Here is a 55,716-nt window from a genome sequence, read left to right as displayed (position 1 = left end):
CACCACTTGATGAATACCATGTCAGGGTGAGCGCTCTTCGCATCTCTGATCTCTTTTACCAGCTGGTATCCTTTCATGGGCACCTCCTTCCGGCTGTCATTAACAGCCTCCTCCTGCCTGTTTACCGCCTATTAAATAGTACATCTGCTAAGGTTTTTCCGCAACAAAAGGACTTTTTGCCGTGGGAGCCTCCACTCTGGACGAAAGATGCTTGAATTTTGTGGAATTATGGCTACACCTTATGAGGTTAATCAACCCTAACTCGGGGCAAGCCATGAAAAGCATACTCCTTATGGTGATCGCAGCATTAGCTCTACTTTCGGCCATAGCAAGTCCCGCCGCAGCGGGCAACTGGGGGCCAGCCGGCGTGAGGGGTGGCGTCTCTGTAGACGGTAAGGACGACGGGGCCTATTTGATCGAAGCCTTCGGTACGTACCAACTCCCCTGGGGCCTGCGCAATAAAGCAGGCTGGGGAGTAGGAACCGAGGTGGCGATCACCGCAGGAACTTTGAGCACAGAAGAAGACAATGGGTTCATCGGCACCCTCGGGCCCGCCTTCAGGTTGGGGAATCCGCAATTCCCCCTCGAACTCGACCTCGGTATCAGCATCGCCATCATTTCCCGCGACCGCTTCGGCTTGAAAGACTACAACGGCATTCAGCAGTTCGTCTCACACGCCGAGCTGATCTACCATGTCACCCCAGGCTTCGGTCTCTCCTACCGTTTCCAGCACATGTCCAACGCCGGTTTCAACGGCGGCCCGAACCCTGGCATCAACATGCATCTGATCGGAATCAACTGGTACCCCTAGACAGATTCCTCCGCGCGTTATAGTATCTGTCGCCGTCACCCGACAAGTGACCTAAACATCTCTCAGGAAGGTTTCCCATCGTAACGAACAAAAAGAAGCAACTGCACCGTCTCATCATCGACCGCCTCACCCATGATCTGGACACCCTGATGAAGGCCGCGAAGGCGGCCCATGAAGCGGCCATCCACGAAGAAAACATCCCCGACAACAAGTACGACACACTGAGCCTCGAGGCCTCTTACGTGGCGCAAGGGCAGGCAAACCGAGCCCAGGAGGTAAAGCTCGCCCTGCAGGCCTACCGCGGCCTGTCACTGCAGCCCTTCAACGCCTTGGCCGAAATCCGCCTCACCGCGCTGGTCACCCTGGAAGGGGACGACGGAGCGCTGAAAACGGTCTTCATCGGCCCGCAGGAAGGTGGCTTAAAACTGCTGCTGGATGGCGAGGAAGTCCTGGTCATTACTCCGAGTTCCCCGATGGGGCGAGAGCTGATCGGCAAGTCCCTCGGCGACACGGTGGAAATAGGCAGCGCCTCCTACGAGATCGTCGACCTCTGCTGAACGACAACGCCCCCCTTTGCTATTGACATCTACGTGAAGCGGCTCTAAATTGGCGCCTGACCGGCACGGGATGCCGCCCCAAAACGGCAGTTCCGCCCCCCTGCACCTGATGCGGCATGACCGGTCTTGCGATGCGATTTCATGTGATGGCGGAGGACGTTTTGGAGAAGATGAGATTGGGCGAAATGCTGGTCCAGGCGGGAAAAATCACGCCGTTCCAGTTGGAGGAAACCCTCAAGGGGCAGGCCATTTTCGGCGGTCGTTTCGGCACCAACCTCGTAGAGATGGGGTACCTAGATGAGCGCGACCTGGCTGAGTTTCTGAGCCAGAAGACCGGGGTTCCCCACGCCACCCCGGAACAGCTGCTCGACATCCCCGACGAAGTCATCAAGCTCATCTCATACGACTACGTGAAGAAATACCGCGTGGTCCCCATCGAATTGAACAAGCGCAAGCTCACCCTGGCGATGGTAGATCCTACCGATTTCAACGCCATAGACGAAATTTCCTTCGCCACCGGCCTCATCATCATGCCTGTGATCGCCCCGGAACTGCGCATCGTCACGGCGATGGAGAAGTACTACCGCATCAAGCGTGAGGTTCGCTACATAAGCGTGGAGGGAGGGAGCAGGAGCAGGAACCGGCACCATACCTCGCATCAGCCCGTTCCTCAGACGGCAATCCCGGCAAACCGAGTAGCCGCCGCCCCTCCCCCTCCCGCGCCCCCGAAACCGACCCTCGAGTTATGGCCGGCCCACGAAGAGGATGAGATTCTCGACCTCCCGGTGCTCGAGGACCTGAGTTGCCTGGAACTCCTTGAACAAAGCGAAGTGCAGCAGGCCGACCTCGCGCTGCAGCCAGCCACACAGGCTCCGGCGGCAGCGGCCCCAGGCGCAGCGATTCCGCCAGCGGCTCCGGAAAGTGCAGCCGCGCCCACGCCTGCCGCCGAGCCCGCCACACCGCACACCACGCCCGAGCCGCCCGCCGCCGAGATCTACGAGGAGGTTGAAGACCCGGAGCAGGATTACTCCCTGGAGAGCGTGCTTGCAGGTCTTGCCGAGCCGGATGACCGAGACTGGATCGCGGAACTGGTCACCGGCCACCTCGGCTCCCAGTTCCGCCGGGTCGCCTTTTTCCTTTTGCGCGGCGGCCGTGCTTCCGGCTGGGTGGCGCGGGTCGACAACAGGCCGGTCCCTGAGTTCGAGGAGCTGGAGCTCTCGCTTACCGAGCCGTCGGTGCTTAACGTGGTGGACCAGAGTAAGAACTACTTTATGGGCCCGATGCCCGCGACGGCCGGCAACCAGGCCATCATGGAGGCGCTGGGTGGGGGAACTCCCTTTAACAACCTCCTGGTCCCGCTCGTGATGATGGGACGCGTCGTAGCCGTCCTCTATGTCGGCGGCGGTAGTACCCCTCTCGAGGAAAAACTTCCCGAAATCCAGAAGCTCATCGGCAAGGCCGCCATGGCCTTTGAGATACTCATCCTGAAGAGCAAGATCATGATGACCTGACCCTCTAATGAAAGACTAAATTAACCGCGGGAAAAATTGACTTTCAGCCGCCCTACGCTAGATTATACGGGTACCAAAATCCCCTGATACTCTCATTGAAAGGCCGGTATGCCAGTAACCGCTCAGCAGGTAGAGTTCATCCCTCTCGCCATCTACACCGCAGCCGCGGTGGGGCTCATCGCCCTGCTTTTAGCCGCGGCGTACTTTCTCGGCTCCGGGAAGGACTCAGCTGACAAGCACATCCCGTACGAATCGGGCGTCGTCCCCACCGGGGCCGCCCGCCACGCCTCACGCGTTCCCTTCTACCTCATCGCCATCTTTTTCATCGTCTTTGACGTCGAGGGTGCCTTCATCCTGACCTGGGCCACCGCCTGGGACCTTCTGGGCATCCCCGGCCTCGTCCACATCACCGCCTTTATCGTCATCCTCATGCTGGGGCTTGTCTGGCTCTGGATCAAGGGTGGCCTTGAATGGGGACCTTCAGCCGTCCGCGAGCGAGGTAAGCCTTGAGCGAGAGGGCCGACGAAAAAATACCGGAAAACGTCCTCCTCACCAACCTTGACGACCTGATCAACTGGGGGAGGGCGAACTCACTGTGGCCCATGTTCTTCGGGCTGTCTTGCTGTTTCGTGGAGATGATGGCCTCCTTCACCTCGCGCTACGACGTCTCGCGCTTCGGTGCCGAGGTCCTGCGCGGCACGCCGCGCGAGGCCGACCTCATGGTTATCGCGGGGACCGTCTTCAAGAAGATGGCACCCTGTATCCTCAGGCTTTACGACCAGATGGCGGAGCCCAAGTGGGTCATCTCCATGGGAAGCTGCGCCAACTCCGGCGGTATGTACGACGTCTACAGCGTCGTGCAGGGGGTGAACCAGATCCTCCCCGTCGACCTCTACATCCCCGGCTGTCCGCCGCGCCCCGAATCCTTCCTCGAAGGGCTCATGCTGCTGCAGCAAAAGATCAGGACCGAGGAGCGTCCGACGCGTCCCGTGCTCCGCATGCAGGGGGGGACCCAGGGGACGGTGGCCCCGATCCTCGTGGACGGCGTCACCAAGTCGCGAGACACCCGCGGCCCCGGCATGGAGGGGACCGCCATCCGCGGCAGCGCCATGCAGCACCCGCACTTCGCGGCGCCCCGCTCCGACGAGCTCTGGCGCCCGAAACAGCCGCACCTCCCCTACCCCGACTTCGGCCTAGAAGGCGAACTGCACGCCGTTTTCGGTGCCGAGGTGGCCGTCGATCCGGCCGCCTGCGACATGCTCACCCTGCGCGCCCCGGCCCGGCTGGTGCCAGAGCTGCTCGCGCACCTTAAGAAGCGCAGTGCCTCCCCCTTCCGCCGCCTGGAGGATATCGCCTGCGTCGACGAATCGTGCCGGCGCGACCGCGACCGCTTCCGCGACTTCACCGTGAACTACCACCTCACCTGCTTCGACACCCCGGGCAGAATACGGGTCAAGACCGAGCTTGACGGGGCGTACCCCGAGATGCCGAGCGTCACCTCGGTCTTCCCGGCCGCCGACTGGTACGAGCGCGAGGCCTACGACATGTTCGGCATCCGCTTCGCCGGACACAAAAACCTCACCCGCATCCTGATGCCGCCGGACTGGGAGGGGCACCCGCTCAGGAAGGAACACCCCTCCCGGGCAACCGAGATGCCCCCCTACACAGCCGACGAGGCGCGCCGGCGCAAGGCGCTTCCCGCCAGCGACTTCTTCGACCGCGTCGACGATGAGACCCTCATCCTGAACCTCGGCCCCCAGCACCCGGGGACCCACGGCGTGGTCCGTTTCGTGTTGAAGCTCTCCGGCGAGGAGATCGTCGACATGGAGAGCGAGATAGGCTACCACCACCGCGGCGCCGAGAAGATCGGCGAGCGCCAGAACTGGCACCAGTTCATGCCGTACACGGACCGGATCGACTACCTGGCCGGGGTGCAGAACAACCTCGCCTACCTGAACTCGGTCGAGAAACTGTGCGGCATCGAGATCCCCGAGCGTGCCACCTACATCCGCGTCATGCTCTGCGAGCTGTTCCGCATCGCGAACCACCTGGTATGGCTCGGGACCTTCGCCGCGGACATCGGCGCCATGACCCCGGTTTTCTACACCTTCACGGACCGCGAGAAGATCTTCGACATCGTCGAGCTGATCACCGGCGGCCGCATGCATCCGGCCTGGTTCAGGATCGGCGGCGTCGCCGACGACCTCCCGCCGGGATGGCTGGAGAAGGTGCGCGCCTTCCTGGAGTGGTTCCCCCCGCGCCTTGCCGAGTACGAAAAGCTTCTTACCGGCAACCCGATCTTCACCGCGCGCCTCAAGGAGGTCTCCGCGATCACCGTGGACCAGGCGATGGAATGGGGCCTCAGCGGTCCGATGCTGCGCGCCTGCGGCTTCGACTGGGACCTCAGGAAGAAGATGCCCTACGGCGGCTACGACCGCTTCAAGTTCGACGTCGCCGTCGCGCAAGGCGGGGACTGTTACGCCCGCTACCTCGTGCGCATGGAGGAGATGCGGCAGTCCTTCGCCATCGTGAAGCAGGCCGCAGAGGGGATGCCGGACGGCCGCTGGATCTCCCAGGACTACCGTTACACGCTTCCGCAGAAACGGGACGCGCTGAACGACATCGAGTCGCTGATCCACCACTTCGTGAATGCGACGCGCGGCATGTCGCCCCCGAAGGGGGAATGCTACGCCCCGATCGAGGCGCCCAAAGGTGAGTGCGGCTACTTCGCGGTCTCGGACGGTCTGCACACCGCCTACCGCATGCGGATCAGGACCCCGACCTTCCCGCACATCCAGTCGCTCCCCGTTTTGAGCCGCGGCTGGCTCGTGTCGGACTTTCTCGCCATCCTCGGTTCCATCGACTTCGTGCTGGCGGACCTGGACCGGTAACAATAAGGAGCAGAACTCGGGATGATACCGGAGAGTTTGAAAAAAACGCTGGAGGCGCGCGTCGCCTCCGCCATCACCGCGCGGGAGGCCGCGGTAGACGTGATGAAGGAGCTACAGGCCCATTACGGCTGGCTGACCGACGAGGCGGTCGGGGAGGCGGCAAGCCTTCTCGGGCTCTCGCCGCTGCAGGTCGAGGAGCTCGCCACCTTCTACGAGATGATCTACCGCCGCCCGGTAGGGAAGAAGGTGATCCACGTCTGCGATTCCATCTCCTGCTGGTGCGTCGACTGCGAAGGCATCATCGAGCACCTGAAGAAGAAACTCGGCGTCGGCCTCGGCGAGACCACCGCGGACGGCATGTTCACCCTACTCCCATGCTGCTGCATGGGGATGTGCGGCGACGGTCCGGCCATGTCGGTGGGCGACGTCCCGTACGGGAAGCTGACCCCCGAGCTGGTGGACGAAATACTGGAGATGGAGCGGCAAAAAGCATGACACTCCCGCTTTTCCGACATAACCGTGCAAACCGCGTGGTCACCTTCGACGAGTACCGTGAGGAGGGGGGCTTCGAGGGGCTCAAGAAGGCCTTCACCGGGATGAGCCCCGCCGAGGTGCAGCAGACCGTGATCGATTCGGGACTGCGCGGCCGCGGCGGCGCCGGTTTCCCGACGGGTCGCAAGTGGTCCTTCGTGCCGCGCGATCTCCCGGGGCCGCGCTGGCTCATCTGCAACTGCGACGAGATGGAGCCCGGCACCTACAAGGACCGGGTGCTCCTCGAGCATAACCCCTACTCGCTGATCGAGGGGATGACGCTTGCCTGCTATGCGCTCGGCGTCCGTCACGCCTTCATCTTCATCCGCAAGGGTTACGAGAAGGCGGCGGCGAACCTCGCGTGCGGCATCGACGAGGCAAAGCAGGCGGGACTCCTGGGAGAGAAGATCCTCGGGACGGAGCACTCCATCGAGCTGGACCTGCACCTCTCCGCCGGCCGCTACATCTGCGGCGAGGAAACCGCCCTTATCAACGCCCTGGAGGGGAAGCGACCGAACCCGCGGCAAAAGCCCCCCTTTCCGGCGGTTAAGGGGCTCTGGCAGGGGCCGACCGTGGTGAACAACGTGGAGACGCTGGCCAACATCCCGGCCATCGTCGCCAACGGAGCCGCCTGGTTCAAGGGGCTCGCGCTCAACCCGGAAGGGGCAGGGAGCAAGCTCTTCTGCGTGAGCGGCTCGGTTAAAAACCGCGCCTGCGTCGAGCTCCCGATCGGGAGCACCCTCGAGGCGGTCCTCGACGCCTGCGGCGGCATGCGTGAAGGTAGGAAGTTCAAGGCCTGCATCCCGGGTGGCGCCTCGACACAGTTCCTGAAACCGGAGCACATGAAGCTCCCGATGGACTACGACACCGTGGCCAAGGCAGGCTCCCGGCTCGGCTCCGGCGGCGTGATCGTCTTCGACGAAAGCCACTGCCTCATCGAGGCGACCCTGAACCTGATCACCTTCTTCGCCCGGGAATCCTGCGGCTGGTGCACCCCGTGCCGCGAGGGGCTCCCCTTCGTGAGGGAGATCCTAACCAGGATCGAGAACGGCCGCGGCGTGGAGGACGACATCGCCATCCTGCGCGAGCACGTGAAGTACCTGAATTACAGCTTCTGCGCCCTCGCGCCGGGGGCCATGGCCCCCCTTGAAGGGCTATTGCGCGACTTCGAGGACGAGGTGCGGGAGCATATCGTTAAGAAGAAGTGCCCGCTGAAGTAAGGTTATAAGAAGCTCGCTCCCTATCCCGCAAACTGCGCAGGTAGATGGCAGATGCTGAGCGGCTGCGGTTCGGACGTGCCAGCGAAGAGCAAATCCCCCCCGTCCCCCCTTCGCAAAGGGGGGAGCGCGAGGTAGGTTACGGCGCTTAGGGGCACACAAAGGGCCCTCCCTCTGGAAGCCACGTCCATCCTCCCTCTCCCCCGGGAGAGGGTCGGGGTGAGGGCGTCGCGGGATAAGAGAGATGGGACGGAAGCATATAAGGACGAAAGAGGAAGATGCCCAAACTGATCATCGATGACATACCGGTAGAGGTTGCGCCGGGAACGAGCGTGCTGGAGGCGGCGCGAAGCGTCGGCATAACCATCCCGCACTTCTGCTACCATCCTGCGCTCGCCATCGCCGCGGCCTGCCGCCTCTGCGCCGTGAAACTCCTGGACGGCCCGGTGAAGGGAATCCAGATGTCGTGCGCCCTCCCGGCCCAGGACGGCATGGTGGTCTCGACCACCGATCCCGAGGCGCTCAGGATGCGCCAGCTGGTGATCGAGTGGCTCATGATGAACCACCCGCACGACTGCCCGGTCTGCGACGAGGGGGGCGAGTGCCTCCTGCAGGACTTCACCATCGCCGGGGGGCACAGCCGGCGCCGCTACCAGGGTAAAAAGAGGACCTTCCAGAACCAGTACCTGGGCGAGACGATCCACCACGAGATGAACCGCTGCATCGAGTGCTACCGCTGCGTCAGGTTCTACCAGGATTACGCCGGCGGTACCGACTTCGGCGTGACCGGGAGCGCCGGCCGGGTCTACTTCGGCAGGTTCAAGGAAGGGGCCCTCGAGTCTCCCTTCTCAGGCAACCTGGTCGACATCTGCCCAACCGGGGTCTTCACCGACAAGACCGGGCGCTTCCGGGCCCGCTACTGGGACTACGAGTTCGCCCCCTCGGTCTGCCAGCACTGTTCGGTCGGCTGCAACACCGCGCCGCAGAACTTCCAGAGGGAGACCATCAAGATCGTGGGACGCCGCAACGACCAGGTGAACGGCTGGTTCATCTGCGACCGCGCCCGCTTCGACAAGGGTTACCTGAACGACCCGCAGCGCCCGCGCGAAGCGCGCCTGGATGGTGCCACCTGCGGCTACGAAGACGCCATCGATGCGGCCGCCAAGGCGATCGGGAAGTTCGTCGCCCAAAACGGTGCGGAAAGCCTCGCCTTCGTCGCCTCCTCAAGACTCTCCCTGGAGGGGATGACCCTGCTGGCGCAGCTCGCCCGCACCGTCGACGGCGCCCGGCTCTGCTATTTCGGCGACGGGGCAGAGCTTGCCGGCAGCGTGGCGGCGGCGAGACTACTCCATGAGAAGAACAGCGCCTACCTGCGTGACATCGAGAAGGCGGAGTGCATCGCGCTCTATTCCCTTGATCTCATGGAGGAAGGCCCCATGCTGGCCCTGGCGGTGCGCAAGGCGTTTCTTGCCGGTGCGCAGATCTACCTGGTAGACGGCGATCCTATTCCGGCCAAGCAAAAGCTTCCCTTTACCTTCACCGCGGTAGCCAACCTGGACGAGGTCCCCTTCGAGGGGGGCGGCAGGGGGGTGGTCATCGCAGGCGCCGGGAAGAAGGATGCGGACCTTTTGGATCAGCTTGCCTCGGGGGGAGCCAAGCTCGTGATGCTACAGCCGGGCCCCAACGCCATGGCGGGAGGGCTCCTCACCCTGGAATTCGGGGGAGAAGCGTTTTCTGAGCTGGCTTCGGCCGGGAAGATAAAGGGTGTCGTCTGCTTCGAAGCCGACCTGCCCGATGGGCTCACAGCCGACGTCGAGGTGCTGGCCTGCGCCGACTGGCGTAACAGCGCGGCTGCCGTGAAGGCGCCGGTTTTTCTCCCCACCACCACCTGGGTCGAGTCGGACGGCACCGCCATCAACTACGAGGGGCGCGCGCAGCGCTTCCGGCGCACGCGGGTGTCCGGCCTTCCCCTTAAGGGGCTGGACTCCAAGTACTACGGCTCCGCAGCCGACGCAGCGGCAGAGCACCCGCCACGGGTGCATCGAAAAGAAATACCCGGCGGCGCGGAGCGGGACGCCTGGCGTGTCATGGCGCAGCTCATCGAGAGACTGGGGGGACGGACCATCGAGGAGCCCCTCACCGGGAGATGGAGCAAGCTGAAGGACCTCGATCCGGAAGGTGAAGGGGTCCGCGTCTTCAACCTTCTGCAGGGCGATCCAAGGACCGAGCCATGACTTGGGATACCGTCGACATAGCGCTGATGCTCGGGAAGATCGTCTTCGTCTTCGCCGTCATCCTCACCTATGCAGCCTACCTGGTGCTGGCGGAACGGCGCATCCTCGGCTTTCTCCAGGACCGCATCGGCCCGAACCGGGTCGGTCCATGGGGCCTTTTGCAGCCGCTGGCCGACGTCATCAAGATGCTCACCAAGGAGGACATGATCCCGAGCGCTGCGGACCGCCTCCTCTTCTCGTTAGCACCGGCCATGGCGGCGCTGCCGGCCATCCTCACCTTCGCCATCATCCCCCTGGGGGCGCCGGTGGAGATCTTCGGGCACAAGGTGACCATGCAGGTCGCCGACCTGAACGTGGGGGTGCTCTACTTCATGGCGCTCTCATCGGTCGCGGTCTACGGCGTCGCCCTCGGCGGCTGGGCCTCCAACTCGAAGTACGCGCTCTTAGGGAGCATCCGCGGCCTGTCCCAGCTCATCTCCTACGAGCTGTCCATGGGGCTCTCCCTGGTTCCCGTGGTCATGCTGGCCAAGTCGCTGAGCCTCGCCGACATCGTCAACGCCCAGGCGGATATGCCGTTCATCGTGTACCAGCCGCTCGCCTTTGCGATCTTCCTGGTCAGCATCCTGGCCGAGTGCCGCCGCATCCCCTTCGACCTCCCCGAGGCGGAAGGGGAGCTCGTCGCCGGCTTCCACACCGAGTACTCCGGGATGCGCTTCGGGCTCTTCTTCGTCGGGGAGTACATCAACATCATCTCTCTGGGCTCGCTCGCCTCGCTCTTCTTCCTGGGCGGATGGCGCGGCCCGCTACTGCCGCCGATCCTCTGGTTCTTCATCAAGGTCGGATTGTTCTCGTTCCTGTTCATCTGGGTCAGGGGAACCCTGCCCCGCCTTCGCTACGACCAGCTCATGCATCTGGGCTGGAAGTTCCTGACACCGCTAGCTCTTCTCAATATTCTGGTCACCGGTTGGTGGCTGGCTTTACGATAGGGGGCGTTGTACTGGGCAATGCATTCAACAAAGGAGGAACTGCGATGACGACAACCGTGGAAGTCGAGTTGGGGGCAGGGTTTACAGCACAGGTGGATGCGGTGGACAAAAACGGCCACACCGCACTCATGGACGCGGCAAAGGCCGGCAATCTTGCTGAGGTGAGCGAGCTTTTGGAGCGCGGCGCCAGCATCACCGCCAGAAGCGACAAGGGAAAGACCCCGCTGCATTTCGCAGCAGCGCACGGCAAGGCGGACGTGGTACGCCTGCTGCTGCAAAAGGGTGCCGAGGTCGATGCCCGCGACCGCGACGGCCACACGCCTCTCATGCTGGCAGCCAACTACGGCTGCACCCAGACCAGTCAACTGCTGGTCGACAACGGCGCCGACCCCATGGCGCTGTCATACTCCGGAACCACCGCCCTGGCCTACGCAGAGAACAACCGTCACAAACAGACCCTCGACGTCTTGCTGAAGGCACTACGGCCCAACTAACACCTCCTTCCGGCAGACAGCCCCGCGCTGTCTGCCGGGCCCCGGCCGCCTCTCCGGGCGCGGCAAATCCTGCCGAAGTTTGAGGCGACGGCAGGCAACTTACGGCAACAAGAACAACATCGGGAACAGATGTCCATACTGACCGACATAAAAGAGATCTTTACCGGCCTTTCTATCACCCTGCGCCACATCTTCAGGAAGCCGGTCACGGTGCAGTTCCCCGAGGAGCGTCGGCCCATGCCGGAGCGCTTCCGCGGCAGCATCGTCCTGACCCGCGATCCCGACGGCGCCGAGCGCTGCGTCGCCTGCTATCTGTGCTCCGGGGCCTGCCCCGTCGACTGCATATCGATGGCGGCGGCCGAAGGTGAGAACGGCCGGCGTTACGCCGCCTGGTTCCGCATCAACTTCTCGCGCTGCATCCTATGCGGCCTCTGCGCCGAGGCGTGCCCGACACTCGCCATCCAGATGTCCCCCGAGATGTTCAACTGCAGGCGGCAGGTGATCGACATGGTGTACGAAAAGGAAGATCTGCTGATCGACGGGACCGGCAAGGATCCCGACTACAATTTCTACCGCCATGCCGGCATCGGCGTGGTGCAGCCGCGCGGTAGCGGCGACGGCGAGCAGGCGCCCTTCGACCCGAGGAGCCTCATGCCGTAGAGGCTTAAAAAGCTCCATCCGAGCACTCCTCCCCCTGGAGGGGGGAGGCTGGGAGGGGGGCACAGCCGCAACAAAAAATCCCCCTCCCTGTCCCTCCCCCTCCGGGGGCGGGAACGCCAGGTGTGGGAATCGCATAATCTGGAGAGAGATGGAAGCGACTGTTTTCTACATACTGGCGGCGATACTGCTGATTGGAACGCTCTGCGCCATTACGGCGCGGCAGGCGGTGCGGGCGATCGTCTACCTGGTGGTTTCGTTCTTCGCGCTGGCCTTGATGTTCTACCTCTTGGGCGCCCCGCTCATCGCCGCCTTCGAGGTCATCATCTACGCCGGCGCCATCATGGTGCTCTTCCTGTTCGTCATCATGATGCTGGAGCTGGAATCGCCCGAGAAGCTTCCCAAACCGCGCTTTTCCGACTGGTGGCCGGCCCTGGCCCTGGTGGTCGTGGTGGTGGGCGCGCTGGCGGTGCTGCTGCTCAGCCACGTGCGGGCGGTCCCCCCCGGCTTCACCGACATCCCGGTGCGCCAGTTCGCCTACACGCTCTTCAAACAGTACGGGGTCGCCGTGGAGATCGTTTCCATGCAGCTACTCTTCGCCCTGGTGGGCGCGCTGTACCTCGGGAGGCGCAAATGAGCGTACCGCTGTCGCACATCCTGATCGTCGCCTCGCTCATGTTCGCCATGGGGCTTGGCTGCGTGATCGCGTGGCGCGCCAACGTGATCATGATGCTCATCGGGATCGAGATCATGCTGAACGCCGTCATGCTCACCTTCGTCGGGGGCTCGGCGCACTGGGGCATCGCCGACGGACAGCTCTTTTCGCTGATGCTCATGGCGCTCACCTCGGCCGAGGTGTCGCTTGCACTCGCGATGGTGGTCTATCTGCACCGCCGCAAGCAGACGGTCAACACGGACCGGTTCGATTCGATGAAGGGATAATGATGCCGGCAACCTACCTGACATTGATGCTCCTCTTCCCGCTTCTGGGCGGTCTCACCTGCGCCATCGCCGGGAGGAAACTGCCGCGCGTGCTGGTGGAGAGCCTCGCCTGCGGCGCCGTATTCGGGAGCTTCGTATGCGCGCTCCTCACCGCCCTATCCTACACGGCGCCGACGGTGGTCACCCTGGCGGAATGGTTCGCGAGTTTCGACCTCGTCATCCCGATCTCGCTCTACCTCGATCCCCTTTCGCTCTCGCTTTCCGTGATGATCGGCTTCGTGTGCGGCCTGATCCACCTCTACTCTGTCTTCTACATGCGCGAGGACGAGGACTACGCGCGCTACTTCGCCCTGCTGAACATCTTCGTCTTCGCCATGCTGACCCTGGTCCTCGCTGAGAGCCTGCCGCTTCTCTACCTCGGCTGGGAGGGGGTCGGCTTCTGCTCGTACCTCCTGATCGGTTTCTGGTACCGGGATACAAACAACGCCGACGCAGGACGAAAGGCGTTCATCACCACGAGGATCGGCGACACCGCCTTCATGATCGCACTCGCCTGGCTCTTCCAGCTCTTCGGGACCCTCTCTGTGACGAAGCTAAACGGCATGGGCTTCCTGATGCCGGTCTCCGTGCTCACCGCCCTCGGCATCCTTTTCCTCATCGCCGCCATGGGTAAGTCGGCCCAGGTCCCGCTCATGGTCTGGCTTCCGGACGCGATGGCCGGCCCCACGCCGGTCTCCGCCATGATCCATGCGGCAACCATGGTCACCGCCGGGGTGTACCTCCTGGCCCGCATGTACCCGATGATTTCAGCTTCGCAGACAGCACTTGCCGCCATCGCCGTGACCGGCGCGGTGACAGCCTTCTACGGCGCCACCTGCGCCCTCGCCCAGCGCGACCTGAAACGTGTGCTCGCCTATTCGACCATCAGCCAGATCGGCTACATGATGCTCGGCGTCGGCGCGGAAGCGGTCACCGCGGCGACCTTCCACCTGCTGGTGCACGCCTTCTTCAAGGCGCTCCTCTTCCTCGGCGCGGGGTGCATCATCGCAGCGATGCACCACGAACAGGACATCTTCAAGATGGGCGGGCTCCGGCGGACGCTGCCGCTCACCTTCTGGAGTTTCCTCGCCGGTGCCGCCTGCCTAGCGGGCCTGCCTTTTACCGGCGGTTTCTTCAGCAAGGACAGCATCCTCATGGCGGTCTGGCACAAGGGGGGGGCGCTTTACCAATCCCTGTACCTTTTGGGACTCCTGACCGCCCTCATCACCGCCTTCTACAGTTTCCGTCTCGTCTTCCTGGTCTTCGGGGGGGGCAACGGGCACGTGCACCGCACCACCGGCCTCGGCGTTATGCAGGCGGTGCTCATCCCCCTGGCCATACTCGGGCTCTTCGGCGGCGTGCTGAACCTGCCGGGATACATGGGCGAAGGGCTCCTCACCCGCCTCTTCGTCGCGATCCCCGGGGGCGGCGCCGTTGAGGCGACGCACGAGCAGGAGATCGTCATGCAGGCCGTGGCCGGGGCACTCGCACTCGCGGGACTCGCGGCGGCGTGGCTACGCTACGGCAAGGGACGCGCGCACCGGATGCAGGAGGCGCAGTCGCCTCCCTCCCCGCTCATCTCGTTCCTCGCCAACGGCTGGTATTTCGACGCGTTGTACAACGTCCTTTTCATCCGCCCCTACCGCGCGCTCGCCGGCATTTTGTGGGAGCGCATGGACAAAGGGGTCATCGACGACTCGCTGGACGGTCTGGGCAAAGGAATCGGCTCGGTCGGTCAGCGGCTCGGGCGCTGGAGCACCGGGCGCGTCGCAGTCTACCTGATCAGTTTCGCCGCCGGGGGAGCCCTCATCCTTTGCTACCTCGCGTGGCTCGTGCTGTAACGTAACCGGCGCAAACGCGCCACGGGACCTCTGATGACATCTCTCATCCCGATACTTTCGCTGCTTATCTTCCTCCCGCTCGTGGGAGCGCTGCTCGTGTTCGCCCTTAGGCAAAGCGCGTCTGCCGCGCGGTGGCTCGCGCTCGCCTTCGGCGCGGCGGAGTTCGTCCTCGCCTGCGCCCCGCTCGCCATCGACCGCCAGGGTACGGCGCAGGTCGGCGTACCCACCGGGTTCTTCCTGTACCAGGACCACGGCTGGATCGACCGTTTCGGCATCCGCTTCACCCTCGGGATGGACGGCATCAGCCTCGTCATGGTTATCCTCACCGCCTTCATCACCATCGTCGCGATCATCGCCTCCTGGAAGGTGAAGGAGCGGCAGGGACTCTACCTGTCACTGCTCCTGGCCCTGCAGGGCGCGGTGCAGGGGCTCTTCCTGAGCCTCGACCTTTTCCTCTTCTACCTTTTCTGGGAAGCGATGCTGATCCCGATGCTTTTCCTGATCGGCGTCTGGGGAACCGGCAGGCCGGTCTACTCGACCATCAAGTTCTTCCTCTACACCTTCGTCGGCTCGCTCCTCATGCTGCTGGCCATCATCGCGCTCTACCTGATGCACGGCGCCCAGACCGGGAGCTACACCTTCGCGCTTCCCGCGCTCATGCACACCACCGTTCCGTACCAACTGGGGCTTTGGCTTTTCGGCGCGTTCCTGCTCTCGTTCGCCATCAAGTTCCCGCTTTTCCCGCTGCACACCTGGCAGCCTGACGCATACTGCGACGCCCCCGTCGCCGGTACGCTGATGCTTGCGAGCCTTCTCTCGAAGACCGCCGCCTACGGCCTGATCCGCATCGCCTACCCGCTCTTCCCCGAGGCCTCCCGCGCCCTCACGCCGCTCGTCTACGTGGTCGCCGTGCTCGGCATCTGCTACTTCGCCTGGGTCGCCTTCGCACAGCGGGACATGAAGCGGATGCTTGCCTACTCGAGCGTGAGCCACATGGGGTTCGTCGCACTCGGGATCGCGGCGTGGAGCCCAGTGGCCGTCTCCGGAGCGCTCATGCAGATGGTGAATCACGCCATCACCACCGGCGCGCTCTTCGTCATGGTCGGCATGCTCGACGAGCGCGCGGAGAGCCGCGACCTTTCAGATTTCGGCGGCGTATGGGGCAAGGTCCCCGTGCTCGCCTTCTTCTTCCTCATCTTCAATATGGCCTCCGCCGGGGTGCCGGGGTTGAACAACTTCGTGAGCGAGCTGATCGTCCTGGTCGGTGTTTTCAAGGTCGCGCCCGCCGCCGCACTGGGGGCTTTTCTGGGGAGCGTCCTGACGCTCATCTACACGGTGCGCCTGGTGCAGGAGGTGCTCTTCGGCAAGGAGAGCAAACCGACGGTGCTCGCGGAGGTTTCGCTGAGAGAAGGAAGCGTGCTGGTTCTGCTAGCCGTGGTAGTTGTGTATCTTGGCGTGCACCCCGGGCCGGTGCTGGACCTGTTCAAGGCGCCTTTGGAGCTTCTGCTGAATAAGTAACCCCGGAACGCAGATGACCCAAACCTCCGTGGTTAGCTTTTGGAGCATTTAGAATGACCCTTACCGAACTATATTGCCTCTTGCCGATTGTGATCACGGGCTGCGCTGCGCTCTTCGTGCTGCTGTGCGGACCGCTGCTCCTTTCCTCGAGCCTTACCGCCATTGGGGTCACCGCTTCCGCTGCCGCCGGCATCTGGGCTGCCTTCACGGCACCCGCACCCATCCAGTGCATCCCGGGACTAGCCTTCACTCCGCTTGCCCAACTGCTGATCCCCCTCTTCAGCTTCGCCGCCGCGCTGACCCTGCTCCTCTCTCACGGCTACAACGAACGGCGCATCCTGAAGGGAGAGGAATATCCAGCGACCGTCCTCTTTGCGCTTTTCGCCATGTGCGTGCTTCCCTGCGCCACCAACATGCTGATCCTCTTCCTTGCGCTGGAGTCGGTCTCCTTCGCCTTCTACATCCTCGTCAGCATGGATCTCAACCGGGCGGAATCCGGGGAGGCGGGGCTTAAGTACCTCCTGATGGGAGCCGTCGCGGCGGCCTTCACCGCATTCGGCTTCGCTCTCATTTTCACGGGTAGCGGCACCCTCGCGCTTTCAGCAGCGCTTGCGCGCCCCGAGAACAGGGCCATCATCTCCGCCGGCTGGGGTGTCCTCATCCTCGGCATGGCCTTCAAGCTCTCGCTGGTCCCCGCCCATCTCTGGACGCCCGACGTCTACCAGGGCGCACCGTCGCCGGTCGCAGCCTTCCTCTCCACGAGCTCGAAGGTCGCCGCTGCAGCACTGCTTCTCATCCTGCTCGGGCACTTCCCCCCCATGGCCGAGCTGCGCGCCCCACTCGCCGCCCTCTCCGTTCTTTCCATGGTGCTCGGCAATCTCGCCGCCCTCAGGCAGACCAACATCAAACGGATGCTCGCCTACTCCTCGGTCGCACACATGGGATACCTGGCCCTCGCGCTACTGACCGGCTCTCGGGACGGCTATGCGGCGGTGCTTCTTTACGGCGCCATCTACACGGCCATGAACCTAGCCGCCTTCGGCGCCATCTCTTCGCTCTCTTTCGAAGAGGAGCGCGAGCAGATCACGGACTTCACCGGAATCGGCTTTACCGCCCCGGTCCGTGGCGGCGTACTTGCCCTCGCCATGATCTCGCTGGCCGGCATCCCACCGACTGCCGGATTTATAGGAAAGTTTTTCATCTTCTACTCGGCCCTTAAGGGTGGCTTGATCGCACTCGCCATCGTCGGCATCCTGAGCGCTGCGGCTTCCGCCTACTTTTATCTCAGGGTGGTTGCGCAGCTCTACATGCACCGCTCCGAGGCCCCCGCTCCCAAACCGGTCGGTTTCGCAGAAGGGCTCGCCCTTTGCGCAGCATCGGCCTGCATCCTCATCATCGGTGTCTATCCCGGCCCGCTCTTGGAAATGGTGGAAACGGCCTTGCGCTAGACCGGCGAATCAGTCCCCTCCACCGCCTGCGGCATCGCCCCATCATCGAAAACGCCCCTCCCCCCGGAGGGGGGAGGCTGGGAGGGGGGGAAGGCTGATAAAGCTGCTGCGCTCCCCCTCCCTGTCCCTCCCCCTCCGGGGGCGGGAACGCAACGCGCCTTCCTCAGAAGTCAGCCCCTGAATCCAAAATAAAAGAAAGCCCCGCTGGTCCTTAAACCGGCGGGGCTTTTTTGTTCAACATGGGAGGGCACTTTCAGTTGAGACTGTCCCGGAAGGAGTTCAGGTACTGCATGTCAAAGGAACCGTCCATCTCGCCATACATGATCTCAAGGGCGCTCTCCTTGGAAAGGGCCTGGCGATAGGACCTCGTCGTTGTAAGGGCGCTGAAGACATCGGCGATGGCCGTGATCTTGGAGCTGCGGGCGATGTCGTAGCTGGAAAGCCCGTCTGGATAACCGCTGCCGTTCTCCTTTTCGTGGTGATGCTTGACGATCCCCAGGGCCACTGGGGTGAAGATATCAAGATCCTTCAAGGTGCTGAAACCGTAGACCGGGTGCTTCTTTACCTCTTGGAATTCGGTAGCGGTGAGTCTTCCCGGTTTGTCCAGCAACTCCTTCGGGACGTAGACCTTTCCGTAGTCGTGGAAGAGCGACCCCATCCCGACGTCCATGAGTTCGTCGCTGCTCAGATCGAACATCCTCACATGCAGTGCTATCGAGTAGGTCGCCACCTGTACTGAGTGAACGTAGGTGTAGGTGTTGTGGTCGACCAAACTGCTGAGTGCCGGCATGACACCGTCCGACTTCATCACGTCGTCAAGTATGTGTTGGATGAGGTTCCGGCACCGCTCGACGTTCTGTTTAATCGCTATGGCCGGACTATCGAAAATCTCTTGTACGTAGTTTACCGATGCCTGATACAGCATCGCCTGCTTAACCTCCGGCTCCAGATTCTCGTCGTTCAGGGCTGCTGCGAGGTTGGCTTCGACGTACTGGTTGAAGATAGACATCTCCGCCGATTTCACGTAGAGGTGCGTCACGTTGTTATCCAGCAACCGCTCCTTATCCCACTGTGTAAAGGAGAGATCCGGATTCTTGTAGAGCACGTGGTTTTCGCCGTGCTTTATAAACAGCGATACGCCCGGCAGAGTTTCGGGTACCAAGGATTCCAGCTGGATCATCCTGTACATGCCGACCTCCTGAAGAGTTCTGTCCGGCCCCCGCTCAGCACCTGTCACAGTCCGACCGCTTATAATGTATTAGAAATCACAAATATCGTAGTCTATCATGTCTTTTCACAATTGCCGCACGTAGCCCCCCTTCCGCGCCTGCGCCTCACAAAGAAAAAGGGGGAGAAGCTTGCGCCCCTCCCCCTTCAACACTCCACTATGTGCCACCCGTTACCAGGTCTCCTCCGGTTCGCCCCAAAGGTTGAAGGCGATGTCGTCCAGAAGTTCGGCGATCCCCTCGCCGGTCGCGGCCGAAATCGGGAAAACCCTGATGCCGCGCTCCTCGAAGTAAGGGAGTACCTTCTCCAGGTTTTCCCGGACGTGCGGCAGGTCAATCTTGTTGATCACCACGGTCTGCCGCTTCTCGGCGAGCTCCGGGTTGAAGAGTGCGAGCTCGCGGTTGATCGCCTCGTACTCAGCAATCGGGTCCCGGTCGGGCATCCAGGAGAGGTCGAGCAGGTGCAGCAACTGCCCGGTGCGCTCCAGGTGCTTGAGGAAGCGGTGCCCAAGGCCCGCCCCCTCGCTCGCCCCCTCGATGAGGCCCGGGATATCGGCCATGACGAAGGTGCGGTAGTTCTTGTATTTCACGACACCCAGGTTCGGCTTCAGCGTGGTGAAGTGGTACTCGGCGATCTTCGGGCGCGCCGCGGAGATCTTGCTGATAAGCGACGACTTCCCGACGCTCGGCATCCCAAGAAGGCCGACGTCCGCCATGAGCTTCAGCTCGAGCCTGATCCAGCGCTCCTCACCCGGCTCGCCGGGCTGCGCGAACTTCGGGGCCTTGTGCGTCGCGGTCTTGAAGCGGGCGTTCCCCTGCCCGCCGCGTCCACCTTTGAGGAGCACGATTGAGGAATCCGGGTCGGTCATGTCGGCAAGCGTTTCGCCGGTCTCCGCGTCCTTGATCACGGTGCCCCGCGGCACCAGGATCTCCTTGGCGTCGCCATTGGCGCCGTGCCGGTCGCTCCCCATGCCGTTCTTGCCGCGCCCTGCCTTCTGGTGCGGGTGCTGGCGCAGGTCGAGCAGCGTCGCAAGGTGCGGCGACACCTTCACCACCACGTCGCCACCCTTGCCGCCGTCGCCGCCGTCGGGACCGCCCAGCGGTATGAACTTCTCGCGCCGGAAGGAGACGCACCCCCCGCCGCCGTCACCGGACTTCACATAAATCTTTACTTCATCAATGAAACTCATTAGGAACATTCCTGTGCAAACGGCAAAAGCCCGGACCTTGCGGCTCCGGGCTTTCACACTTTCGTCTTGCTGCGCTGGCTAGTTGGCCGGGTAGACGGAGACCTTCTTGCGGTCTTTGCCCATACGCTCGAACTTCACCACGCCCTCGATAAGGGCGAACAGCGTGTAATCCTTGCCGAGGCCAACGTTGTTGCCCGGGTGGATCTTGGTGCCGTGCTGACGGTAGATGATGTTGCCGGCTTTCACCGCTTCGCCGCCGAACTTCTTGCAACCAAGTCTTTGGCCGTCGGAGTCGCGACCGTTCCTGGAACTACCGACGCCTTTCTTGTGTGCCATTTTCTGCTCCTTCTGCCGGTAGCGGCCCTGATTCTAAAATCGCGGCTGCCGCACCGCCGTTTAAGATATTACCTAGGCGTTGATCTTCTCAATCTTGAGGATAGTCCTGAGTTGACGGTGCCCGTTAAGTTTCCTGGAGTTTTTCCGGCGCTTGGATTTGAAGACCAGAATCTTCTTGTCTTTGCCCTGCTCGACAATTTTGCCGACTACAGAGGCGCTGGGCACTAAAGGTGTTCCGATAACAACCTTATCGCCGCCAACCATCAGGATTTCGGAGAACTCAACGGTATCGCCTACCGCGCCCTCCAGTTTTTCGACTTTCAGAAAGTCGCCTTCGGAAACTTTATATTGCTTCCCTCCGGTTTTGACTACTGCGTACATGAACTTCACCACCTTTACACTAGATTTACAATTGAGCGGTCAAACTTATCTTGAAAAGTATTTTGAGTCAAGGTTTTTTTGTGACACGTGCAGTTTTTCTGTGAGAGACACACAGACTACCCGAGGTCTACAAATACCTCGTCACCGCGAATCTCTACAGGGTAGACCGTGAGAGGGCACTCCGGATGCTCAGGGCAGATGCCGGTCTCCAGGTCGAAGCGGTAGCCGTGACGCTGGCACGAGAGCTTCCCGACTTCCTTGACCAGCGCCCCCTGCAGCGGCGCCCCCTGATGCGGACACTCGTGCTCGCATGCGTAGACCTTCCCCTTGGTCTTCACCAGGAGGACCTTCTCCCCGCCCACTTCAACCAGTTTCTTGCCGAACTCCGGAATCTCGGAAACTTTCGCTGCGAATACCATGGAAATGCCTCCTTACCTTTTTAGTTCAAACAGCTCTTTTACCGGACATTGAATAAGCGAGTACGGCGAGCCCCGCGAATAGCAGCGGGATCCCGGCGAGTGCCGTAGGGGTTAGCCGCTCGCCCAGGAACAGTATCCCCAGGAGCGCCGCCATCAGTGGTTCCGCGAGCGAAAGGGTGACCGCTGAGGCAACCGGCACGCTGCGCAGTCCCATGGCGAAGAGACAATAGGAAAAGGCGGTGACCACCACGCCGAGGTAGAGCACGACGCCGATCCCACGCGGATGGGCAACCCAATGGAGATCCGCCATGAAGAGGATAGGGGCTAGGAGCAGGGCTCCCAGGCTGAAGACCACCGCCATGACTGCCTCTGAGGTGCGGCCGGGTAGGAGTACCTTGATGGCCATGGTGTAGCAGGCATAGGAAGTGCCGGCACCGAGAGCAAGGAGGACGCCCACCACGTCGATGGCGACCCCGCCTCCCCCGGTGACCAGGAGGCTGCAGCCGGCCAGGGCGAGCACGGTGGCGATGCCCCAGGCACGTCCCGGGCGCTCTCCCCGGACGACGAATCCGAGTATCCCGGCGATGACCGGCGAACTCCCGATGGCGACCAGGGTGCCGACGGCCACGCCGGTTCTGCTCACGGCGGTGAAGAAGGTGAGTTGGTAGATAGCGACGAAACCGCCCGCAGCCAGGGTGCCCCAGAAAGGCCAGCGTCCTTTGCCCAGGCCACCTCTCATGAAGGCGAGGGCCATGAGCGCCGCGCCCCCAACCAGCAGGCGCAATGCGCCGACGCTCCAGGGGCTGACGCCTTCTGGCGCTAGGGCCTGCGAGGTCCCCGAGGTCCCCCAAAGGGTGGCGGCAGCAAGGACGAGCAGGGCGCCGCCGGCATTGCGTGCGGCCGGCGCTGCTGCGGCTGCGGCTGCGGCGGTTTTTTCTGTCTGGTTGGCCATCGTTGCGGTGCGCTCTCTGAGCCCCTGTATCAATTGTTAAATCGGCCTAGCTGTGCTCGCGGGTGGCGTGGAAGTTTAGGTCCTTCCAGTTCTCCATGGTGTTGTCCAGGCGCCACTGGCTCCCGGCAAGGTACGCAAGGTTCCCTTCTCCGTCCAGGTAGAGGCTCATCGCCTCTTTCTTCTGGAACTCGTCGAGCCTCTTCCTATCGCCGGTGACCCAGCGGGCGGTGACGTAGGAGACCGGCTCGTAGGTCGCCTTGACGCCATACTCGTGCTCGAGGCGATGCATGACCACGTCGAACTGCAGCATACCCACCGCGCCCACGATCCAGTCGGCGCCCATCAGGGGACGGAAGACCTGGGTGGTCCCCTCCTCAGCGAGCTGCACGAGCCCCTTCTCCAGGGACTTCGACTTGAGCGGATTCAGGATGCGTACTTTACGGAAGTGCTCCGGTGCGAAGTTCGGGATACCGGTGTACTTTAGATCCTCACCCTGCGTGAAGGTGTCGCCGATCTTGATGGTGCCGTGGTTGTGGATGCCGATAATGTCGCCCGCGTAGGCCTCGTCGACGTTGGTGCGGTCCTGGGCCATGAAGATGGTGGCGTTGGAGATCTGGACTTCGCGGCCAAGACGCAGGTGCTTCACCTTCATGCCGCGCACGAACTTGCCGGAGCAGATGCGGAAGAACGCGATTCGGTCGCGGTGCGCCGGGTCCATGTTCGCCTGGATCTTGAAGGTGAACCCGGTGAAGGGCTCCTCGTAGGGGGAAACGGTACGGGTGGTGGCTTCGCGCGGCAGCGGCGACGGCGCGTTCTCCACGAAGGAATCGAGCAATTGCTGCACGCCGAAGGTGTTGATGGCGGAGCCGAAGAAGACCGGCGTCTGTTTCCCGGCCAAGTAGGCCTCGGCGTCAAACGGGTGCGCCGCTCCTTCCAGGAGCTCGACGTCGTTACGCAACTCCTCCACCTGGCTCCCCAGCAGCTCGTCAAGAAGCGGGTCTTCCAGACCCTTCACCGTGATGACCTCCCCGACGCCGCGGTCCGCCTCGGGGTCGTAGAAGGTGATCTCCTTGGTGTAAAGGTGGTAGGTGCCGCGGAAGCGTTTTCCCATCCCGATGGGCCAGGTCATGGGCGCGCACTGGATCTTCAAGGTGCTCTCGATGTCGTCGAGCAGGTCGAGCGGCTCGCGTCCCTCACGGTCCAGCTTGTTGATGAAGGTCATGATCGGCGTGTTGCGCAGACGGCAGACCTCGAGGAGTTTCTTCGTCTGGCTTTCGACACCCTTCACGGAGTCGATGACCATGAGCACCGAGTCAACCGCGGTCAGGGTACGGTAGGTGTCCTCGGAAAAGTCGTTGTGGCCGGGAGTATCCAGGAGGTTGATCTCGAAATCGCGGTAGGTGAACTTCATGACCGAAGAAGTGACCGAGATGCCACGCTGTTTTTCCATCTCCATCCAGTCGCTCGTGGCATGCCGCGCCGACTTTCTCGCCCGGACCTCGCCCGCCTGCTGGATGGCACCGCCGAATAGCAACAGCTTCTCGGTTATGGTAGTCTTACCGGCGTCCGGGTGACTGATAATGGCGAAGGTGCGCCGCTTCTCTATCTCTTGTTCGTGGTACCGTATCAACTTAAACTCCCGTTAAAATTCTCTGGACAAACGAAAGGCGAAGAGGGTATCTTCGCCAAGCGCTACAACGTGGCATAATTGCACAGCAAGCGCCTAAAGAGCAATAACTTTTTTCGGGCGGAACCGACCATGAACGACATCTACCAGAGGTTGCAACTTGCCGACGAGCAACGTGACCGCGCCGAGATCCTCGCGACCCTGGCTGCCATACGCTCCGGCAAGCTGAAAAACGACCTCAGGCTCCTCAACTTCTACCGTGAAGTGCCGGTAAGCTACGGTGCGGAAGTCCTCACTATCGAAGAAAATGATGCCGAACTTCTGGTGCACCAGGTGCAGGCCGTTGTCATAGCGCAGGAAAAGCTGACCGTGCTGAAGAGCAGCCATTTCCGCAGAGATGTGGTCGCCTCCGTTACCTACGTAAATGTAGAGAAATCGCGGGTCATCCTCTCCAATCCGGGTTACACGCTGGTCCGCGCCGACCGCCGCATGTCGGTGCGCGTGCAGCTTGGGGTGTCCATCAAGGCCTGGTTCGCCGCGCCGGAACTTGAGGCGACGGTGCGCGGCAAGCTGCACGACATGTCGCTCACCGGCATGTCCATGGACGTCGAACGCAACCCCGGTCTCCCCCTGAGCCAGAAGGGAGAACTCTCCATCGCCCTTCCCACCGGTACCATCGTTATCGCGGCATCGCTTTTAAAGGTGTTCGAGAGGGACGGCAGCTGCCGGCTCGTCTTTGAAATAGCGCCCACGCGTTCCGAGGAGCTCAACATCTCGCAGTACATATTCCAGCGCCAGGTGGAGATCATCAAAGAGCTCAAGGATCACCCCGGCGTCACCACCTGACTCCATGTTTTTTGATAGCCACTGCCACCTGGATGACCCGCAACTCCGGCCCCGCCTCGACACGCTCATCCCGGAGGCGGAACACGCCGGTGTGACCGCCTTCCTGGTCCCGGGCGTTGCCCCGGAAGGCTGGCCGGAGATCGAAACACTCGCCCTTCGCTACCACCAGGCCCTACCCGCCTACGGCGTACACCCCATGCACGCCGACCAGCTCACCCCCACAACCCTCTCGGAACTCAGACGCTACGCTCCGTTCGCCACGGCCATAGGAGAAATCGGGCTCGACTACCTGCTCCCTTCGCCATCCCGCAAAATGCAACAGGAGGCCTTCCGGGCCCAATTGGAGATCGCCCGCGAAGCAGGGCTCCCCGTGCTGCTGCACTGCCGCCGGGCCTTTGACGACCTGATCGCCATAATCAGGGAAGCGGGGATCCAGGCCTACGGCGGCGTGATGCACTCCTTTTCCGGCAGCGTGGAAACGGCAATGATCTGCCTGCGGCTCGGGCTGCACATCTCCCTCTCCGGCACCGTCACCTACCTGAACGCCAGGCGACCGGTCGACGTCGCGGCCGCCGTCCCCCTTGAGTGGCTACTGCTCGAGACCGATGCGCCGGACCTCTCGCCGGAGCCCCATCGTGGGGAGGTGAACGTTCCCGCCCATCTCCTGGCCACGGCGCGGCGGGTCGCACAGATCCGTGACATGCCGGTCGAGGAACTCGCCCGCATTACGTCGGAAAACGCCAGACGGCTCTTCAAGCTCGACCAGCCACTGCGCCCCCGCCCCTGACATTAGGCTGTATTCACTCGTTTTTTCGGGTATTTGACCTCCCCGGTCCCTTCGATATACTCTTTGCCAAGCAATCCCACTGAAGCCTACGGAGGTGCAGCCATGTTCAAGGAGTACACACTGCAGGAAGCATTGAAGCTGGCGATCAAGACCGAGAAGGAGAGCATGGACTTCTACCGGCGCGCGGCTTCGGTGAGCAAGGACGAAAGATCGAAGAAGGTTTTCGACCTTCTGGCCGGCGAAGAGGTCAATCACCTGAAGGCCTTCTTCGATTACTACCGCGGAGGCGACCTGGGTGACATCGACACCTATCTAGCTTCGCCACCGGACAAGCAGTCGGCCACCCACCTCGCCCTGGAGCAGGCGATTGCGGCCGACAGCCACGAGCAGAAGGCGCTGGAGATCGCGCTCAAGGAGGAGAAGGCCTGCATCGACTTCTACACCATCCTGGTGAAGGACGTGGTGGACCCGCTGGTGCGCAAGGTGTTTGAAACGGTCATCAGGGAGACTCAGGGGCACTATGACATGATCGAGGACGAGTACATGCGCGTCATGACCATGGTGCACAGCTCGGATCAGAACATCTATGTGAGAGAGTAAGGAAAGGCGCCCGAAGGGCGCCGGCGCCTGGGCAGCGGCACAGGCCGGCCTGCCGTGGACCTGATGGACGCTGCAAGTGCAATAAAAAGAAAGCCTCCGCACCTTTTGGTGCGGAGGCTTTTGTTTTTTACCGGCCTCGGCCTGCTGTTTAGACTTAGCTTCTAGGCCACGTACTGGGCGTAGTACCCTTTCACCTTCGCCAGGTAGCCCCTCGTCTCGCGGGGAAGGCTCTCGGTGCCGTGACGGTCCACGTTGCCGGGGCCCCAGTTGTAGGCGGCTAGTGCCTCATCCACGTTGCCGTTGTACCGCTGCAGCATGTCCTTCAAAAACCGGGTCCCGGCCATGACGTTTTGCTCGGGATCAAAGGGGTCGGTGACACCCAGCCCGCGCGCGGTGGCGGGCATCAGCTGCATAAGCCCCTGCGCACCGGCGGAACTCACGGCCCGCGGGTTGAAGCCGCTCTCGGCCTTAATCACGGCCCGGATCAGCCCGCTGTCTACCCCGTAACGCCTGCTTGCCTTATCTATGATCGCATCCGTGCCGCTGTCCGCACCGGAAACCGGCACCTCCGGCAGACGCCCGGCCGCGAAATTTGACTGCTGCGCCTGGAAGGCCCCCTCGGGACCATGGTCGACTGCGGGCTCCCCACCCCCGGCCGCTACACTCCCGGATGGGAGCTGCTCAAGGAACCGATTCAACAGCCCCTGCACGTTCACGGAACGGGACGGCGCCGCAGGCGCATTAGCATCACTACCTATATCGAGGGCGGAACTCAGCATCTTGAGGCGCAACACTTCGGCCGCAGCTTCCGGCGTCACCTCGCCTCCGGACGCTTTCGATGCCAGCATCTCCTCAAACGGAACAGCCGCACCCGTATTCCCGGACGCGGCTATCCCCTTCTTGGTTGCTTCGACGCCGCCAGGCGCCGTGGTTACCGGATTTATCGACATCAGACCCCCTGTTACGGGGAAACCGGATGCTCCCCGTAGACCAGTTTTTTCTTCTTCAGCTTCTCGATCAGCGTGGTCCGCTTCAGATTCAAAAGCTCGGCGGCTTCCTTCTTGTTACCGCCGCTTCGCTCCAGAGCCTGCAGGATCAGCCGGTTTTCGAACTCCTCGACGGCGCTGTTCAGGCAGAAACCGTCGTCGGGGAGGTTGATCATGTGCTCGCCGTGCACCGCCGGGGTGCTGCGACCGCCGCGGTACTTCTCGGGAAGGTCGTGGATGTTGATCACCCCGCTCCCCTTGATGATCACCAGGCGCTCGACCAAGTTTTCCAGCTCACGGACGTTGCCGGGCCAGTCGTAGCTCCCCAGTATCTCCATGACCTGCTTGTCAAAACCCTGCACCTTGCGCTGCTTGCTCCGGTTGAACTTCTCCAGGAAGCTGTTCAAAAGCAGCGGGATGTCTGCGCCGCGCTCTCGCAGAGGGGGGAGCATGATCGGGATCACCGAGAGCCGGTAATACAGGTCCTCGCGGAACTCTTTCGACGCCACCATGTGGTCCAGGTTCTGGTTGGTGGCGGCGATGATCCTCACGTCCACCTTTTTGGAGCGGGTGGAACCCACCGGCTCCAGTTCCCTGCTTTGCAGCACGCGCAGCAGTTTGACCTGGAGGTTCGCCTTCATGTCCCCGATCTCGTCCAGGAACAGGGTACCCTTGTCGGCCATCTCGAAACGGCCGACGCGCGTGGCGACGGCACCGGTGAAGGACCCCTTCACGTGGCCGAAGAGCTCGCTCTCCAGAAGCTCGTCCGGGATCGCCGCACAGTTGAGGGCGACGAAGTTCTTGTCCGAGCGGTTGGAGAGGTCATGGATGGCTCGCGCCACCAGCTCCTTGCCGGTCCCCGACTCACCCTGGATCAGCACGGTGGAATCGGAGGTGGCGACCTTCTCGATCATCTCGAAGAGCGAGAGCATCTTCTCGCTTTCCCCGATGATGTTGTTGAGAAGCGCCCTGTTCTTTATGCAAGGCTTGGACCGGAAGCTCTTGCTCTGCAGCGCCTGGTGCTCGAGACCGCGCTTGACGTGCGTCTCCAACTCCTCAAGATTGAAGGGTTTTTCCAGATAGAAAAAAGCCCCCGCCTTCAGGAGATTAGCCGTCATCTCGTTATTGGCGAAGGCGCTGTAGGCTATGGTGACAATCTCCGGACGGAGCGACTTCAGCTGCCGGATGAACTCCAGTCCGTTCACCCGCGGCATCATGATGTCCGTGATGACCATCTGCACGTCGTGCGTTTCTATCTTCTGCAGGGCATCCTGCCCATCAAAGGCCTGGTAAACCTGGTACCCCTTGTAGCTCAGGAAAGCGGCCACGAAGTCCCTGGTTTTCTTATCATCATCTGCTATCAGTATTTTCGGCGTTTCCATCATTTCCCCGGATTTCGTTAAAGTTGCCTCGAAATAAGCCGATACAAAAACGGTCCGATCGAAACTATAGCGAGTTCTCCCCCCAATGTCAATTAAATGACTTGCCAGGGAAGTCACCCATGTCAATTTTTTGCTGACAGGGGTGTCGGGACGGCAACTACCATGGGCCGGACCGCTCGGGACGGGCCTTTGCAGAAGAAGTCGCCTGAATTCGTTAGAGAAAAAAAATATTCAACCTTTATCCGGCATGGCCGATTAGCACAGTATGGCGGGCGCCCGCGCCCGTAGAGATTTCAGCGCAGACGGAGGGTCCATGGAGACCGCACTCACTAAGGTAAAGAGCGAAGAGTACGGGGGCGAGCTGATCCAACTGGTGAGCTTCAACCTCGAGAAGGAAGAGTACGGGATCAACGTCCTGATGGTGCGTGAGATCATCCGGATGCTCAACATCACCCGCGTCCCGAACACGCCGCACTACGTGGAAGGGGTCATCAACCTGCGCGGCAAGGTCATTCCCATCATCAACCTGCGCAAAAAGTTCGATCTCATGGAGAACGACTACGACAAGCGCACCCGCATCATGGTGATGGAGGTGGTGGGTGAGCTGATGGGCTTCATCGTTGACGAGGTCTCCGAGGTTATCCGCATCTCGGAAAAAGAGATCCAGCCTCCCCCCCCGGTCGTTTCCAGCGGCATCGAGCAGGAGTGCATGGCCGGCGTCATCAACCAAGCTAACCGGCTCCTGGTCCTGCTCGACCTGGAGAAGATGTTCACCGCCGACGAGCGGCGGCTGTTCACCAACGTAGGATAAGGCACCAACAGGGGAAACGGTTTCCCCTTCCCGGAGCGCAACATGGCCATAGATTGCGAAGATCAGGAGCTACTTGACGGTTTCCTAGCCGAAACCACCGAACTCCTGGAAAAACTAGACGACGACCTGATCACCCTGGAGAAGAGCCCGGAAGACGCGGATCTGATGAACCGGATCTTCCGCTCCATCCACACCGTGAAGGGGGCCTCCAGCTTCCTCGGCTTCGACATGCTCGTCAAGGTCACCCACAAGACCGAGGACGTCCTGAACCGTCTGCGCAAGGTCGAGCTCAGACTGAACCCGGAGATCATGGACGTGATCCTCGAGGCGGTCGACCTGGTGAAGACCCTCGTAGCCGACATAAAGGCGGGCGAGATCGTCGAGCGGGACCTCGAGGGAACCATCAACAAACTGATCCCGTATCTCTCCGAGAACGCGGTCGAGGCGACCGTGCTCGCCCCCGTGTTCGCACCAAAGCAGGAGAGCGCACCAGCTGCCCCCTCCTCTGCGGCCGAGCCGGAACCGGTGATCGAACCCGCGGCGGCTGAGCCTCAGCAGGCGGCAGCTCCACAGCAGGCGGCTCCTCCGCCGCAGCCGAAACCGCAGCCGGTTAAGGAAACGCCCAAGCCCGCCCCTCCCAAGGGGGGCGAGGATCTTGCTGACAACTCCACAGTCAGGGTCGACGTGAAGCGTCTCGACGACCTGATGAACCAGGTGGGCGAGCTGGTGCTGGAGAGAAACCGCATGATACAGCTCCACAGCGATTTCCAGACCGGTCTGGACCCCACCGGCTTCGGGGACGATTTCGGCAAGCTATCCAAAAGGCTCAACTTCGTCACCTCGGAACTGCAGATGCAGGTCCTCAAGATGCGCATGCTTCCGGTGGAGAAGGTCTTCAAGAAGTTCCCGCGCATCGTAAGGAACCTCGCCCGCGACCTCGGCAAGGAAGTGGACCTCATCATCTACGGTGAGGAGACCGAACTGGACCGCTCCGTCGTCGACGAGATCGGCGATCCGCTCATCCACCTGATCCGTAACGCGCTGGACCACGGCCTGGAGACTCCCGACGAACGCCTCGCCGCCGGCAAGGGACGTACCGGCACCGTGGTACTCTCCGCCGCCCACGAGGGAAACCAGATCGTCATCAGCATCAAGGACGACGGCCGCGGCATCAACCCGGACAGGATCGCGAGGAAGGCGATCGACAAGGGGCTCGTCAGCGAGGAGCAGGTGGCTGCCATGGGGACCCGCGAAATCCTCGACCTCATCTTCCTCCCCGGCTTCTCCACCAAGGAGCAGACGACCGACCTCTCAGGGCGCGGCGTCGGCATGGACGTGGTGCGCACCAACATCAGGAAGCTGAACGGCATCATCGAGATCAAGAACGAGCTCGGCCACGGCAGTGAGTTCATCCTGAAACTGCCGCTTACCCTGGCCATCATCCAGTCGCTCTTGGTCGAGGTCGAGGGTGAGGTCTACTCGATCCCGCTCGCCTCGGTCATCGAGACCATGCGGGTGAGCAAGAAGGAATTCCACATGATCGGCGGTCAGGAGGTGCTCAAGCTCAGGGACTCGGTGCTTCCGCTTTTGCGCCTTCAGCAGGCCTTCGGCGTCAGCGAGGTCTACTCGGAGCGCGACACCTGCTACGTGGTAATCGTCGGCGTAGCCGAAAAAAGAATCGGCCTGATCGTGACCAGGCTCCTCGGGCAGCAGGAGGTCGCGATCAAGTCGCTTGGCAAGTTCCTGGCCAACCTCCCCGGGATAGGCGGTTCGACCATCATGGGAGACGGCAGGGTAGCACTGATCGTGGACCCGATCGGTCTGGTCGGGGGCGGGGCAGCCTGAGGGGACAACAATGGCCTTAGACATGAAACCATTTGACGCTAAGAGCGCCCCGAAGATTTCCGATAAGGATTTCGAGCAGCTTCGGGACTACATATACAACGTCTGCGGCATCTACTTCCACAGCAGCAAGAAGTACTTCCTGGAAAGCAGGCTGGCGCGCAGGATGGAAGGAACCGGCTGCAAGACGCATGCGGACTACTACCAGTTCGTGCGCAGCCCGGCCACCGGCCGCAGTGAACTCTCAAAGCTCCTCGATGAGATCACCACCAACGAGACCTGCTTCTTCAGGAACATGCCCCAGTTGAACGCGCTAGAGAACAAGTTCCTGCCGGAGATCGTCGCGGCCAAGGGGAAGATCGGCTTCAAGAAGCTCCGCATCTGGAGCGCCGGTTCATCCTCCGGGGAAGAGGCCTACACCATGGCGATGATCCTCCTCGAAAAGCGGCAGACCCTCTTGAAGGACTGGATCATCGAGATCGTCGGGACCGACATCAACGAGACGGTGCTGGCGCAGGCCCGCGAGGGGGTCTACAACAGCTACTCGGTGCGCAACACCCCGGACTACTACCTGAAGAAGTACTTCAAGGAGGAGGCTCCCGGGAGGTTCGTGCTCTCTCCCGAGGTGAAGAAACTGGCCACCTTCAACCAGCTGAACCTCTACGACGACAACAAGATGCTCTTCATGAAGAGCTTCGACTTTATCTTCTGCGCCAACGTGCTGATCTACTTCGACACATCGTCGAAGAGCAAGGTGGTGCAGCACTTCTACAACAACCTGCAGCCGTATGGCTACTTCTTCGTGGGGCAGTCCGAGTCGCTGCACGGGGTGAACGACAAATTCAAGACCGTACACTTCCCCGGCGGGTTCACCTACAACAAGTGAGGACGATGCGATGGATAAAAAAGCCATGATGCAGACCGCCCAGGAGATGGTCGAGAGTTTCGTAGACCTCCCAACCATCCCGCACGTGGCCACCCGGGTGATCGAGCTCCTGGACCGCCCCGGTGTCGAGCTGGACGAGGTGGCCGACATGATCCTGGCCGACCAGGTCCTCGCGGCACGAGTCATCAAGATGGTGAACTCCCCGCTCTACAAGCCGGCGAACGAGATCAAGTCGGTGAAGAGGGCCCTTATCTACTTAGGCTTCCGCCACATCCGCGAGCTTGCCTTTACCTGCTCCTTCGTCGACGTCTTCGAAGGAAGGGACGGCATCTTCGACGTGCGCTCCTTCTGGGAGCACTCCTTCGGCGTGGGGGTCGTGGCCAAGATCATCGCCCAGCGGGTGCGCTATCCGGACACCGAGAAGGCCTACCTCGTCGGTATTGTGCACGACATCGGTGAAGTCTTCCTCTCCTTCTACCGCAAGGACGCCTTCCGCTCCCTGCTCGATTCCGTCAAGGGGCAGCCCTTCCGGCTGGTGGACAAGGAGGCGGAGTACCTCGGCACCTCCCACAGCGAGATCGGCTACTGCATCGCGAAGAAATGGAACTTCCCGGCCGACTACTGCGAGGTGATCGCGCTGCACCACGCACCGGAAGACGCGACCATCGATCCGACGCTCTGCGCCATCGTCAACCTGGCCGACCTCTTCTGCTCGGTGCGCCAGCTCGATTACGGCGGAACCTCCTGGGTCTCCTTCAATCTGGCCGAGGAGAAGGCCTGGGCCATCCTAAGGTCTTACGCCCCGAGCCTCGCCGATCTCGATGTCGAACGTTTCTGCTACGAGCTCGATGACCGCGTCCCGGAAATCCAGGACATGGTCAAGTCGATCTTCCAGGGGATAGGAGCCTCAGAACCGTCATGATGCCAGCAATGCCGAAAAAGCTCAGGGTGCTGATCGTCGACGATTCCTCCTTCATGCGCATGGCGATCCGGGGCATCCTCTCCAAGGCCCCCGGCGTCGAGATCGTCGGCATCGCCGCGGACGGCATGGAAGGGGTCGACAAGGCACTCGCCCTCAAGCCCGACCTCATCACCATGGACGTGGAGATGCCCCGCATGGATGGCATCGCCGCGTTGAAGCAGATCATGGCGAAGCAGCCCACCCGGGTGATCATGGTCTCCACCCTCACCTGCGAGGGGGCCCGTTCCACCTTCGAGGCGCTCGAGGCGGGCGCCTTCGACTACGTCCCCAAGAACGTCAGCGACAACAAGGACGCGCAGGCGGTGTTCCAGAAGGCGCTTCTTGAAAAGGTCCAGGAAGCCTCGGTGAGCAGTATCCCGAAGCGTCCGGGCATGGGTATCGTGCAACGCGTCACCCCGGCGCCGGCGGTCCGCCCTTCCCAGTTCGCCCACCGTCGCATCGGCTGCGTCGGCATCGGCGCCTCGACCGGTGGGCCGGTCGCACTCCAGGAGGTCATCTCCCGTATCCCGGTTAACTTCCCGCACGGCATCGTCGTCGCCATCCACATGCCAAAGGCCTTCACCGGCCCCTACGCCGAGCGTCTCAACGCCAAGTGCTCCCTCACCGTCAAGGAGGCCGTGGACGGAGATATCGTAAAGGGAGGACAGGTGCTGGTCGCGCCGGGTGGGATGCACACGACGCTGGTCAAACAGGGGAACAACATCGTGGTGAAGACCTCGCCGACGAGCGAGTTCCCGCAGTACATCTACATCCCCTCGGTGGACCAGATGATCACCTCGCTCGCCGACGCAAGCAACGGCGCCATGCTCGGCGTGATCCTGACCGGTATGGGAAACGACGGTTTCAAGGGGATGAAACATCTGAAGGAAAAGGGGGGGCTGACCCTCGTGCAAAACGAGGCAACCTCGACGATCTACGGCATGCCGCGCGCATGCATCGACGGGAAGGTGGCCGACGTGGTGCTTCCGCTGGACCAGATCGGTTTCGAGATCGGCAAGATAGGTTAGACGCTAACGCCTGGCCTCCACCAGGAGGCCGCGTTTTTTTACCGTGACGCTGCAGCGGGAGAACCCCTCCCGCTTCAGGCGGAACAAGAGGCAGGGAGCGGCGATCGCCCTTGTCTCCGCGAAGAAGAGACGCAACTCCCCCCGCCCATCCAGGAACAGCCCCATCCCCCCACGGATCTCGCCCGGCTCGCACTCGCGCTCCTCCCCCATCGCTGCGGGTTGCGCTTTACCCCCCTTCGACGGCAGCAGGCAGAGGCAGATGAGATGCAGGGTGCGCAGCGCTCGACGCATCAGGAGCCTTGCCCCGCTTCGGCCGCCTGTTCGACCGCACATGCAGCAGGCTCGCCCTCTTTCTTCCCCTTGACGCGTCCGCCCCAATAGACGCCGGCCACCACCAGCATCCCGCCGAACAGTTGCGGCAGCACCACCTTCTCGCCTAAGAGCCACGCGGCTTGCAACGCACCGAAAAGCGGGACGAGGTTCACGAACACCGCCGCCCTCGATGCACCGATGAGCCCCACCCCCTGGTACCACCAGACGAATCCTATTACCGTACCGAGGAGGGCGAGCTGCAGGATGGCAAGCCATCCGACCCAGGAAAATGCCGGCCATGGACCGCCCAGCAGCGCATGTTCCACCAGGGCAGCGGGCACCAGAAGGAGCGTTCCGAAGAGAGCGGCGTAAGCCGTCGCCGCGAGTGGCGTGAAGGCGCCGAGCGCCTTTTTGCCGAGGATCGAGTAGAGCGCCCAGCAAAGGGGAGCCCCGAGCATGATGAGGTCCCCCTTGTTGAAGGCGAAGTTGGCAATCACCGCGAAGGAGCCTTTCGAAATGACGATGGCGACGCCGAGGAGGGAGATGAGAAGCCCCGCCGCCTGGGTCGGGCTCACCCGCTCCCTGAGCCAGAGCGCCGAGAGCACCGCGGTCAAGAGCGGGTTGATGGCGACGATGAGCGCGCCGCTTGTCGCCGTGGTGAGTTTCAGGCCGGTGAAAAAGACCGCGTTGTAGCAGAAGATGCCGGTGAGCCCCAGGCTGAAAAGGAGTGCTAACTCCCGGAAGGTTTTCGGAGCGGGGAAGCTGCGTTTCTCGCGGCGTGCGTGCCAGACGGTGAGAGACACCAGGCAGAGTGCGGCGATGGCGAAGCGGCTGCTTGCCGCGAAGAAGGGGGGTGCCTCACGGACCGCAAGGCGCGCCGCCACGAAGGTCCCTCCCCAGAAAAAGGTTGTAAGAACAAGCTTCAGATAGACCGACTTCAAAGTGCCGCTCATCCCCGGCACCCCTTCTTCCGGGCGGTGCACTCCAACATCCGCCACCCGTTCATTACTGCCATCCGTTCCAAAAATCCTCCCGTCCCTGCCTTTAAAACCAGCGGATCGTCTCGTGTTCCATGTCGATCTGGTAGCGGTGCCTGCGCAGGAAGTCCATCCCGAGCAGCCCGTCATGCATCCCGGACGCGCCACCGTAGGAGATGAGCTCCACTTCCATCGGCCCGTGCGTGTTGGGACCTACCGTCAGCGCTTCCACCTTCACGATCCTGGAGCGGACCATGCGGCCGTCGGCAAGCTCCGCCAGTGCGCTCCTCGCAGAGAGTAAATCAAGGGGGAGCCTCGTGGCAACTGTTTCGTGCAGCGCCGTCCTGGTCGCACCGGTGTCGAGCACGAGCTCGAGCCGTACCGAGGCCCCGCCTTGCCGCACCGTGACCGGCACGAGCACCTGGTTATCGACCACTCGGACTCGGGTGATTCCTTCACCGGTTACAGACGCTACTGCTCCCGTGGACTGCTTTTCCGCACGTGGGGCCGCGGTCTCGACAGCGCTTCTTTTCCCACCGTCGGCTTCCTGCGTCCCGGCCTGGGAAGGTGCCGCTCCCTGCGCCCCCCCCTGCCCTTGCCGCTGTACATTCTCCTGCGGGGCCTCCGCCTGCGCGACAGCGGTGCGCGTCGCCGGCGGTGTGGCCTCCGGCAGGAACAGGTATCCCCCCGCTGACACAAGACCAAGGGTAAGGGCAACACCGACGAACTTCCATGCTTTCGCGTGTCGCCGCTCCTGGCTCGCGACCGCCTTACCCGACAGCTCCTTCGCGTAAGCTGACAGCTTTTTCTCGATCAAGGGATCAGGGCATTCCGCCGCAAGGGAGGTGAGCACTTCGACGCCCCTTTGATCCCCGGCTCTCGCCACCGGCATCGCCACGACGCCAAGCAGCTCGAGCACCGCGGTCTGCACACGGCGTCGCTCATTCGGCTCCAGCGCCTTCCCCAGTTCCGGGAGCACCACGTTTCCGATGTCGGCAAGGGCAGCCAGGAGCAACTCCAGCCTACTCGCCGCGCCCCCCCCTTCCCGCATCTCGAGGGCGACCCTTTCCTTTATCCCCGCGCACAGATGCTCGATATCCATGGAGATCACCCGTACCTGCCGCGTCTAGTGGTATGAACCGCATCCGTCATTCGGCTTGACGACAGGACATTCTAGCGCAATAAGCGCCGACCGTCCGGTCCCATGCCGGGATCACTCTCCTTGCACGTCAGCCTTTTGCAATTCAAGGTTTTCGCAGTCCATGGTCGCTGCCAGGCGCACCACGTAACCCATGATTACCAGCGCCGCTACCCAGGTAACGAGCAAGATGCCCAACCAGATGCCGGAAAGCCCTAGACCGAGCACATCCGCTAGGAGGTAGAAGACCGGGATCGGGAAGACGATCTGCCGTGCGAGCCCGATAACGAGCGGGATAGCAGGGCGCTTCAGCCCCTGCAGTACGGAAACGCTCGTGTAGAGGATCACGTAGGCGATGAAGACGAATGCCTCGATATGCAGATATCCGACCCCGATGGCAACGACCTTCGGGTCCTGGCTGAAAAGCCGCATCAGCGGCCCGGCAAAGAGGAAAACGGCCGCGGTGCCGAAAGTCATGAGGATGATGCCGGCACGCAGCGCGGTCCGTATGGTCAGCACCACGCGCTCATACTGCCGAGCACCGCTGTTCTGGGCGACGAGGGCCAGCGTCGCCACGTTCATCCCCATCACCGGGAGAAGGGCGATCTGCTCTATACGGGTAGCGATGCCGTAGGCGGCAACCGCGTCGGAGCCGAAGCGCCCCACGAACCAGGTGATCACGAAGATGCCGATCGCTACCGTCATCATGTTGAGGCTGGAGGGGAAGCCTTGCTTTGCAAGCATGACGTAGGCGTGTCGGTCCGGGATCAGCTCGCGCAGCCGGAAGCGGGAGAGCATGCCGGCGCGTTTCACCCGCACCAGCATGTAGGCGTTGCCGATGGCCTGCACCAGCACCGTGGCCCACGCGATGCCGGGAAGCCCCATGGCGGGGATGCCGAGGCCGCCGTACATGAACCAGGGATCGAGGGCGAGGTTCAGGAAGAAACCGAGCACGAGGTAGTTGCGGAAACTGCGGCTGTCCCCGGTGGCGTTCAGGATCGCGTTCAGGACGTAGTTCACCAGAAAAAAGATGCTGCCGGCGAAGATGCAGTTCATGTACTGCAGGGCGAGGTCCTTGACGACCGCCTTTGCGCCCAGCAGGTCGAAGAGCAGGGGTGCCAGGGCAAGGCCGACTACGGCAAGGAGCACCCCGTGCACGAGACCGAAGGAGACGGTCTGGCCGGAGAGGTGGCGCGCACCTTCCCGGTCCCCCGCGCCGAGGGCGTGGCCGATGAGGGCTGTGGCCCCGGTGGAGATGCCGGCGCCTATGGCGATGATCAGGAAGAAGACGGGGAAGGAAAGGGAAAGCGCCGCCAGTGCATCGGTGGAGATCCGTCCACCGTAGAAGGTGTCCACCACGTTGAACATGGTGTTGAAGAAATAGCCGACGCTCGTCGGCAGGGCGATCTTGCGGATCAGTGCCGGGATCGGGTTTTTCAGCAGGTCGTAGCCGGGGTCATGCATGAAATGCCTCGTACATTGCGGCGGGGTTGTCCGGTCAAGCCGGCTTTCTCCGGCAGTCAGACCAGTCTGACCAGTCGGACGGGTCGGACGGGTCGGACGCCGGTGGGCGCCTGGCCAAGCCTGAAAGCTTTAAGATTACCCGTTCGCCGGACAAAAAAAAAGAGCGGACGAGCCGCTCTTTTCATTTGACGCTTTGTGCGTGAGGCTTAACGCCCGCCCGCCTTGCCTGCCACCTGCACCCTGATCAGGGCGCGCTCGAGGGCGGCCTGGTAGATGCGGAAGTTCTTGTCGTCCGAGGTGAGCGACTTGAGCTCGGTCTCGGCGCGGCCAAGAGCCGCCTTCGCACGCTCCAGATCGATCTCGTCGGCCCTCTCGGCGGTCTCGACCAGGACGGTTACTTGGTCGTTCTCCACTTCGAAGTAGCCCCAGTTGAGCGCCAGATGGTGCAGCACGCCGTCCTTTTTGTAGGCCAGCTCGCCGATCTTCAGCGAGGTGAGGAACGGGGCGTGGCCCGGAAGGACGCCGAACTCGCCGAGAGCACCGGTCGCGGTGATCTCGTCGACCTCTTCGGAGAGGACCTTCTTGTACGGGGTTACCAGTTCAACCTTCAGTTTTTCAGCCATATAAACCTCTTGAGGCAAAGGTGGGGGCGGAACTCGTGCTCCGCCCCAAAACCTTCAGCCGTACCAGATTAATTACACCGCAAGCTTCTGAGCTTTCTCGATGGCTTCCTCGATGGTGCCGACCATGTAGAAGGCCTGCTCCGGAAGGTCGTCGTGCTTGCCGGCGATGATTTCCTGGAAGCCCTTGATGGTGTCCTTCAGCTCGACGTACTTGCCCGGGGAACCGGTGAAGGCCTCTGCAACGTGGAACGGCTGGGAGAGGAACTTCTGGATCTTACGGGCGCGGGCAACGACCAGCTTGTCCTCTTCGGAAAGCTCGTCCATACCGAGAATCGCGATGATGTCCTGGAGGTCCTTGTACTTCTGAAGTACGTACTGAACCTGACGGGCAACACCGTAGTGCTCGTCGCCGATGACCTGCGGATCGAGGATCCTGGAGGTCGAGTCGAGCGGGTCAACCGCCGGGTAGATGCCGAGCTCGGCGATCTGACGGGAAAGAACCGTGGTCGCGTCGAGGTGGGCGAAGGCGGTTGCCGGAGCCGGGTCGGTCAAGTCGTCGGCCGGTACGTAGATCGCCTGGACCGAGGTGATGGAACCCTTGTTGGTCGAGGTGATGCGCTCCTGCAGCTCGCCCATCTCGGTTGCCAGGGTCGGCTGGTAACCAACGGCGGAAGGGATACGGCCGAGAAGCGCCGAAACCTCGGAACCCGCCTGGGTGAAGCGGAAGATGTTGTCAACGAAGAGGAGCACGTCCTGGCCTTCCTCGTCACGGAAGTACTCTGCGATGGAGAGCGCGGAGAGAGCAACGCGGGCACGTGCCCCCGGAGGCTCGTTCATCTGGCCGTACACGAGAGCGGCCTTGTCGAGAACGCCGGACTCCTTCATTTCCATCCAGAGGTCGTTCCCTTCACGGGTACGCTCGCCGACGCCGGCGAAGACGGAGAAGCCGCCGTGCTGCTTGGCGATGTTGTTGATGAGCTCCATGATGAGAACGGTCTTGCCGACGCCTGCGCCGCCGAAGAGGCCGATCTTACCGCCCCTTGCGTACGGTGCGAGCAGGTCGACGACCTTGATGCCGGTGGTGAACGCCTCGACCTTGGTCGACTGGTTGACGAAGAGCGGAGCCTCGCGGTGGATGCCGTACTCTTTTTCGTTGCCTACCGGACCCATCTCGTCAACCGGCTCGCCGATGACGTTCAGGATGCGGCCCAGGGTCTTCTTGCCGACCGGCACGGAGATCTGCTTGCCGGTGTCCATGACCTGCTGTCCACGAACCAGACCGTCGGTACCGTCCATTGCGATGGTCCTGACGGCGTTCTCGCCCAGGTGCTGTGCGACCTCGAGAACCAGGTTGAACTCCTGATCGTCGATCGCGGGGTTGGTTACCCTGAGAGCCTGGTAGATCGGGGGGAGCTTGCCCGGCTCGAATTCGACGTCGATAACTGCGCCGATGACCTGCGAAATTTTTCCGAAGTTCTGACTCATGTTTAAACCTCTTCCTTTTGCGGCCGGTAGGGCCACATATTTTTATAAGTGTTAACCCTTGATCGATTCAGCGCCGGAGATGATTTCCATCAGCTCCGTCGTGATGGCAGCCTGGCGCGCCCTGTTGTAGATCAGGGTCAGCTTGGCGATCATCTCGGTGGCGTTCTTTGAGGCCGCATCCATCGCCGTCATCCTGGCGCCGTGCTCGGAGGCGACCGACTCGAGGAGGGACTTGAAGACCTGGACCTCGATGTGCTTGGGAAGGAGTTCGTCCAGGAGCGCGCCCTTGGACGGCTCGTAGATGTACTCGGTCCCGATTTCGTCCTCGTCGCCGGCCTTCGGTGCGATGGGCAGGAGCTGCTCCAGGGTGATGTCCTGGGTCATGACGCTCTTGAAGGCGTTGTAGATGATGAAGACTTCGTCGTACTCCTCCGCCAGGTATCCCTCGATCAGTTCGGCGGCGATGAGGGCCGCGGTCTGGTAGGAGAGGGTGGAGAAGATGTTGCCGTGATGTTTGCGGACCGTGTGGCGGTTCCTCAGGAACTCGTAACCCTTGCGGCCGATGGTCATCAGGGTCATTTCCTTGAAGTCGCCCTTGCGCTCCTTCATGAAGCGGTCTGCGGCCTTGGAGAGGTTGGCGTTGAAGCCGCCGCACAGGCCGCGGTCCGAGGTGACCACCACCAGGAGGGCACGACCGCCGTCACGCTTCACCATGAGCGGATTGGCATCCGACTCCTGGGTCTTGGCGAGACGCTCAAGCACCTCCGCGAGCTTGCCCGCGTAGGGGCGCGCGGCGACCACGTTCTCCTGGGCGCGACGCAGCTTGGCGGCCGAGACCATCTTCATGGCCTTGGTGATCTGCCGGGTATTTTTTACGGATACGATCCGTTTCTTGATGCTCTTAAGGTTTGCCATTCGCTAAGTCCGTCCTTGGTTTAGGCAGTAAATTCCTTCTTGAACTCCTCGAGGCTGGCGATGATCTGGGCTTTCAGATCGTCGTCGATGGCCTTCTTGTCGCGCAGGGTGGCGAGGAGATCCGCCTTCCTTGCGTCGAAGAACGCGTAGAGTTCCTGCTCGTACTTGCCAAGCGAGTTGACCGGGTAGTCGTCGACGAAGCCGTTGTTGGCGGCGAAGATGACGAGGACCTGCTTCTCGTTGGAGAGCGGCTTGTACTGCGGCTGCTTCAGGATCTCGACGAGGCGGGCACCACGGGCGAGCTGCATCTGGGTAGCCTTGTCGAGGTCGGAGCCGAACTGTGCGAACGCTGCCATCTCGCGGTACTGGGCGAGAGCCAGACGCAGCGTACCGGCAACCTGCTTCATCGACTTCATCTGTGCGGAACCGCCGACGCGGGAAACGGACAGACCGACGTTGATGGCCGGGCGTACGCCGGAGTAGAACAGGTCGCTCTCCAGGTAGATCTGGCCGTCGGTGATCGAGATAACGTTGGTCGGGATGTACGCCGAAACGTCGCCCGCCTGGGTCTCGATGATCGGCAGAGCGGTAAGCGAACCGGCGCCGCACTCGTCGGATACCTTGCACGCACGCTCGAGGAGACGGCTGTGGAGGTAGAAGACGTCGCCCGGGTAAGCTTCACGCCCCGGCGGGCGGCGAAGCAGCAGGGAAAGCTGGCGGTAAGCGACGGCCTGTTTGGAGAGGTCATCGTAGATGATCAGGGCATGCTTGCCGCCATCGCGGAAGAACTCGCCCATGGTTACGCCGGTGTACGGTGCGATGAACTGCAGCGGAGCAGGCTCGGAAGCGGTAGCGGCAACGACGATGGTGTAGTCCATCGCGCCGTGCTCTTTGAGCTTGGAAACGACCTGGGCAACCGTGGAGCGCTTCTGGCCGATCGCAACGTAGATGCAGACCACGTCGCCGCCCTTCTGGTTGATGATGGTGTCGATCGCGACGGCAGTCTTGCCGGTCTGGCGGTCGCCGATGATCAGCTCGCGCTGGCCGCGCCCGATCGGAACCATGGAGTCGATCGCCTTGAGGCCGGTCTGCATCGGCTGATGCACCGACTTACGCTTGACGATGCCGGGGGCCTTCACTTCGACCTTGCCGAAGGTGGAGGTGTTGATCGGGCCGAGGCCGTCGATCGGGTTACCGATCGCGTCGACCACGCGGCCGACGAGGGCGTCGCCTACCGGGACCTCGACGATCCTGCCGGTACGCTTGACGGTGTCGCCTTCCTTGATCTCGGAGAACTCACCGAGGATCGCGGCGCCGACGTTGTCTTCCTCGAGGTTGAGGCACATGCCGGTGATGCCGTGCGGGAACTCGAGGAGCTCGCCTGCCATCGCCTTGTCAAGACCGTGGATACGGGCAATACCGTCACCGATGGAGATGATGGTACCGGTTTCGGCTACCGCCACCTCTTTGCCGTAATCCTTGATCTGCTTCTTGATAATCTCGCTGATTTCTTCCGCTTTGATTTCCATAGAACCGTCTCACCCCTTCTGTAATATATCCTGAATGTTAGCTAACTGTGTCCTTACCGAGCCGTCGAAGACTTTATCGCCGATCTGGGTGACCACGCCGCCGATGAGCGCCGGATCGACCACAACCTTCAGTTCAACCTTTTTCCCCGTCGACTTGGCGAGCGCGCCCTTGATCTCCTCGACCTGCGCCGCGTCGAGCGGCAGCCCGGAGGAGAGGGTCGGACGGATCACGCCGGAAAGCTCGTCGGCGAAGACGCCGTAGCTCTCCGCGATCTGCGGCAGCACCGAGATGCGGCTGCGCTCGAGGAGGAGCATGAGCAGGTTGGAGATCATCGGGGAGATGGAGAGCTTCCCCACCAGGTCCTTGAGGATCTCTTTCTTCTCTTCGATGCCGTAGGCAGGGTTCGCAAAGATTGCGGAAAGCTCGTTGCTGTCGATCAGGACAGCGCTGAAGCGGGCGAGTTCGCCGTTGAACCCTTCCACGCTCCCTGCTTCCGAGCCAATCTGCACGAGTGCCTTGGCGTAACGTTTGGCAATAGCGTTAGTACTCAATGTAGAGTCACCACCTTCGAGATATAGTCGCCCACCAGCTTGTCCTGGTCGCCTTTTGCAATGTTCTGCTTGATCTTCTGCTCGGCCAGTTCGACCGCGAGGCGTGCGGCCTCGGCGCGGAGCTCGTCTTTCGCCTTGAGGACTTCCTGCTCGGCAGCGGCCTCGGCCTGAGCCTTGATGCGGGCGGCGGCCTCTTTAGCCTCGGCGATGATACGCTCCTTCTCGAGCTCACCTTCACGCTTCATGTTGGCCGAGATCACTTCGATCTCCTTGTTGGCCGAATCAAGACGCTGGGAGTACTCGGCGAACTTCTTCTCGGCGGCTTCCTTCGCCTCGACTGCTTCCTTGAGGGTCTTCTCGATCCCTTCGCGGCGAGCGGCCAAGGTCCCCTTCACGTCGGCCTTTTTGAGGGCCCAGACGGCGATGGCGACGAGGGCGGCGAAGTCGATGCAGCGCCACATGAAGTCCTTCATCTGGGCGCCGGTGTTCGCGTGGTGACCGCCTTCGGCAGCCTCCTGGGCGAAGCCCACGGCGGCCAGGCCAAGGACGAGGGCGCTGACGGAGAGGGTATAAACCAGGGTACGTTTCTTCATGCTACAGGCTCCTCCCCAGAACTTTTTCACAGATATCAGCGGACAGGGTCTCGGCGCTGGCGGTCAGGATGCGGCGTGCTTCCTCCGCCTCCTTGGCAACCTTCGCCTTGATGGAAGCCAGGGACTCGGTAGCCTCGGCACGGGCCTTGTCGAGGATGGCGGCCTCCTGCTGCTGGGCCTCCTTCTTCAGAGCCCCGCGCTCGTCGGCGGCGCCGGCGCGGATCTCGCGCATGCGTGCCTCGTAAGCGGCCAGCTTCTCCTGGACCTCCCTGTCAACCTCGGCGCTCTTCTGCTTCGCCCCGGCGACCTGGGCGGCGCGGTCGGCGAGCTGTTTCCTGAGCGGCTTATAGAGGAAGACGTTCAGGAGCAGTACCAGCACCAGGAAGTTCACCAGCTGGAATACAAATGCGATGTCTAAATTGATCACCAAACCACCTCTATTCGAACATTTTTAAAGGCGTATACGCCTTTGACTCTGTTTGGGGTCCGCGCAAAACAGGTGATTGCTATCACATAAATGCTTTTTGTGTCAAGCGATTTATCCGTTTGCGCGAAGAATTGTATACACTTCGACAAGGCCAAACATCAATGTCTTGTGGCTGTACCACTAGACCAATCGGGCCACCCGGAAGCGGCCTTAAGGACGTGAACCGTGAGTTAGCGCGGGTTTTGTAGACAGGATCGTGTATGACATTTGGAACGATGTTCGGAATTGCTACCCAATGGGTGGTGGATCTGAAACAGTTACGGCAGGTGCTGCTGAGGAAAAACGAAGAAGCTCTGCCTCATTCCCCCTCCCCGAAACGGAAAGAGGTTGAGCTGTTTTTGGGTTGTTGCCTTCACCCCCCTTTGCGAAGGGGGGCAGGGGGGATTTAGCCGAGGTAGCCACAGCACCCCCTGTTGCCACAGAGTTAATCCCCCTGAATCCCCCTTTGCGAAAGGGGGAAGCTGGATAGGGCGGAGAAGAGCAGGACGCAAGCGTGCTAGACGTTAGAGGTTCAAAAGCTCCACGATGCGGGTCAGCTCCTTCATGTCGCCGAAGCTGATCTCGAGCTTGCCGCCGCGCCCGGAGCGCTTGAGCGCGACCCTGGCGGCGAAATGGCGCTGCATGCGCTCCACGAGGTCCTTCTGGTCCGGGTCGAGCGACGGCTTCGCCGCCTTCTTCGGCGGGCCGGCCTTCCTGCGCTTCACGAGCGCCTCGGTCTCGCGCACCGACAGGTGCCCCTTAACGATCTCGTCGCGCACCGCCTTCTGCTCCTCGGCGTCCTCCAGGGTCAAAAGCGCCCGGGCGTGCCCCATGGAGATGCGGTCCTCCGCCACGTCGCGCTTGATCTCCACCGGGAGACGCAAGAGACGCAGGGCGTTCGCGATCGTGGAGCGCTCCTTGCCCACCCTTTTCGCCAGTTCCTCCTGGGAAAGCGAGAAACGCTCCAAAAGCGCGTGGTAGGCCTCGGCCTCCTCGACCGCGTTCAGGTCCTCGCGCTGGATGTTCTCGATGAGCGCCATCTCCAGGGCGGTCTCCTCGGAGACGTCCTGGATCACCACCGGGACCTCCCTGAGGCCCGCCTTCTGGGCCGCACGCCAGCGGCGCTCCCCCGCGATCAGCTCGTAGTGCCCCGCCTTCTTGACCACCACCAGAGGCTGGATGATCCCCTTCTCCCTGATGGAGGCGGCGAGCTCCTCGAGCTTCTCGTTGACGAAGGTCTTTCTCGGCTGTTCCTTGTTCGGCTTGATCTCTTCGATCGGGCAAGAGAAGTACTTCTTGCCGTGATCCTCCACGACCGGGAGCAGCGCCCCCATCCCCTTGCCGAGTCCCATTTTCTTAACCATGCGGCACCTCGCGCGCAATTATTTCCTTGGCAAGATCCATGTAGCTCGTCGCCCCTTTCGAGGTGATGTCGTACAGGCAGATCGGCTTGCCGTGCGACGGCGCCTCGGAGAGCCTCACGTTCCTCGGGATGACGGTCTGCATGGTCTCCCTGGGGAAGTGGGTCCTGATCTCCTCACCGACCTGGCGCGAGAGGTTGTTCCTCGCGTCGAACATGGTGAGGAGGATCCCCTCGATGGCGAGCGACTTGTTCAGCCCCTGCTGGATCAGGTTGATGGTCTTCAGTATCTGCGAAAGCCCTTCCATCGCGTAGAACTCGCACTGCAGCGGGATCAGCACGGAGTGCGCCGCGGTCATCGCGTTGATGGTCAGAAGGTTCAGCGAAGGGGGACAGTCGATGAAGATGTAGTCGTAGGAGCCTGCGAGGGAATCGAGGATCGTCTTCAGCTTCCTCTCGCGGTCGGTCACGCTCACGAGCTCCAGCTCGGCGCCGGCGAGGTCGGAGGTGGCCGGGAACAGGTGCAGGTAGGGGAGTTCCGTCTTCAGCACGATGCGCGCGGCGGGTGCGTCGTTGATCAGGGCGTCATAGATGCTCTCCTCGAGGACATCCTTGTCGGCGCCCACTCCGCTTCCCGCGTTCCCCTGCGGGTCCATGTCCACCAGGAGGACGCGCCGCTCGGCAACGGCCAGAGATGCTGCCAGGTTCACCGCCGTCGTGGTCTTGCCCACCCCACCCTTTTGATTCGCCACACAGATGATCTTAGCCATGATTTCTTCTCGATTTGTGAATGATCCGAGTCTTTCCCACAATGCAAAGCATGGAAAACTACCATACTGGCGGGGCTATGAAAAGTGTTTTCTCAGGAAGCGAAGCCACCGCTTCCTTGACTTTGGTCAAGGCGCCCACACAGCCAAGGGTTTATGCTGCCCGCGCTGAAGCTGGATAGAAACCTGAAAGAAGAAGGAGCGTCCCATGAAGAAACTGATCCCCGTCCTGCTGCTGTCACTCTGCGCTAGCGCCGCCTATGGCTTCGAATGCAACGTCTGCCACAGCAAAAACCCGGCGATGGTCAAGATGCACAAAGCACTGAAAGGGAGAAACTGCTTCGACTGTCACAAGATGGGTGAGAAGCTGATGGGTAAGGGGGTCCCCAAGGACAAGGCCGCCCAGATCAAGCGCCGCGAGACCGAAGAGATCTGCTTCGAGTGCCACAAAAAGTAACGGACGTTCTACGTTCTGCGTTCAACGTTCTAGGTTTAAACTCCACAAACACTCCTTTTGCCCCGTCCGGCCCCTCCGCGGATGGGGCTTTTTTTGCAGTTCGCGTCACCTCCGTTATACTTGGGGCTTCAGTGCCATGGATTTCAGGAGGATACATGCCCCGCCCGTCAGATTTGTCCATCCGCAGCAAGTTCTTCGGCCTCATGTCGCTGCTTCTGATAGCCCTCCTCCTCGCCACCGGCATATTCACCTACCAACGCCAGAAAGAGTTCATCCTCCGCTTCGCGGTGGACAACGCACGCAGCCTGGCGACCCAACTGATCGAAACACGGGAGTACATGTCGTCGGTCGTGAAGGACGAACCGGAACGCAACTACGGCCTCGTGCCGCAGGTGGTCGCGACCCAGGTGGCCAGACGGGTCACCCAGAACAGCAAGTTCTACGTGCGCCAGGTCTCCTTGCGCTACCGCAACCCGGAAAACCGCCCCGACGTTTACGAGACCGCCCAACTTACCAAGTTCATCACCCAGCCTGCCGCCGAGACCTACGGCATCGTGGAAAGCGGCGACTCCAGCGTCTTCCGCTACCTGCTGCCGATGCGCGCCACCGCCTCCTGCCTCGAGTGCCACGGCAGCTACCAGAGCGCCCCGGACTTCGTCAGAAAACGCTTCCCCCCCGGCCACTATTCGTACAACTACAAGGTGGGCGAGGTGATCGGCGCCGTCTCGGTGACCGTGCCGATCAAAGACCTTTACGCCCAGCTCGGCGCCGACTTCAAACTGGACATGATGGCGCGCGGCGCCGTCTTCCTCATCGTCACCATCGTCATGGGCTTCATCATGAGCCGCCTGATCATCGAACCGGTCCGGCTCCTCTCCGGCGCGATCACTAACGTAACCAGGACCGGATTCTTCGACGAAAAGCTCCCGCAGAAGTCCCACGACGAAATCGGCATGCTGATCGGCGCCTTCAACGACATGATGGACGAACTCTCGCGCCGCACCGTTCAGTCGCGGGAGGCCGACGAGCGTTACCGCCGCTTCATCGAGGTCGCCGCCTCGGCCGTAATCACCTTTCTGAAGGACGGCAAGATCGTCATCGCCAACGAGAAGGCGGAGGCGCTCTTCGGCCGGAACCGCCAGATGCTGCTCGGCGAGTCGGTTTACGATTTCCTCGAAGAGGGGGCGGCGCTCAGGGAGCGGATCGAACAACCCAGTGAATTCAAGGAGGAGACCACGCGGCAGCAGGTGGTGAGCGCGGGGGGAAAACTCGTCCAGGTGGAGATGGTGGTTTCGGCGTCAAAGGCCGACCGGGAGCCGCTCTTCACCGCCATCCTCAGGGAGCGACGCGGCGCCTAAACGGGCGGCGCGAAAGAAACTTTGCGGCGCCGGGGCCTGTTGTGCTAGAGTGTGCCGACCAAATCAAGGAGAGAACGTTACATGGCAAAAGCTGGCAAGGAACTTTACGTGGGAAGCCTGTCCTACGATATCACCGAATATGAAATCAATAAGTTGTTCTCCGTCTCCGGCACGGTGACCTCGATTCACCTGATCACCGACCCGGCGACCGGCCAGTTCAAGGGATGCGGCTACGTGAGGATGTCCACCGAGGCGGAGGCGAAGGACGCCATCGACTCGCTGGACGGCGCATGGCTCCTCGACAAAAAGGTCACCGTGTCGTACGCCAATCCGCAGAAGATGAAGGCGGGCGGTGGCGGCGCCAAGACCCTCCCGAGGTGGCGCGTCGAGGCGGCAGAAAAGAAAGCAGCCGAGAAGAAGGCTGCAGCGGCAGCCGAGGCGGCTAAGCCGGTTGCGAAACCGGCAGCCAAACCGGCAGCCAAACCGGCAGCCAAACCGGCAGCCAAACCGGCAGCCAAACCGGCAGCCAGGCCCGCAGCCAAATCGGCGCCTGGTCCCGCCGCCAAGCCGGCCGGGACAAGACCCACCGCAGCCAAAGCAGGAGCGGCCAGACCCGCCGGTGCGTCCAAACCCGCAGGGAGCCGGCCGACCTCCCGTCCCGGCGGTGCCGCCAAGCCCGGCAGCAGGACCGGGAAGCGCTAGCCACCACTCCACTGACTTCTCTCAGGCTCTCCCTCCCCCGGAGGAGGAGGGCCGGGGAGGGGGAAGAGGGAGCCGTAAGGCTTCCCCCCTCCCAACCTCCCCCCTCCGGGTGGAGGAGCATACCCTCCCGTCAGCACGTCCCACCTTCCCTTCTAATCAGCAACCGTCTATACTACGCCACATGATTACCCAGGAGATGATCCAGAACTTCCCCACCTCCCCCGGCGTCTACCTCATGAAGACCTCGGACGGCACCGTTATCTACGTCGGCAAGGCTCGCAACCTGAGAAACCGCGTCCGGGCCTACGTCGGGGACACCCGCGACTCCCGTGTGCACATACGCTTCATGGTGCAACTGGTCGAGACGGTCGACTACCTCGTCACCGACACCGAGAAAGAGGCGCTGATCCTCGAGAACACGCTGATCAAGCAGCACCGCCCGAAGTACAACATCAACCTGCGCGACGACAAGACCTACTTCTCGCTGCGCATGGATATGAAGGAAGACTTCCCGCGCCTCTCGCTGGTTCGCAAGATCCCTTCCGACGGTGCGCGCTACTTCGGCCCCTATTCCTCCGCCACCGCCGCGAAGGAGGTGCTGAAGCAGCTCTACAAGATGTTCCCGCTGCGCCACTACCCGCTGGCGACCTGCATGGCCAGAAAGCGCCCCTGCCTGTACCACCAGATCAAGCAGTGTTCCGCCCCCTGCTGCGGCCTGATCAGCAAGGAGGATTACGCGACTCTCGCCGAAGGAGCGGCACTCTTCCTCGAAGGGAAGAACACCGAGATCGCCCGCCTGTACCGCGCGAAGATGAACCAGGCGAGCCAGGAGATGCGCTACGAGGACGCGGCCCGCTACCGTGACCTGGTGCGCGCCATCGAGGTCACCGTGGAACGCCAGAAAATGGTGGCGCGCGGTGGCGACAGCGACGTCTTCGGCCTGCACCAGGACGGGGACCGGATGCAGATCGCCCTCCTGCACATCCGCGGCGGCACCGTCACCGGCGGGCGCAGCTTCCTTTTCGAGTGGGAGATGGAGGCCGAGGAAGGGCTCGCCTCGTTCCTGAACGAGTACTACGCCCTGGATGCGCCGATCACTCCCCAGGTGCTGATCCCGATGGCGATACCCGAGCCGGGCCCGCTCGAGGAGCTCCTTTCCGAGAAGGCTGGGAAGAAGGTGAGCATAGCGGCGCCGCAGCGCGGCCCCAAGCTGGAGATGGTGAAGCTCGCGCAGAAGAACGCCGAGACTGCCGCCAAGGAGCGACTGGCAAAGGAGAGCTCGTCCGAGACGCTGCTGAGCGAACTCGCCGAGAAGCTGCACCTCACCCGTCCCCCCAAAAGGATCGAATGCTATGACATCTCCAACATCCAGGGGGAGATGGCGGTGGGGAGCCGTGTCGTCTTCATCGACGGCAAGGCCGACAAGAACCTGTACCGGCGCTACAGGATCAAGGGGGTGCTGCAGTCCGACGACTTCGCCATGATGCGCGAGGTGCTTTCGCGTCGTTTCAAGGCTGAGACCACCGAGGAACAGCCCGATCTCATCGTGGTGGACGGTGGTTTAGGGCAGTTGGGCGTACTGAACGCGGTGCTTGAGGAGTTGGGCGTTTCCGGGGTCGAGGCCGCGGGCCTCGCCAAGAGCCGCACCTTCAGGGACATGGAAAGCGAGGAGATCTCGAAGAGCGACGAGCGGGTGTTCCGCCCCGGGAGGAAGAACCCGATCGTGCTCAGGCAGAGTTCCGCCCCGCTCTTGCTCCTGGCGCGCATCCGCGACGAGGCGCACCGCTTCGCGGTCACCTACCACAAGGCGGTCCGCAGCAAGATCATGACAGGGTCGGAGCTCGATCAGGTTCCAGGCATCGGCACGAAGAGGAAGAAGGCTCTCTTGAAGCACTTCGGTAGTTTAAAAGGGGTGCAGGGAGCGACACTCGAGGAACTGATCGCCGCACCGGGGATGACCGAAGCTGCCGCCAGGGCCCTGTGGGAGCACCTGAAAGGGCAGGACCGTAGGGGCGAATAATCATTCGCCCTAACACTCTTGCCACAGCCGCGATCCTTTCACGCCAGCAAAAATAAAAGGGGGCGCCGGTTTATCCGGCGCCCCCTTCTCTTTATCTCGCAACCGCCATCCTGGCGGCTCTGCCTACTTCCCTTTCTTCAGGTCGAACAGGATCAGCTTGGCGATCGCCTTCAGCGTCTCGAAGACCCCTTCGCCGGTGGTGGCGCAGGCCTCGAATTCTGGCACGCCGGTCGGGTTCAGCTCGCGGCGCAGCTCATCCACGCTCACCACGTTCGGGAGGTCGCGCTTGTTGTACTGGACCACGTAGGGGATCTTGTCCAGATCGTAACCCTGCTCGATCAGGTTGATGCGCAGGTTCTCGACGCTCTCGATGTTGGCGTCCATCCTCTCTTCCTGGGAATCGGCCACGAACACCACGCCGTCCACACCCTTCAGGATCAGCTTTCTCGACGCGTCGTAGAAGACCTGCCCGGGGACGGTGTACAGATGGAAGCGGGTTTTGAAACCGCGGATCTCGCCCAGGGCGAGAGGAAGAAAATCGAAGAAAAGGGTGCGCTCGGTCTCGGTCGCAAGACTGATCATCTTCCCTTTCGCGTCAGCGGCGGTCTTCTGGTAAACGTACTGCAGGTTCGTCGTCTTGCCGCAGAGCCCCGGGCCGTAGTAGACGATCTTGCAGTTGATTTCTCGAGAAGCGTAGTTGATGAAAGACATCCGGCTTTACCTCTTATAGTTACTGCCTAGCTAAACAGGTTGTCGATATCGTCGTCGGTGATTTCGGCGAAGGGGAACTCGCTGTCACCGCTCTTCTCCTTCTCCTCGCTCTTCTCCAAAAGCTTGGTGAAGATAGAGGTCAACTCCTCCGACGCCTTCTTCACCCTCAGCCTGACGAGCCCCAGCGATGATCTGGTATCGAAGAGCACCACCAGGATCACCCTTCCCGCCACGATAGAGATGTGCAGGTTGTCCTTCTCACCCTCATGGAAGAGGATGGAGAACTCCTTCTCGCCGATCAGCTTGGCGAGGCCACCGGTCGCCGCGATGTTGCCTGCGGTGAGCGAGGCGAGCGAGGTAGTGTCAAAGCGCTCTGTCTCACCGCAGCCGGTAATCAACTGGCCGTTCTTGTCGACCAGGAAGATGACTTTGGCGTTGGCTTCGCGCAGCAGCTTCTCAAGCACTACGTTTATCTGTTTGAATTCCTCATCGTACATAATCAACTGAGGATTCGACATGAATGGCTCCTTGGGCAGGTACTGTTGATGCGAAGCTTATCTATAACAGAAGCGTTCAGCCATTTCAAGGTAATTGCCTGAGCGATAACCGCCCCTTACACGCTCGCAATACCTTTCGCAGCGTCCAGAAGCAGCGCCACCTTGGCGGGATCACCCGCCTCGCTGTAGAGCCTAAGCACCGGCTCGGTCCCGGAAGGACGGATGAGCAGCCAGGCGCCGTCCTCAAAGATGAACTTGAAACCATCGCTGAAATTGCGCCCTGCGACGTCAAAACCTGCGATGCTGTTGATATCCCCGGTCTGCAGCTTCTCGTAAAGGGCCTTCTTTGCTTCGCCGTCTATGGGGAGGTCGATGCGCGAGTAGTGGAAGTGTCCGATCTCGTTCATGGTCTCCTCGAGGAGCGCACGCAGCCCCTTGCCGCTCATCGCCATCGCCTCGAGCAGCAAAAGCGCCATCAGGATGCCGTCGCGCTCTGGGATGTGCCCCTTAACGCCGAGGCCGCCGGACTCTTCGCCCCCCATCAGGATGTCGTTGTCGAGCATCATCTCGCAAATGTGCTTGAAGCCGATCTGGGTCTCGAAGAGCCGCAGGTCGTACTTCCGGGCCAAAAGGTCGATCATCTGCGTGGTGGATACCGTCTTCACTACGGCACCGCGCAGCCCCTTCCTCTCGTACAGGTGGCGCAGCAACACGGTGAAGATACGGTGCGACGAGAAGAACTCGCCGGTCTCGTCAATGGCGCCGATCCGGTCCGCATCGCCGTCCAGCGCGAGGCCAACCTGGAACGCCCCCCCCTGCACCAGCGCAGTCAGTTCGCCCAGGTGCTCGGCGATCGGCTCGGGAGGGTGCCCCCCGAAGGTGGGGTTCTCAATGCCGTGGATCTCTTCAATGCCCGGGACGAGGGTGGGGAGCACGCCGCATCCCGCACCGAACATGGGGTCTACCACGGCCTTGATGCCGGATGAGCGAATCAGCTCCAGGTCGACGTAGCGCCTGAGCTGGGCCAGGTAGGGGGCGACGGCATCGAATAGCTCCACCTGCCCCGTGGCCAGCGCCTCGGCAAGCGTCGTTGCCTGCACCGGGCGCGCCGCGGCGATATTTTCTGCAACCATCTGTTCCAGGACCTTGGTGGTCGAGGGGCGCGCGGACCCGCCGAAGGACTCCTTCACTTTGAAACCGTTGTAACGGGGAGGGTTGTGGCTCGCCGTGATCATGATCCCCGCGCCGGTATTTTTTTCGTGCACGGCCCAAGAAAGGGCTGGGGTAGGTGTGTAGCCTTCGGAAAGCCAGGTCTTGATGCCGTTGGCAGCGGCTATCGCCGCCACGCGCTCGGCAAACTCCCTGGAGAGAAAACGGCGGTCGTAGCCGATCACCAGCCCCTTCCCGGCAAGCCCCTCCCGGTGCATGTAGTCCATGGTCGCCTGCGCCACCAGCGACAGGTTTTCGAAGGTGAAGGTGTCCGCGATCACGCCGCGCCAACCGTCGGTGCCGAATTGTATCTGCAAGAGAATCCTCCCTTTTATATTAATGACTGCGCATTTTCCATGGCGCCGCCCGATCTGTCAACCCTTAACTTGCCCTAATCAACTGGAAAGGTTGACCGGCGACGGTTATTGGCTTATAAGGATGCCACCCATTTCCAATCTCAGAGGAGGTACGAAAACATGCTGAAGAGATTCATACATGCGTTGGTGCTCGGGCTCTTTCTCGCCGGCGGTGCCATGGCAGCTGAAGCGAAGAACCCGGTAGTGCTCATCGAGACCAACCAGGGGAACGTGAAGGTCGAACTGTTCCAGAAAGAGGCGCCGATCTCCGTCAAGAACTTCCTCGACTACGCGAAGAGCGGCTTCTACAAGGGAACCATCTTCCATCGCGTCATTCCCGGGTTCATGATCCAGGGTGGCGGCTTCACCCAGAACCTAGAGCAGAAGCCGACCAAGGCACCGATCAAGAATGAGGCCGCCAACGGCGTCAAAAACGAGCGCGGCACCCTCGCCATGGCGCGCACCAACGTGGTCGATTCGGCCACCGCCCAGTTCTTCATCAACGTGGTGGACAACAAGTTTCTGAACCACCAGCCCATGGCCGGTCCGATGGGTTACGGTTACGCCGTCTTTGGCAAGGTAGTCGAGGGGATGGACGTGGTCGACAAGATCGCCGCAACGAGGACCGGTATCGGTTCCAACGGGATGCCGGACGTCCCGGTGCAGCCGGTGGTGATCAAGGACATGAAGGTGATCAAGTAATCAAAAGGGGCGCCGCAAGGCGCCCCTTTCCGTTTCATCTCCCCCTGCGCTGCGCGAGCAGCATCAAGTTCCCCACCGTAAAGAGTAAAGCCCCCACGAACGCAGCCAACGCTCCCGGTTCCCGGTGCACCTCGAAGAGCGCCACCGGCACAGGGCTTAGCGCCACGTCCTTTATGTAGATGCCGTATCCCTTGTGGAAGAGGGGGTGATTCGGCTGCACGCCGTGCACCCCGTCCGCCGTGCGCAGGTCGGCGCGGTAGCCGCTCATCATCCCCATCGGCCCGACGTCACCGGTGATCCGCTCCACCACGACCCGCTCGCCGTCCGGGAACCCGAAGGAATCCCCCTGGGGGAGCTGCAGCTGTTGCTTGAAACCGCCGTAGGCGGAGAGCAGGTGGGCAAGGACGATGAGCAGGAAGCCCGCGTGCATGAGGTGCGGCGCCACGCTGCGCCCCTTTTTCCTGAGGGCGTCGATGGAGCAGACGAGCGCGTTCACGAAAAGGACCGCGATGCAGGCGATGCAGAGCCAGAGCCACCAGGAGTAGCCAAGCGGTGCCCTCTGCAGCCAGAAAAGGAGCGGCATGTCATTCAACCCGCCCCCCTCGGAACTCGCCTTCGAGAAGGAGCCTATGGCCAGAGTGACCATGACGCCGGTCATGAGCCAGAGGCCTAAGTTCAGCGAGCAGAAGGTGGCGTAGAGTTTTTTCAGCAAGGGCGTTTTCCTCTTTTGTCAGACCGGTCAGACCGGTCCGACTTAAAAGCTGTGCGAGCTCCGCATGAGCATGCTGACGCCGAGGTAGGTGAAGAGCGTGATGGCGAAGCCCGCGATCCCGAGCCAGGCAAAGCCGCGCTCCCATGCCGGTCCCTTCAGGCGCAGGTGCAGGTAGAGCGAGTAGAACATCCAGAGAATCGAGGTCCAGAGCTCCTTCGCGGTCCAGAGCCAGTAGGTGCCCCAGGCGTAATACCCCCAGATGCCGCCGCAGACCATGGAGAGCGAGAAAAAGCTGTACCCGACCAGCGCCGCCCGATACTGCAGATCGAGCACCGGCCGCCCCGCGCCGCGCAGAAACAGCCCCCCAAGCAGCGCCGCAATGCCGAACAGGGCATAGGCGAAGAATGCGAGCGCCACGTGCAGCTCGAACCAGTAGGTATCGAGGACGGGGGGAAGTGGCATGTTCAGTGTCGGGAAGGGAAGTGCCAGTACGGCGAAGAGCGCCGCGAGCCCCCCGCATCCCCAGCAAAACCAGCGCACGCCGGAGAGCCGACGGTCATAGACGAAGGGGAGCGCCATGAGGCCGATCGAGCCGGAGAAGAAGGCAAGGGTATCCTGCGGCCCGATGAGCGGTAGACGCCCGAGCGCCACGCCGCGCGAGGCAAGATAGGCGAGGCTGCAGGCAAGCGCCACCACGAAGACCGGGCGCCGGACCGACGCGGCGAAGAGCAGCGCCGATGTTATGAGAAGCGGTTTCATAGAAGATCCAGAAGCTGGCCGTTAACATCCCCTCCCCCGGAGGGGGAGGGTTAGGGAGGGGGCGCGCTCTATTTGTAGTTCTTGCGTCTGAACAGGCCGGTCTTCAGCGAGGCGA

General features: G+C 61.9%; 58 protein-coding genes (2 of these 58 running past the window's edge). 29 read left to right on the top strand and 29 right to left on the bottom strand.

What is annotated here, in order from left to right; all coding sequences use genetic code 11:
* Positions 1-77, bottom strand: partial view of a hypothetical protein gene (locus E8K79_RS14625; protein ID WP_135868842.1) — the start only. It extends 295 nt beyond the left edge of the window; only the first 77 of its 372 coding nucleotides appear in the window; its start codon is at positions 75-77; the stop codon falls past the left edge of the window.
* Between the two features lie 197 nt (positions 78-274).
* On the opposite strand from E8K79_RS14625, the gene E8K79_RS14620 reads away from it, so the two are divergent.
* The 16 genes from E8K79_RS14620 (at position 275) to E8K79_RS14545 (ending at position 17,677) form a co-directional block, all read left to right on the top strand.
* A complete protein-coding gene (locus E8K79_RS14620) occupies positions 275-811 on the top strand; it encodes an acyloxyacyl hydrolase (RefSeq protein WP_136515345.1) in 537 nt (178 codons plus the stop codon).
* 149 nt (positions 812-960) lie between these two features.
* The gene (locus tag E8K79_RS14615) at positions 961-1,368 is read left to right on the top strand and encodes a GreA/GreB family elongation factor (protein ID WP_136515344.1); all 408 of its coding nucleotides are present in this window, start codon (positions 961-963) and stop codon (positions 1,366-1,368) included.
* A 170-nt stretch (positions 1,369-1,538) separates the two neighbouring features.
* Positions 1,539-2,879 (top strand): GspE/PulE/PilB domain-containing protein, encoded by a 1,341-nt coding sequence (locus E8K79_RS14610; RefSeq protein WP_136515560.1) that lies wholly within the window; start codon positions 1,539-1,541, stop codon positions 2,877-2,879.
* A 108-nt stretch (positions 2,880-2,987) separates the two neighbouring features.
* Positions 2,988-3,389: an NADH-quinone oxidoreductase subunit A gene (locus E8K79_RS14605; RefSeq protein WP_135868846.1), complete on the top strand. Its 402-nt coding sequence runs from the start codon at positions 2,988-2,990 to the stop codon at positions 3,387-3,389.
* Positions 3,386-5,770, top strand: a complete 2,385-nt coding sequence (locus E8K79_RS14600; protein ID WP_136515343.1) for an NADH-quinone oxidoreductase subunit B/C/D — start codon at positions 3,386-3,388, stop codon at positions 5,768-5,770. The genes E8K79_RS14605 and E8K79_RS14600 overlap by 4 nt, the downstream gene beginning before the upstream one ends.
* A gap of 21 nt (positions 5,771-5,791) precedes the next feature.
* On the top strand, positions 5,792-6,265 hold the full coding sequence (nuoE, locus tag E8K79_RS14595) for an NADH-quinone oxidoreductase subunit NuoE (RefSeq protein ID WP_136515342.1): 474 nt from the start codon (positions 5,792-5,794) through the stop codon (positions 6,263-6,265).
* On the top strand, positions 6,262-7,521 hold the full coding sequence (locus E8K79_RS14590) for a complex I 51 kDa subunit family protein (RefSeq protein WP_136515341.1): 1,260 nt from the start codon (positions 6,262-6,264) through the stop codon (positions 7,519-7,521). Before nuoE ends, E8K79_RS14590 begins: the two co-directional genes overlap by 4 nt.
* Positions 7,522-7,796: 275 nt before the next feature.
* Entirely contained in the window at positions 7,797-9,752 is a 1,956-nt protein-coding gene (locus E8K79_RS14585; RefSeq protein ID WP_136515340.1) for a 2Fe-2S iron-sulfur cluster-binding protein, read from the top strand.
* Positions 9,749-10,738, top strand: coding sequence for an NADH-quinone oxidoreductase subunit NuoH (gene nuoH / locus E8K79_RS14580; protein WP_135868851.1), 990 nt, complete (start codon positions 9,749-9,751; stop codon positions 10,736-10,738). Before E8K79_RS14585 ends, nuoH begins: the two co-directional genes overlap by 4 nt.
* A gap of 44 nt (positions 10,739-10,782) precedes the next feature.
* The gene (locus E8K79_RS14575; RefSeq protein ID WP_135868852.1) at positions 10,783-11,232 is read left to right on the top strand and encodes an ankyrin repeat domain-containing protein; all 450 of its coding nucleotides are present in this window, start codon (positions 10,783-10,785) and stop codon (positions 11,230-11,232) included.
* Between the two features lie 129 nt (positions 11,233-11,361).
* A complete protein-coding gene (gene nuoI / locus E8K79_RS14570) occupies positions 11,362-11,892 on the top strand; it encodes an NADH-quinone oxidoreductase subunit NuoI (protein ID WP_129125202.1) in 531 nt (176 codons plus the stop codon).
* A gap of 148 nt (positions 11,893-12,040) precedes the next feature.
* Positions 12,041-12,526, top strand: coding sequence for an NADH-quinone oxidoreductase subunit J family protein (locus E8K79_RS14565; protein WP_136515339.1), 486 nt, complete (start codon positions 12,041-12,043; stop codon positions 12,524-12,526).
* Positions 12,523-12,831, top strand: a complete 309-nt coding sequence (gene nuoK, locus E8K79_RS14560) for an NADH-quinone oxidoreductase subunit NuoK (RefSeq protein ID WP_136515338.1) — start codon at positions 12,523-12,525, stop codon at positions 12,829-12,831. The genes E8K79_RS14565 and nuoK overlap by 4 nt, the downstream gene beginning before the upstream one ends.
* Before the next feature lie 2 nt (positions 12,832-12,833).
* Positions 12,834-14,711, top strand: coding sequence for an NADH-quinone oxidoreductase subunit L (gene nuoL / locus E8K79_RS14555; RefSeq protein WP_407925482.1), 1,878 nt, complete (start codon positions 12,834-12,836; stop codon positions 14,709-14,711).
* Positions 14,712-14,744: 33 nt separating this feature from the next.
* A complete protein-coding gene (locus tag E8K79_RS14550; RefSeq protein WP_136515336.1) occupies positions 14,745-16,229 on the top strand; it encodes a complex I subunit 4 family protein in 1,485 nt (494 codons plus the stop codon).
* A 53-nt stretch (positions 16,230-16,282) separates the two neighbouring features.
* Positions 16,283-17,677 (top strand): NADH-quinone oxidoreductase subunit N, encoded by a 1,395-nt coding sequence (locus E8K79_RS14545; protein WP_136515335.1) that lies wholly within the window; start codon positions 16,283-16,285, stop codon positions 17,675-17,677.
* A gap of 253 nt (positions 17,678-17,930) precedes the next feature.
* On the opposite strand, the gene E8K79_RS14540 is transcribed toward E8K79_RS14545, so the two are convergent.
* The 7 genes from E8K79_RS14540 to E8K79_RS14510 form a co-directional block, all read right to left on the bottom strand.
* A complete protein-coding gene (locus tag E8K79_RS14540; RefSeq protein ID WP_162604670.1) occupies positions 17,931-18,839 on the bottom strand; it encodes an HD-GYP domain-containing protein in 909 nt (302 codons plus the stop codon).
* Between the two features lie 237 nt (positions 18,840-19,076).
* The gene (gene obgE, locus E8K79_RS14535) at positions 19,077-20,093 is read right to left on the bottom strand and encodes a GTPase ObgE (RefSeq protein ID WP_136515333.1); all 1,017 of its coding nucleotides are present in this window, start codon (positions 20,091-20,093) and stop codon (positions 19,077-19,079) included.
* A 78-nt stretch (positions 20,094-20,171) separates the two neighbouring features.
* Entirely contained in the window at positions 20,172-20,429 is a 258-nt protein-coding gene (rpmA, locus tag E8K79_RS14530) for a 50S ribosomal protein L27 (protein WP_012528602.1), read from the bottom strand.
* Positions 20,430-20,501: 72 nt separating this feature from the next.
* Positions 20,502-20,810, bottom strand: a complete 309-nt coding sequence (rplU, locus tag E8K79_RS14525; protein WP_129125194.1) for a 50S ribosomal protein L21 — start codon at positions 20,808-20,810, stop codon at positions 20,502-20,504.
* 116 nt (positions 20,811-20,926) lie between these two features.
* On the bottom strand, positions 20,927-21,229 hold the full coding sequence (locus tag E8K79_RS14520) for a Rieske (2Fe-2S) protein (RefSeq protein WP_136515332.1): 303 nt from the start codon (positions 21,227-21,229) through the stop codon (positions 20,927-20,929).
* A 25-nt stretch (positions 21,230-21,254) separates the two neighbouring features.
* Positions 21,255-22,181: a DMT family transporter gene (locus tag E8K79_RS14515; RefSeq protein ID WP_136515331.1), complete on the bottom strand. Its 927-nt coding sequence runs from the start codon at positions 22,179-22,181 to the stop codon at positions 21,255-21,257.
* A gap of 46 nt (positions 22,182-22,227) precedes the next feature.
* Entirely contained in the window at positions 22,228-23,808 is a 1,581-nt protein-coding gene (locus E8K79_RS14510; RefSeq protein WP_135869569.1) for a peptide chain release factor 3, read from the bottom strand.
* Positions 23,809-23,940: 132 nt separating this feature from the next.
* Between E8K79_RS14510 and E8K79_RS14505 the strand changes: the two genes are divergently transcribed.
* From E8K79_RS14505 to E8K79_RS14495, 3 genes are all read left to right on the top strand, one after another.
* Positions 23,941-24,654 (top strand): PilZ domain-containing protein, encoded by a 714-nt coding sequence (locus E8K79_RS14505; RefSeq protein ID WP_136515330.1) that lies wholly within the window; start codon positions 23,941-23,943, stop codon positions 24,652-24,654.
* Between the two features lie 4 nt (positions 24,655-24,658).
* Entirely contained in the window at positions 24,659-25,441 is a 783-nt protein-coding gene (locus E8K79_RS14500) for a TatD family hydrolase (protein WP_136515329.1), read from the top strand.
* 102 nt (positions 25,442-25,543) lie between these two features.
* The gene (locus tag E8K79_RS14495; RefSeq protein ID WP_136515328.1) at positions 25,544-26,041 is read left to right on the top strand and encodes a ferritin-like domain-containing protein; all 498 of its coding nucleotides are present in this window, start codon (positions 25,544-25,546) and stop codon (positions 26,039-26,041) included.
* A 161-nt stretch (positions 26,042-26,202) separates the two neighbouring features.
* Here the strand turns inward: E8K79_RS14495 and E8K79_RS14490 are convergent, their stop codons facing one another.
* Positions 26,203-26,991: a lytic transglycosylase domain-containing protein gene (locus E8K79_RS14490; RefSeq protein ID WP_136515327.1), complete on the bottom strand. Its 789-nt coding sequence runs from the start codon at positions 26,989-26,991 to the stop codon at positions 26,203-26,205.
* A gap of 11 nt (positions 26,992-27,002) precedes the next feature.
* The gene (locus E8K79_RS14485; protein WP_135868867.1) at positions 27,003-28,409 is read right to left on the bottom strand and encodes a sigma-54-dependent transcriptional regulator; all 1,407 of its coding nucleotides are present in this window, start codon (positions 28,407-28,409) and stop codon (positions 27,003-27,005) included.
* A gap of 313 nt (positions 28,410-28,722) precedes the next feature.
* Here E8K79_RS14485 and E8K79_RS14480 point away from each other — a divergent pair, with 313 nt between their 5' ends.
* From E8K79_RS14480 to E8K79_RS14460, 5 genes are read left to right on the top strand one after another with little or no spacing between them, the layout of a single operon-like run.
* A complete protein-coding gene (locus E8K79_RS14480) occupies positions 28,723-29,220 on the top strand; it encodes a chemotaxis protein CheW (protein WP_135868868.1) in 498 nt (165 codons plus the stop codon).
* 42 nt (positions 29,221-29,262) lie between these two features.
* Positions 29,263-31,065 carry a chemotaxis protein CheA gene (locus tag E8K79_RS14475; RefSeq protein ID WP_136515326.1) on the top strand — a complete coding sequence of 601 codons (1,803 nt, stop codon included), beginning with the start codon at positions 29,263-29,265 and terminating at the stop codon, positions 31,063-31,065.
* Positions 31,066-31,075: 10 nt separating this feature from the next.
* Positions 31,076-31,948: a CheR family methyltransferase gene (locus E8K79_RS14470; protein ID WP_136515325.1), complete on the top strand. Its 873-nt coding sequence runs from the start codon at positions 31,076-31,078 to the stop codon at positions 31,946-31,948.
* Positions 31,949-31,958: 10 nt separating this feature from the next.
* Positions 31,959-32,870 (top strand): HDOD domain-containing protein, encoded by a 912-nt coding sequence (locus E8K79_RS14465; RefSeq protein ID WP_135868871.1) that lies wholly within the window; start codon positions 31,959-31,961, stop codon positions 32,868-32,870.
* Complete coding sequence (locus tag E8K79_RS14460; RefSeq protein WP_136515324.1) at positions 32,867-33,937, top strand: protein-glutamate methylesterase/protein-glutamine glutaminase; 1,071 nt, start codon at positions 32,867-32,869, stop codon at positions 33,935-33,937. The genes E8K79_RS14465 and E8K79_RS14460 overlap by 4 nt, the downstream gene beginning before the upstream one ends.
* A gap of 3 nt (positions 33,938-33,940) precedes the next feature.
* Here E8K79_RS14460 and E8K79_RS14455 read toward each other — a convergent pair whose 3' ends face one another.
* The 13 genes from E8K79_RS14455 to E8K79_RS14395 all read right to left on the bottom strand — a co-directional run bounded on the left by E8K79_RS14455 (position 33,941) and on the right by E8K79_RS14395 (position 46,121).
* Positions 33,941-34,228: a hypothetical protein gene (locus tag E8K79_RS14455; protein ID WP_135868873.1), complete on the bottom strand. Its 288-nt coding sequence runs from the start codon at positions 34,226-34,228 to the stop codon at positions 33,941-33,943.
* Positions 34,228-35,232, bottom strand: a complete 1,005-nt coding sequence (locus E8K79_RS14450; RefSeq protein ID WP_162604668.1) for a DMT family transporter — start codon at positions 35,230-35,232, stop codon at positions 34,228-34,230. Before E8K79_RS14450 ends, E8K79_RS14455 begins: the two co-directional genes overlap by 1 nt.
* Positions 35,233-35,293: 61 nt before the next feature.
* Positions 35,294-36,328, bottom strand: coding sequence for a retropepsin-like aspartic protease family protein (locus E8K79_RS14445; protein WP_136515322.1), 1,035 nt, complete (start codon positions 36,326-36,328; stop codon positions 35,294-35,296).
* A gap of 111 nt (positions 36,329-36,439) precedes the next feature.
* Positions 36,440-37,828: an MATE family efflux transporter gene (locus E8K79_RS14440; protein WP_136515321.1), complete on the bottom strand. Its 1,389-nt coding sequence runs from the start codon at positions 37,826-37,828 to the stop codon at positions 36,440-36,442.
* Positions 37,829-38,034: 206 nt separating this feature from the next.
* A complete protein-coding gene (locus E8K79_RS14435; RefSeq protein ID WP_135868877.1) occupies positions 38,035-38,451 on the bottom strand; it encodes a F0F1 ATP synthase subunit epsilon in 417 nt (138 codons plus the stop codon).
* Between the two features lie 72 nt (positions 38,452-38,523).
* Complete coding sequence (gene atpD, locus E8K79_RS14430; RefSeq protein ID WP_135868878.1) at positions 38,524-39,936, bottom strand: F0F1 ATP synthase subunit beta; 1,413 nt, start codon at positions 39,934-39,936, stop codon at positions 38,524-38,526.
* A gap of 51 nt (positions 39,937-39,987) precedes the next feature.
* Positions 39,988-40,851 carry an ATP synthase F1 subunit gamma gene (gene atpG / locus E8K79_RS14425; protein ID WP_136515320.1) on the bottom strand — a complete coding sequence of 288 codons (864 nt, stop codon included), beginning with the start codon at positions 40,849-40,851 and terminating at the stop codon, positions 39,988-39,990.
* Between the two features lie 20 nt (positions 40,852-40,871).
* The gene (gene atpA, locus E8K79_RS14420) at positions 40,872-42,380 is read right to left on the bottom strand and encodes a F0F1 ATP synthase subunit alpha (RefSeq protein WP_135868880.1); all 1,509 of its coding nucleotides are present in this window, start codon (positions 42,378-42,380) and stop codon (positions 40,872-40,874) included.
* Positions 42,381-42,389: 9 nt separating this feature from the next.
* Positions 42,390-42,932 carry an ATP synthase F1 subunit delta gene (atpH, locus tag E8K79_RS14415; RefSeq protein ID WP_136515319.1) on the bottom strand — a complete coding sequence of 181 codons (543 nt, stop codon included), beginning with the start codon at positions 42,930-42,932 and terminating at the stop codon, positions 42,390-42,392.
* Positions 42,929-43,525 (bottom strand): F0F1 ATP synthase subunit B family protein, encoded by a 597-nt coding sequence (locus E8K79_RS14410; RefSeq protein WP_135868882.1) that lies wholly within the window; start codon positions 43,523-43,525, stop codon positions 42,929-42,931. The genes atpH and E8K79_RS14410 overlap by 4 nt, the downstream gene beginning before the upstream one ends.
* Position 43,526: 1 nt before the next feature.
* Positions 43,527-43,952, bottom strand: a complete 426-nt coding sequence (locus E8K79_RS14405; RefSeq protein WP_135868883.1) for a F0F1 ATP synthase subunit B family protein — start codon at positions 43,950-43,952, stop codon at positions 43,527-43,529.
* Positions 43,953-44,515: 563 nt separating this feature from the next.
* Complete coding sequence (locus E8K79_RS14400; protein ID WP_136515318.1) at positions 44,516-45,355, bottom strand: ParB/RepB/Spo0J family partition protein; 840 nt, start codon at positions 45,353-45,355, stop codon at positions 44,516-44,518.
* Positions 45,348-46,121, bottom strand: coding sequence for a ParA family protein (locus E8K79_RS14395; protein ID WP_136515317.1), 774 nt, complete (start codon positions 46,119-46,121; stop codon positions 45,348-45,350). The genes E8K79_RS14400 and E8K79_RS14395 overlap by 8 nt, the downstream gene beginning before the upstream one ends.
* A 205-nt stretch (positions 46,122-46,326) precedes the next feature.
* Between E8K79_RS14395 and E8K79_RS14390 the strand changes: the two genes are divergently transcribed.
* The 4 genes from E8K79_RS14390 (at position 46,327) to uvrC (ending at position 50,655) form a co-directional block, all read left to right on the top strand.
* Positions 46,327-46,575, top strand: coding sequence for a cytochrome c3 family protein (locus E8K79_RS14390; RefSeq protein ID WP_135868886.1), 249 nt, complete (start codon positions 46,327-46,329; stop codon positions 46,573-46,575).
* Positions 46,576-46,730: 155 nt separating this feature from the next.
* The gene (locus E8K79_RS14385; protein ID WP_136515316.1) at positions 46,731-47,933 is read left to right on the top strand and encodes a Tll0287-like domain-containing protein; all 1,203 of its coding nucleotides are present in this window, start codon (positions 46,731-46,733) and stop codon (positions 47,931-47,933) included.
* Positions 47,934-48,014: 81 nt separating this feature from the next.
* Positions 48,015-48,635 carry an RNA recognition motif domain-containing protein gene (locus E8K79_RS14380; protein WP_136515315.1) on the top strand — a complete coding sequence of 207 codons (621 nt, stop codon included), beginning with the start codon at positions 48,015-48,017 and terminating at the stop codon, positions 48,633-48,635.
* A 181-nt stretch (positions 48,636-48,816) separates the two neighbouring features.
* Entirely contained in the window at positions 48,817-50,655 is a 1,839-nt protein-coding gene (gene uvrC / locus E8K79_RS14375; protein WP_136515314.1) for an excinuclease ABC subunit UvrC, read from the top strand.
* A gap of 123 nt (positions 50,656-50,778) precedes the next feature.
* Here uvrC and E8K79_RS14370 read toward each other — a convergent pair whose 3' ends face one another.
* From E8K79_RS14370 to E8K79_RS14360, 3 genes are all read right to left on the bottom strand, one after another.
* Entirely contained in the window at positions 50,779-51,366 is a 588-nt protein-coding gene (locus tag E8K79_RS14370) for a GTP-binding protein (RefSeq protein ID WP_135868890.1), read from the bottom strand.
* A 26-nt stretch (positions 51,367-51,392) separates the two neighbouring features.
* Positions 51,393-51,884, bottom strand: a complete 492-nt coding sequence (locus E8K79_RS14365; protein ID WP_135868891.1) for a roadblock/LC7 domain-containing protein — start codon at positions 51,882-51,884, stop codon at positions 51,393-51,395.
* Positions 51,885-51,979: 95 nt separating this feature from the next.
* Positions 51,980-53,389, bottom strand: coding sequence for a phosphoglucomutase/phosphomannomutase family protein (locus tag E8K79_RS14360; RefSeq protein WP_136515313.1), 1,410 nt, complete (start codon positions 53,387-53,389; stop codon positions 51,980-51,982).
* A gap of 159 nt (positions 53,390-53,548) precedes the next feature.
* On the opposite strand from E8K79_RS14360, the gene E8K79_RS14355 reads away from it, so the two are divergent.
* Positions 53,549-54,130: a peptidylprolyl isomerase gene (locus E8K79_RS14355; protein WP_136515312.1), complete on the top strand. Its 582-nt coding sequence runs from the start codon at positions 53,549-53,551 to the stop codon at positions 54,128-54,130.
* A 34-nt stretch (positions 54,131-54,164) separates the two neighbouring features.
* On the opposite strand, the gene E8K79_RS14350 is transcribed toward E8K79_RS14355, so the two are convergent.
* The 3 genes from E8K79_RS14350 to def all read right to left on the bottom strand — a co-directional run.
* On the bottom strand, positions 54,165-54,842 hold the full coding sequence (locus E8K79_RS14350; RefSeq protein WP_136515311.1) for a cytochrome c biogenesis protein ResB: 678 nt from the start codon (positions 54,840-54,842) through the stop codon (positions 54,165-54,167).
* A 42-nt stretch (positions 54,843-54,884) separates the two neighbouring features.
* Positions 54,885-55,601 (bottom strand): cytochrome c biogenesis protein, encoded by a 717-nt coding sequence (locus tag E8K79_RS14345; RefSeq protein ID WP_136515310.1) that lies wholly within the window; start codon positions 55,599-55,601, stop codon positions 54,885-54,887.
* A gap of 68 nt (positions 55,602-55,669) precedes the next feature.
* Positions 55,670-55,716: the final stretch of a peptide deformylase gene (gene def / locus E8K79_RS14340; RefSeq protein ID WP_136515309.1), read on the bottom strand. It continues 460 nt past the right edge of the window; 47 of the gene's 507 nt are visible here — the last part of the coding sequence; its start codon lies beyond the right edge, outside the window; the stop codon is at positions 55,670-55,672.

The sequence above is a fragment of the Geomonas edaphica genome (genome assembly GCF_004917075.1).
Classification (GTDB): Bacteria; Desulfobacterota; Desulfuromonadia; order Geobacterales; family Geobacteraceae; genus Geomonas; species Geomonas edaphica.
This window is presented reverse-complemented; position numbering and strand designations above follow the sequence as displayed.

What these genes read in the sequence shown, in the direction of transcription:
- E8K79_RS14575 (WP_135868852.1), top strand. Translation starts at nt 10,783, where the DNA reads ATGACGACAACCGTGGAAGTCGAGTTGGGGGCAGGGTTTACAGCACAG.
- E8K79_RS14605 (WP_135868846.1), top strand. Translation starts at nt 2,988, where the DNA reads ATGCCAGTAACCGCTCAGCAGGTAGAGTTCATCCCTCTCGCCATCTAC.
- E8K79_RS14545 (WP_136515335.1), top strand. Translation starts at nt 16,283, where the DNA reads ATGACCCTTACCGAACTATATTGCCTCTTGCCGATTGTGATCACGGGC.
- E8K79_RS14365 (WP_135868891.1), bottom strand. Translation starts at nt 51,884, where the DNA reads ATGTCGAATCCTCAGTTGATTATGTACGATGAGGAATTCAAACAGATA.
- E8K79_RS14550 (WP_136515336.1), top strand. Translation starts at nt 14,745, where the DNA reads ATGACATCTCTCATCCCGATACTTTCGCTGCTTATCTTCCTCCCGCTC.
- E8K79_RS14495 (WP_136515328.1), top strand. Translation starts at nt 25,544, where the DNA reads ATGTTCAAGGAGTACACACTGCAGGAAGCATTGAAGCTGGCGATCAAG.
- E8K79_RS14345 (WP_136515310.1), bottom strand. Translation starts at nt 55,601, where the DNA reads ATGAAACCGCTTCTCATAACATCGGCGCTGCTCTTCGCCGCGTCGGTC.
- E8K79_RS14505 (WP_136515330.1), top strand. Translation starts at nt 23,941, where the DNA reads ATGAACGACATCTACCAGAGGTTGCAACTTGCCGACGAGCAACGTGAC.
- nuoI (WP_129125202.1), top strand. Translation starts at nt 11,362, where the DNA reads ATGTCCATACTGACCGACATAAAAGAGATCTTTACCGGCCTTTCTATC.
- E8K79_RS14475 (WP_136515326.1), top strand. Translation starts at nt 29,263, where the DNA reads ATGGCCATAGATTGCGAAGATCAGGAGCTACTTGACGGTTTCCTAGCC.
- E8K79_RS14380 (WP_136515315.1), top strand. Translation starts at nt 48,015, where the DNA reads ATGGCAAAAGCTGGCAAGGAACTTTACGTGGGAAGCCTGTCCTACGAT.
- nuoE (WP_136515342.1), top strand. Translation starts at nt 5,792, where the DNA reads ATGATACCGGAGAGTTTGAAAAAAACGCTGGAGGCGCGCGTCGCCTCC.
- uvrC (WP_136515314.1), top strand. Translation starts at nt 48,817, where the DNA reads ATGATTACCCAGGAGATGATCCAGAACTTCCCCACCTCCCCCGGCGTC.
- E8K79_RS14385 (WP_136515316.1), top strand. Translation starts at nt 46,731, where the DNA reads ATGCCCCGCCCGTCAGATTTGTCCATCCGCAGCAAGTTCTTCGGCCTC.
- E8K79_RS14410 (WP_135868882.1), bottom strand. Translation starts at nt 43,525, where the DNA reads ATGAAGAAACGTACCCTGGTTTATACCCTCTCCGTCAGCGCCCTCGTC.
- rplU (WP_129125194.1), bottom strand. Translation starts at nt 20,810, where the DNA reads ATGTACGCAGTAGTCAAAACCGGAGGGAAGCAATATAAAGTTTCCGAA.
- nuoL (WP_407925482.1), top strand. Translation starts at nt 12,834, where the DNA reads ATGCCGGCAACCTACCTGACATTGATGCTCCTCTTCCCGCTTCTGGGC.
- E8K79_RS14465 (WP_135868871.1), top strand. Translation starts at nt 31,959, where the DNA reads ATGGATAAAAAAGCCATGATGCAGACCGCCCAGGAGATGGTCGAGAGT.
- obgE (WP_136515333.1), bottom strand. Translation starts at nt 20,093, where the DNA reads ATGAGTTTCATTGATGAAGTAAAGATTTATGTGAAGTCCGGTGACGGC.
- E8K79_RS14400 (WP_136515318.1), bottom strand. Translation starts at nt 45,355, where the DNA reads ATGGTTAAGAAAATGGGACTCGGCAAGGGGATGGGGGCGCTGCTCCCG.
- nuoH (WP_135868851.1), top strand. Translation starts at nt 9,749, where the DNA reads ATGACTTGGGATACCGTCGACATAGCGCTGATGCTCGGGAAGATCGTC.
- E8K79_RS14610 (WP_136515560.1), top strand. Translation starts at nt 1,539, where the DNA reads ATGAGATTGGGCGAAATGCTGGTCCAGGCGGGAAAAATCACGCCGTTC.
- nuoK (WP_136515338.1), top strand. Translation starts at nt 12,523, where the DNA reads ATGAGCGTACCGCTGTCGCACATCCTGATCGTCGCCTCGCTCATGTTC.
- E8K79_RS14515 (WP_136515331.1), bottom strand. Translation starts at nt 22,181, where the DNA reads ATGGCCAACCAGACAGAAAAAACCGCCGCAGCCGCAGCCGCAGCAGCG.
- E8K79_RS14445 (WP_136515322.1), bottom strand. Translation starts at nt 36,328, where the DNA reads ATGGATATCGAGCATCTGTGCGCGGGGATAAAGGAAAGGGTCGCCCTC.
- E8K79_RS14590 (WP_136515341.1), top strand. Translation starts at nt 6,262, where the DNA reads ATGACACTCCCGCTTTTCCGACATAACCGTGCAAACCGCGTGGTCACC.
- E8K79_RS14500 (WP_136515329.1), top strand. Translation starts at nt 24,659, where the DNA reads ATGTTTTTTGATAGCCACTGCCACCTGGATGACCCGCAACTCCGGCCC.
- E8K79_RS14585 (WP_136515340.1), top strand. Translation starts at nt 7,797, where the DNA reads ATGCCCAAACTGATCATCGATGACATACCGGTAGAGGTTGCGCCGGGA.
- E8K79_RS14480 (WP_135868868.1), top strand. Translation starts at nt 28,723, where the DNA reads ATGGAGACCGCACTCACTAAGGTAAAGAGCGAAGAGTACGGGGGCGAG.
- rpmA (WP_012528602.1), bottom strand. Translation starts at nt 20,429, where the DNA reads ATGGCACACAAGAAAGGCGTCGGTAGTTCCAGGAACGGTCGCGACTCC.
- E8K79_RS14435 (WP_135868877.1), bottom strand. Translation starts at nt 38,451, where the DNA reads ATGGCTGAAAAACTGAAGGTTGAACTGGTAACCCCGTACAAGAAGGTC.
- E8K79_RS14395 (WP_136515317.1), bottom strand. Translation starts at nt 46,121, where the DNA reads ATGGCTAAGATCATCTGTGTGGCGAATCAAAAGGGTGGGGTGGGCAAG.
- E8K79_RS14440 (WP_136515321.1), bottom strand. Translation starts at nt 37,828, where the DNA reads ATGCATGACCCCGGCTACGACCTGCTGAAAAACCCGATCCCGGCACTG.
- E8K79_RS14455 (WP_135868873.1), bottom strand. Translation starts at nt 34,228, where the DNA reads ATGCGTCGAGCGCTGCGCACCCTGCATCTCATCTGCCTCTGCCTGCTG.
- E8K79_RS14565 (WP_136515339.1), top strand. Translation starts at nt 12,041, where the DNA reads ATGGAAGCGACTGTTTTCTACATACTGGCGGCGATACTGCTGATTGGA.
- E8K79_RS14485 (WP_135868867.1), bottom strand. Translation starts at nt 28,409, where the DNA reads ATGGAAACGCCGAAAATACTGATAGCAGATGATGATAAGAAAACCAGG.
- E8K79_RS14390 (WP_135868886.1), top strand. Translation starts at nt 46,327, where the DNA reads ATGAAGAAACTGATCCCCGTCCTGCTGCTGTCACTCTGCGCTAGCGCC.
- atpD (WP_135868878.1), bottom strand. Translation starts at nt 39,936, where the DNA reads ATGAGTCAGAACTTCGGAAAAATTTCGCAGGTCATCGGCGCAGTTATC.
- E8K79_RS14620 (WP_136515345.1), top strand. Translation starts at nt 275, where the DNA reads ATGAAAAGCATACTCCTTATGGTGATCGCAGCATTAGCTCTACTTTCG.
- atpA (WP_135868880.1), bottom strand. Translation starts at nt 42,380, where the DNA reads ATGGAAATCAAAGCGGAAGAAATCAGCGAGATTATCAAGAAGCAGATC.
- atpG (WP_136515320.1), bottom strand. Translation starts at nt 40,851, where the DNA reads ATGGCAAACCTTAAGAGCATCAAGAAACGGATCGTATCCGTAAAAAAT.
- E8K79_RS14615 (WP_136515344.1), top strand. Translation starts at nt 961, where the DNA reads ATGAAGGCCGCGAAGGCGGCCCATGAAGCGGCCATCCACGAAGAAAAC.
- E8K79_RS14470 (WP_136515325.1), top strand. Translation starts at nt 31,076, where the DNA reads ATGGCCTTAGACATGAAACCATTTGACGCTAAGAGCGCCCCGAAGATT.
- E8K79_RS14490 (WP_136515327.1), bottom strand. Translation starts at nt 26,991, where the DNA reads ATGTCGATAAATCCGGTAACCACGGCGCCTGGCGGCGTCGAAGCAACC.
- E8K79_RS14460 (WP_136515324.1), top strand. Translation starts at nt 32,867, where the DNA reads ATGATGCCAGCAATGCCGAAAAAGCTCAGGGTGCTGATCGTCGACGAT.
- E8K79_RS14520 (WP_136515332.1), bottom strand. Translation starts at nt 21,229, where the DNA reads ATGGTATTCGCAGCGAAAGTTTCCGAGATTCCGGAGTTCGGCAAGAAA.
- E8K79_RS14370 (WP_135868890.1), bottom strand. Translation starts at nt 51,366, where the DNA reads ATGTCTTTCATCAACTACGCTTCTCGAGAAATCAACTGCAAGATCGTC.
- E8K79_RS14355 (WP_136515312.1), top strand. Translation starts at nt 53,549, where the DNA reads ATGCTGAAGAGATTCATACATGCGTTGGTGCTCGGGCTCTTTCTCGCC.